Below are 56,445 nucleotides of genomic sequence, written 5' to 3' on the forward strand. Positions count from 1 at the left end.
CCATCACGGAAGTCACAGGATAAGTCTGTCCGGGGAAAGGGGAACTCCGGCCCTCAGCCGATTTGTGCAACAGAGCCATGCCAATGGACAAAGTGGAACGCTTCTGCTTCTACGCTGATCAAACGAAATCAATGGCTTGCGGGAATGGACAAAGGACAATTATCTTGCTCTTCGAGAAGCCTCGGGCCGCGGACCCGGAGGGGCGGGGCTTGCCGCGCCCTGCAACCGATCCAGTCATGGTGCAGGGGTCGCCCTTCGCAGGGCGCGGGTCGAAACATGCCGGAGTGCCGCTGGCTGGCCGACGCGGGGACACTGCCTTGGGCGGGTCCCGGGGATGCGGCATGCGTTGGCCCGGGGCATGTTTGGCGACCGGGGCCGTAGCCAGCGACCAGGACGGGATGGCCCCTTGCCCTGTCTGGCGAAGGCGCGTGCCTTCGACACCGCGATGCAGATCGCGGTGCCCCGGCCGAGGGCGCAAAGCCCCCGGCGCCGACGGCGGGATTACGCCCGTTCCAGCTCGAACGTGTCGTGCAGCGCCTGCACCGCCAGTTCCATGTACTTGCGGTCGATCAGCACCGAGATCTTGATCTCCGAGGTCGAGATGACCTTGATGTTGATGTTCTCGCGGCTCAGCGCCTCGAACATCCGCGCGGCGACGCCGGCATGGCTGCGCATGCCGATGCCCACGACGGACACCTTGGCCACGTCGTCGTCGATGATCAGTTCGTCATACTTGATCAGTCCGCGGGTCTTGGCGTCTTCCATCGCCTTGCGCGCGCGGCCCACCTGGTCGATGGGGCAGGAAAAGGTCATGTCGGTGACGGCGCCGGGATGGGCCTCGTCATAGTCCTTTTCGGAAATGTTCTGGACGATCATGTCCACGTTCACGCCCGCATCCGCCAGCGGTCCGAAGATCGCGGCGGCGATGCCCGGGCGGTCCTCGATGGTGAACAGCGTCACTTTGGCCTCTTCGCGCGAATAGGCGATACCGGCAACGGCCTTGGATTCCATGATTTCGTCCTCGTCGCAGACAAGAGTTCCCGAAGTTTCGTCGATGTCCTCGAAAGAGGACACCACCCGCAGCCGCACCTTGTAGCGCATCGCCAGCTCGACCGAGCGGGTCTGGAGCACCTTGGCGCCGAGGGAGGCGAGTTCCAGCATCTCCTCGTAGCTGATCTTGTCGAGCTTGCGCGCCTTCTTGGCGATGCGCGGGTCGGTGGTGTAGACGCCGTCGACATCGGTATAGATGTCGCAGCGTTCCGCGCCGAAGGCGGCGGCGAAGGCGACGGCCGTGGTGTCCGATCCGCCGCGGCCCAGAGTGGTGACGCGGCCCTCGGGGCTGAGGCCCTGGAAGCCCGCGACGACCGCGACCTTCATGCCTTCGGCGAACTTGTGGTCGATGTTGTCGCGCGGGATCGACAGGAACCGCGCCGCGCCGTGCTGGCGGGTGGTGTTGATCGGCACCTGCCAGCCCTGCCAGCTGCGCGCGGGGATCCCCATTTCCTGAAGCCGCAGCGCCATCAGCCCGGCGGTCACGTTCTCGCCGCTGGCGACCACGGCGTCGTATTCGCGCGCGTCGTAGAAGGTCGAGGTCTCGCTCACCCATTTGACCAGTTCGTTGGTCTTGCCGGCCATGGCCGAGACGATGACGATCACGTCATAGCCGCGCTCGACCTCGCGCCGCACCTTTTCGGCGGCATTCGCGATGCGGCCGAGGTCGGCCACCGAGGTGCCGCCGAATTTCATCACCAGAACGGGCATGGGACCCCCTGCGCAGCCTGCAAACGCGCGTTCCCTACGCCATGCCCCGGCGCCATGCAAGGACCTGCGCGCCGGTGCCGGTCAGAACGGCATCGCCGTGCCGTCGTAGTTGAGAAATGCCCCCGTGGTGTCGAGCGAAAGCGCGGCGAAGCGCGCGGCGAGGCCGGAAACCGATTCCGCCACCTCGATCTGCGCCCCCGCGCCGCCCATGTCGCTTTTCACCCAGCCGGGGTGATAGATCCCCACCGCGACGCCGCGCGGGCGCAGGTCGACGGCAAGGTTGCGCCCGAGGTTCAGCGCCGCCGCCTTGCTGGCGCGGTAGATGTAGGACCCGCCCGGCGCGCGCGCGTCCGAGGCCATCTGCGAGGACAGGATGGCGATCCGCCCGCCCGCCGCCTGAAGGTTGGGCAGAAGCGCCTGGATGGTCAGGAAGACGCCCGTGGTGTTGATCGCGAAGGCTTGGGCCCACATGTCCGGGGGATAGCCGGTGTCGAGCCCCTCGTCGCGGTCGGGGTAGATCCCGGCGTTGCAGACCAGAAGCGACAGCGGCCGCCCCCCGAGGCGCCCGGCCAGCGCACGCAGGCTGGCGGGGTCCGTCATCTCGGCCTCCTGCCACTCGACCCCCGGCAGGGCGGCGGGCGCCGCGCCGCGATGGGTGCCGATGACGGCGGCGCCCCCGGTCGCGTAATGCGCGGCCAGCCCGCGCCCGATCCCCCGTCCCGCGCCGGTGATGAGAATGCTCATGCCTTTGTCCTTTCGGTCCTGTCCCGAGCCCCAGAACAGCAGATCGGGACGGGGGCGTAAAGCCCGGGGAGAGTCGGGGTGAAACCCCGACCTGCGGATCTGGCGGGCGTTCCGCGCCACGGCGGGGGCTGCGCCTGTGGCCTCCGGCGGTGGCCTCCGGCGGGAGTATTTTTGAAAAGGTGAAACCATGGGTTCACCTTTTCGGCGCAGGCGCGCCCGCATCTTCGGCTGGATTTGAATACCCCGCGCGGCGCGTTACGGGTGCTGCCCTCGACGGCGGGCGGATCAGTTCGTCTTGCGCGCGGGCAGGAAGGGCAGGGGGGCGACGGGGATGCCGTCCTCGATCAGCTGGCGCGCCTCTTCCAGCCGCGCCTCGCCGTGGATGGCGCGTTCCGGCGTCTCGCCCTCGTGCATGCGCCGCGCCTCGGCGGCAAAGCCCATGCCGACATATTCCGATTTCTCCTCCAGCTCGCGGCGCAGACGGGCGAGCATCTGTTCCTGCGGGGTGGAGGGGGTGGAGAGCGGATGGTCCGCCGCGGGGGCGCGGGCGGGGGTGACGGCGGGGGCCATAAGCTGTTTTTCGACCCGGGCAGAGCCGCAGGCCGGGCAGACCATCTGACCCGCCGCCGCCAGCCGGTCGAAAGCCGCGGCCGACTGGAACCAGCTGTCGAAGCCGTGGCCCTGGTCGCATTTCAGATCGTAGCGGATCATCCTGCCCACCCTCGCGGGCAAAGGCCCGGTACGGGATGAAAATGGGTCGAAATCCCGCCGGTTTCAAGCTGTACCCTGCGGACTCCTGTCCTGCGGTCGCGGTGGCGGAAGGGGTCGGGCCGGGTCTCGAACCGGGGACGCACCACCCCGCACCCCGGGATATTGCGGGACGGAAAGCAGGCCGCGGGGCCGATCGTTCCCCGGAACAAGCCGCCCCTGGCTTCATCTTTTCCCAAATACTCCGGGGGTCCGGGGGCTGGCCCCCGGCGCCGACGGAAGGGCCGGGGCCAGCCGGTGTCAGGATGCCGCCTCCACCGGGGGTACGAAGCCCGCCAGCAGCGCCTGCAACCCCGGTTCGGCCACGCGCGCGGCGGCCTCGGGCGGGGTGAACCATTTCCGCTGGCGCTGGCGGCGTTCGGGATAGCGTTTTTCCAGCGTCTCGACCTCGATCGCATGGACCTCGACCATGCAGGGGGCGGGGGGGCCGCTGTCCAGCCGCTTGAGGTAGAGAAACCGCCCCACCGGCACCGGCGCCGCCCTGCCGCGCACCCCGGCCTCTTCCCAGGCCTCTGCCGCGGCGCTTTCCGCCGGGGCAAGCCCGCGGTGGGGCCAGCCCTTGGGCAGCACCCATCGCCCGGTATCCCGGCTGGTGATGAGCAGGATCTGCAATTCCCCGCCCTTGCGCCGCCAGCACAGCGCGCCGTGCTGCTGGCGCCGTGGCGCGGCCGTGCCCGTATCGACCAGGAAAGCCTGTGTCATGCCCTGAATCCTGCTGCCTGCATCTGCCGCCGTTGCGCCGGCGATCCTCCCCTCATACTGGGTCATCGCGCCATCGAATGCAACCGGGGCAGGGGCCGGCGGGTTCCCGTCCCGGCGCGCGAAAGGCGGCGGTTCCGCGCCTTCTGCCCGGGCTTTACGCAAGGCGCCGGATGCCCCAGTCTGGGGGCCCCGCCCGGAGGTTGCCCCGGATGATCCGCGCCTTCATCGCCCTGCCTTTGCCCGAGGCCACGCGCCGCCAGTTGACCCTGATCCAGTTCCTGCTGCCCCTGCCGCGGCGGGTGGAGCCGGAGGGGTTCCACCTCACGCTGTGTTTCCTCGGCGATCTGCCCGAACCCGTGGTGCAGGAGGTCCACCACGCGCTGGAGGCGGTGGCGGCCGCGCCCTTCGTGCTGCGGCTGCGGGGCCTGGGGATGTTCGGGGGCACGCGGCCCCGGCTGGTCTATGCCGCGGCCGACCCCGACCCCGCGCTGGCCGCGCTGCAACGCAAGGTGGAAACCGCCGCCCGCCGCGCCGGGGCCGCGCCCGAATCGCACCGCTTCGTGCCCCATGTCACGCTCGGCCGGTTCGCGCCCCCGCCGCCCGAGACCGCGATGCGCATCGAGCGCGCGGTGGCCGAAGGCGGGGGCTTCGCCTGCGATCCGGTGCAGGCGGACGCCTTCGCCCTGTTCCGGTCGCATCCCGGGCCTTCGGGCAGCCATTACGAGGAACTGGCGCGCTATCCCCTGCGCGGGGCCCTGCACGGGTCGGCGGATTGACGCAGGCCAACCGCCCGATTGATTCAGGTCAATGCGTTTACCCGTTGTTAGAGTTATTTTGATTCAAACGCGCGAACGATGTAATGGAGAGCCCGATGAGACTGTTACCGATAGTGCTTCTCGCGACGAGCGCACTGGCAGCACCTCTGCATGCGGACGAACTGCGGGATTCGGCGAAGGACATCTTCGCCCCGCTGCCCTCGACCGTTCCCGCAGTGAAGGACAACCGGATCACGCCCGAAAAGATCGAACTCGGCAAGGCGTTGTTCTTCGATCCGCGCTTGTCGGCCTCGGGCGTGTTTTCCTGCTATTCGTGCCACAACCTGGCGACGGGCGGGGACGACAACATGGAAACCTCGGTCGGCCACGGCTGGCAGAAGGGCCCGCGCAACAGCCCGACGGTGCTGAACGCGGTGCTGAACGAGGCGCAGTTCTGGGACGGCCGCGCCGCGGACCTCATGGAACAGGCCAAGGGCCCGGTGCAGGCCGGGGTGGAAATGGCGAATACGCCCGCGCAGGTGGTCGATACGCTGAACTCGCTGCCGCAATACGTGACCTGGTTCAAGGCCGCCTTCCCCGAAGAGGCCGATCCGGTCAGCTTCGACAACATGGCCAAGGCGATCGAGGCGTTCGAGGCGACGCTGATCACCCCCGCGCCCTTCGATTCCTGGCTGAACGGCGACGATCTGGCCTTGTCGGATGACGCCAAGGCGGGGTTGGTGCTGTTCATCGACAAGGGCTGTTCGTCCTGCCATTCGGGCGTGAACGTGGGCGGGCACGGCTACTATCCCTTCGGCCTGATCGAGAAACCCGGCGCCGAGGTGCTGCCGCCCGACGACAAGGGCCGTTTCGCCGTGACCGAGACGGTGGATGACGAATACGTCTTCCGCGCCGCGCCGCTGCGCAACGTGGCCGTGACCGCGCCCTATTTCCACTCCGGCAAGGTGTGGGATCTCAAGGTGGCGGTCCAGATCATGGCCGAAAGCCAGTTGGGCGAGGAACTGGCGGATCAGGAAGCCGACCAGATCGTGGCCTTCCTCGACAGCCTGACCGGCACGCTGCCGGCGATCACGGTGCCGGTGCTGCCGGCCGAAACCGCGACGACGCCGCGCCCGACGGCAGAGGTGCTGCGCTGATCGCAGGTTGACGGGACGCGGTGGGCCCGCGTCCCTTTGGCAGGCCCCGGGCCGTGGCGGTTTTCCGCCGCGGCCCTTCTGTTTGCGCGAATCGGTCGGGCCGGTGGCGGTGCGGCTGCGTCCGCCCTGACGGGGGCGGCAAGGTTGCGACCCGGCGCGATGCGGAGGCCCCGCCTTGCGCGCGGGCCGGGGCGGGGCGATTTGCGGAAATCGGGAAACGGACCCTTGCGGCGATGGATGCCACGCGGCCGGCCCGTCGCGGCGCGGTCCTGCATCGAGGGCCCCGCCGCTTGCAGGCTCAGTGGCTTGCGGCCCGGGCGAGGTTGCGCGGGGCGGCGGGCGGCGCGGGTTCTGCCCGGGTCGCCGCGGGCTCCGCCGTCTTTTCGGCCAGGACCATGCCCCCGGTCGCCAGGGCGAAGGCCGGGTTCATCTGCCGGGCAAGGCGCATCATCGCGCAGGCCAGCGTCATCTGCGCCTCGAACGCGGCAAAACTCATTTGCATCGAGCGGCGCATGATGTCGATCGCGGGGTAGGGGACGGGCATCGGGGCTCCTCCTCTGGTTGATCTTACGTAACGTCAATTCGTGTCAATGCCATGACGGCGCGATGAAGGCAACGGCCGCGCCGCGGATCGTGATGGGCCAAGCGTCGCACCCCGGCGGGCGGCGGGCTTGATGGCCGGGCGGGGCCGTGCGACGATGTGGTATTGCTTTCGGGATCGCCACGCCTAGTCTGGCCTTTGGAATGGAGCCCCGAATGCCCGCGACGCAACCGCACGCCAGCCCGGATGACCGCATCCGCACCATCGCCCGCGCCCATCTGGGGATGGAGGGGCCCCTGTTGCCCATCCTGCACGCGGTACAGGCCGAATTCGGCCATATCCCGCCCGAGGCCGTGCCGGTGATCGCCGATGTGCTGAACCTCGGCCGGGCAGAGGTGCATGGGGTCGTCAGCTTCTACCACGATTTCCGTGCGGCGCCTACCGGGCGGCATGTGCTGCGCCTGTGCCGGGCAGAGGCGTGCCAGGCCATGGGCGGGGTGGCGCTGGCCGATGCGGTGCAGGCCGCGCTCGGCATCGGCTGGCATGGCACGACGCCCGACGGGGCGGTGACGCTGGAGCCCGTCTATTGCCTCGGCCTTTGCGCCTGCGGGCCTGCGGCGCAGCTGGACGGCCGGCCCCTCGGGCGGGCGGATGCCGGGGCCTTGCTGGCGGAGGTGCGGGGATGAAGGTCTATGTCCCCCGCGACGCCGCCGCCCGCGCGCTTGGCGCCGATGCCGTCGCCGCCGCCGTGGCGGCAGAGGCCGCGCGCCGCGGCGCCGATATCACGCTGGTCAGGAACGGCAGCCGCGGCATGGTCTGGCTGGAACCGCTGCTGGAGGTGGACACCCCGCAGGGCCGCATCGCCTTCGGCCCGCTGACGCCCGCCGATGTGCCGGCGCTGTTCGATACCGGCTTCGGCGCGCATCCCAACGCGCTCGGCCCCACCGAGGCGCTGGACTGGATGCGCCGCCAGACCCGGCTGACCTTTGCCCGCGTCGGCGTGATCGACCCGCTGGATCTGGCGGATTACGAAGCCCATGGCGGGCTTCAGGGTCTACGCCGCGCGCTGGCGATGCCGCCCGCGGCGGTGGTGGAAGAGGTCACGCAATCCGGCCTGCGCGGCCGGGGCGGGGCGGGTTTCCCCGCAGGGATCAAGTGGCGCACCGTGGCCGAGGCCGCCGCAGACCGCAAATATATCGTCTGCAACGCCGATGAGGGCGACAGCGGCACCTTCGCCGACCGCATGCTGATGGAGGGCGACCCCTTCACCCTGATCGAGGGGATGGCGATCGCGGGCCTTGCCACCGGGGCCGCGCGGGGGCTGGTCTATATCCGGTCCGAATATCCCGATGCCATCGAGGTGATGGGCCGCGCCGTCGCCCTTGCCCGCGCGGCGGGGGTTCTGGGCGCATCGGTCCTCGGCTCCGGCCGCGCCTTCGACATGGAGGTGCGGGTGGGCGCGGGCGCCTATGTCTGCGGCGAGGAAACGGCGCTGCTGGACAGCCTTGAAGGCAAGCGCGGGGTGGTGCGGGCCAAGCCGCCGCTGCCCGCCTTGCACGGGTTCATGGGCCGGCCCACGGTGGTGAACAACGTCATCACGCTCGCCACCGTGCCGGTGGTGCTGGCGCGCGGGGCGGAATTCTACCGCGATTTCGGCATCGGGCGTTCGCGCGGCACCATTCCGCTGCAACTGGCCGGCAACATCCGCCAGGGCGGGCTGTTCGAGGCCGCCTTCGGCCTGACGCTGCACGAGATCATCCACGGCATCGGCGGCGGCACCGCCACGGGCCGCCCGGTGCGCGCGGTGCAGGTGGGCGGGCCCTTGGGCGCCTATTTCCCGCCCGCGCTGTTCGACACGCCCTTCGGATACGAGGATTACGCGGCGCAGGATGGATTGATCGGCCATGCCGGGATCGTCGTTTTCGACGATACGGTGGACATGCTGGCGCAGGCGCGCTTCGCGATGGAATTCTGCGCGGTGGAATCCTGCGGCAAATGCACGCCCTGCCGCATCGGCGCGGTGCGCGGGGTGGAAACGCTGGACCGCATCGCGCGGGGCGACCCTGCCGCGACAGGGCTGTTGCAGGATCTGTGCGCCACGATGAAGGCCGGGTCGCTCTGTGCGCTCGGGGGGTTCACGCCCTATCCGGTGCTGTCGGCCCTGCGCCATTTTTCCGAGGATTTCGCCCCGATAAGGGAGGCTGCGGAATGAAGGACTTCATCATCCCCGACATGGGCACCCCCGCCGCCACCGGCGCGCCCGTGACGCTGACCATCGACGGCGTGGCCGTCACCGTGCCCGGCGGCACCAGCGTGATGCGCGCCGCGGCCGAAGCCGGGATCCCGGTGCCGAAACTCTGCGCCACCGACAGCCTCGACGCCTTCGGATCCTGCCGGCTCTGCCTGGTGGAGATCGAGGGCCGCGCGGGCACGCCTGCGTCCTGCACCACGCCGGTTGCGCCCGGCATGGTCGTGCACACCCAGACCGACACCTTGGCCCGCCTGCGCCGGGGGGTGATGGAGCTTTACATCTCCGACCACCCGCTCGACTGCCTGACCTGTGCGGCCAATGGCGATTGCGAATTGCAGGACATGGCGGGCGCCGTGGGCCTGCGCGAGGTGCGCTACGCGGCGCCCGAGGGCGGCGCGATGGCCACCCATTTCCAGCCGCGCACCCATACCGGCCCTAATCCGCAATACCGGCCCAAGGATACCTCCAACCCCTATTTCACCTACGACCCGGCGAAATGCATCGTCTGCAACCGCTGTGTGCGCGCCTGCGAAGAGGTGCAGGGCACCTTCGCCCTGACGATAGAGGGCCGGGGCTGGGATTCCCGCGTGCAGGCGGGCGCGGCGGGCGAGGATTTCCTGAATTCCGACTGCGTGTCCTGCGGCGCCTGCGTACAGGCCTGCCCCACCGCCACGCTGGTGGAAAACACGGTGATCGAGACCGGCACCCCCGACCGCGCCATCGTCACCACCTGCGCCTATTGCGGCGTGGGGTGCAGCTTCCGCGCCGAACTGCGCGGCGACCGGATCGTGCGCATGGTGCCGTGGAAAGAGGGCAAGGCCAACCGGGGGCACAGCTGCGTCAAGGGCCGCTTCGCCTGGGGCTATGCCACCCACCGCGACCGGATCCTGGCCCCGATGATCCGCGCCAGCATCGACGACCCCTGGCAGGAGGTGACGTGGGAAGAGGCCATCGCCTTCACCGCCCGCCGCTTCCGGGAATTGCAGGCGGAATCGGGGCCGGGGGCCATCGGCGGCATCACCTCGAGCCGCTGCACCAACGAGGAAACCTATCTGGTGCAGAAGATGATCCGCGCGGTGTTCGGCAACAACAACACCGACACCTGCGCCCGCGTCTGCCATTCGCCCACCGGCTATGGCTTGCGCAACACCTTCGGCACCTCGGCGGGCACGCAGGATTTCGACAGCGTGGAACAGAGCGACGTGGTGCTGGTCATCGGCGCGAACCCGACCGACGGCCACCCGGTCTTCGCCAGCCGGCTGAAGAAACGCCTGCGGCAGGGGGCCAAGCTGATCGTGATCGACCCGCGGCGGATCGACCTTGTGCGCTCCGCCCATGTCGAGGCCGCGTTCCACCTGCCGCTGTGCCCGGGCACCAATGTGGCGGTGCTGACCGCGCTGGCGCATGTGATCGTGACCGAGGGGCTGTACGACGAAACCTTCATCCGTACCCGCTGCGACTGGGACGAATTCCAGGACTACGCCGCCTTCGCCGCCGACCCGGCCCATGCGCCCGAGGCGGTCGCGGCCCTGACCGGCGTTTCCGCCGCCGACATCCGCGGCGCGGCGCGGCTGTTTGCGCAGGGCGGCAACGGGGCGATCTATTACGGGCTCGGCGTGACGGAACATTCGCAGGGTTCCACCACCGTGATGGCCATCGCCAACCTCGCCATGCTGACCGGCAACATCGGCCGCCCCGGCGTGGGGGTGAACCCGCTGCGCGGCCAGAACAACGTGCAGGGGTCGTGCGACATGGGGTCCTTCCCGCACGAACTGCCCGGCTATCGCCATGTCGGCGATGCGGCCACCCGCGCGGTGTTCGAGGCGGCATGGGGCGTCGCGCTCGACCCCGAACCGGGCCTGCGCATCCCCAACATGCTGGACGCGGCGGTCGAGGGCAGCTTCCGCGGCCTTTACGTCCAGGGCGAGGACATCCTGCAATCCGACCCCGACACCCGCCATGTCGCGGCGGGGCTGCGCGCGATGGATCTGGTGGTGGTCCATGACCTCTTCCTGAACGAGACCGCGAATTACGCGCATGTGTTCCTGCCCGGGTCCACCTTCCTCGAAAAGGACGGCACCTTCACCAACGCCGAACGCCGCATCAACCGCGTGCGCCGGGTGATGGCGCCGCTGAACGGGTTCGCGGACTGGGAGATCACCCAGATGCTGGCGAATGCCATGGGCGCCGGGTGGGCCTATACCCATCCCGCGCAGATCATGGCGGAAATCGCCGCGACCACGCCCAGTTTCGCCGGGGTGGACTACGACCTGCTGGACCGGCTGGGATCGGTGCAATGGCCCTGCAACGAGGCCGCGCCCGAGGGCACGCCGGTGATGCATGTCGACGGTTTCGTGCGCGGCCGGGGGCGGTTCATCACCACCGAATATGTGGCGACCGACGAACGCACCGGCCCGCGCTTTCCGCTGCTGCTGACCACCGGGCGGATCCTGTCGCAATACAATGTCGGCGCGCAGACCCGGCGCACCGCCAACGTGGTCTGGCATGACGAGGACCGGCTGGAAATCCACCCCCAGGACGCCGAAAACCGCGGCGTGCGCGAGGGCGACTGGGTGCGGCTCGCCTCGCGCGCCGGCGAAACCACCTTGCGCGCGCTGGTGACGGACCGGGTGGCGCCGGGCGTCGTCTACACCACCTTCCACCACCCCGACACGCAGGCCAATGTCGTCACCACCGATTTCTCGGACTGGGCCACCAACTGCCCCGAATACAAGGTGACGGCGGTGCAGGTCGCGCGGTCGAACGGCCCGACCGGCTGGCAGCAGGACTATGCCGCCCAGGCCGAACGGGCGCGCCGCATCGTCCGGGCGGCGGAATGAACACCGCGCGGATGCCCCCGGTGCGGCAGGCGGCAGCGCGCCACGCGGTGGGCCGCACCGGCCCCCCGCGTGATCTGGCCGAGGAAACCGCCGTCGCGCTGAGCTTCGACGGCACCACCCAGGCGGTGATGATGGCCACCCCCGCGGATCTGGAGGATTTCGCCCGCGGCTTCGCCCTGACCGAAGGCATCGCCGCGCCCGGGGAAATCGACAGCATCGCGGTGGTGGAGGCGGGCCCCGGTCTCGACGTGCAGGTCTGGCTGCGGCCGGGGGCGGCGGCGCGGCTCTCGGCGCGGCGGCGGGTGATGGCGGGGCCGGTGGGCTGCGGGCTCTGCGGTCTCGACAGCGTGGCAGAGGCCCTGCGCCCGCCCCCGCCGCTGCCCCCCGGCGGGCTGCGGCTGGCGGCGGCGGATGTGCGCGCGGCGATCGCGGCGCTGCCGGGCCACCAGCCGCTGCACGACGCCACCCGCGCCGTCCATGCGGCGGGCTTCTGGCGGCCGGGCCACGGCATGGTCGCGGTGCGCGAGGATGTGGGCCGGCACAACGCGCTCGACAAGCTCGCCGGTGCGCTGGCGGCGGCAGGGGTGCCGGGCGGGGCGGGCGCGGTGGTGATGACCAGCCGCCTGTCGATCGACCTCGTGCAGAAATGCGCCCGGATCGGCGCGCCGGTGCTGATCGCCGCCTCGGCCCCCACAGCGCATGCCGTGCGGCTGGCCGAAGGCGCGGGCCTCACCCTCTGCGCGCTGGCCCGCGCCGAGGGGTTCGAACTTTTCACCCACCCCGGGCGGATCCTGACCGAAGGGATCCCCGATGTCGCCTGACCCCCGAGGCCGCCGATGCCGCAAGACAGACTGATCCGCATGGCCAACCAGATCGCCGGGTTCTTCGAAACCCAGCCCCGGGCGGATGCGGCGGCAGAGGTGGCCAAACACATCAACGACTTCTGGGATCCCCGGATGCGCCGCGCGCTGGCCGCGATCATCGCCGGGGGCGGGCAGGGGCTGAACCCGCTGGTCCTGCGCGCCGCCCCGGCGATCCGCGTGCCGTGAGGGCGGCGGCGGGAGTTTCACACCCCCGGCGCCGGCTGGTTCTCGAACCAGCGGCGCACCATCCGGCGCCCCGTGGGATATTCAGAGACAGGAAATGAAGAGGGCCGGGCAACAGCATGATCCTGTTCATTTTCTGTCCTTAAATATCCCCGCCGGAGGCTCCCGCGCTCTGCGTTCGCGCAACCGTGGGGGGAGGCGATGGTGCCGCAACATGGAGGGCGACACATGCCCACAAGCCCCCCGCAGCTTGGCGGGCCCGCGTTCTGGCATGCCGAAACCGGCGGGCCGCCCGTGCTGCGGCCGGGGCTGGAGGGCGACACGACCGCCGATGTCTGCATCGTCGGCGCGGGGTTCACCGGGCTCTGGTCCGCGTATTACCTGACGCAGGCCGCGCCGGGGCTGCGGGTGCTGGTCGTGGAAAAGGACTTCGCCGGTTTCGGCGCCTCGGGGCGCAACGGGGGCTGGCTGACCGGCGGCTTCGCCTGGCGGCACGAGCGTTATCTGGAAACGGGCGATGCGGCGGGGGTGCGGGCCATGGTGCGGGCGATGGCCGGCACGGTGGACGAGGTGATCCGCGTCGCCGGGGCCGAGGGGATCGACGCCCGCATCTGCCGCACCGCCGAACTGCTGGTCGCCACCAACCCCGCGCAACTCGCCCGCGCCCGGGCGGAACTGGACCACCGCCGCGCCTGGGGCGAGGACCGGCTGCACCTGATCGGCGCGGCAGAGGCGCGGGCGCGGGTGGCGGTGCCCGGCGCATTGGGCGCGCTGGTGCTGGACGGCGTGGCGCGGGTGCAGCCCGCGCTGCTGGTCCGGGGCCTTGCGCGCGCGGTGGAGGCGCGGGGGGTGCGCATCGTCGAGGGAACGCCCGCCACCGCCATCGCCCCCGGTATCGTCACCACCCCGCGCGGGCGCATCCGCGCGCCCCTGATCCTGCGCGCGACCGAGGGGTTCACCGCCGGGCTGCCGGGCCACCGGCGCGACTGGCTGCCGCTCAACTCGGCCCAGATCGTCACCGAACCGCTGCCGCCCGCGGTCTGGGCCGCCATCGGCTGGCAGGGGTACGAGCTTCTGGGCGACATGGCGCATGGCTATTGCTACGGCCAGCGCACCGATGACGGGCGCATCGTGCTGGGTGCGCGCGGGGTGCCGTATCGGATGGGCTCGCGCCTCGACACGGCCGGGCGGCCCGATGCGCGGACGGTGGCGGGGCTGGTGGCGCGGCTGCACCGGCATTTCCCCGCCGCGCGGGGCGCCCGCATCGCCCATGCCTGGTGCGGCGTCCTCGGCGTGCCGCGCGACTGGTGCGCGACGGTGGGGTTCGATGCGGCCACCGGCATCGGCTGGGCCGGGGGCTATGTCGGCGTCGGCGTTTCCACCGCCAATCTTGCGGGCCGCACCATGGCGGACCTCATGCTCGGCCGCGACAGCGACCTGACGCGGCTGCCTTGGGTCAACCGCCGCCCCCGCCGGTGGGAACCCGAGCCCCTGCGCTGGCTGGCCGTCCGGGGCCTTTATGCCGCGTTGCGGGTGGCGGACAGGATGGAGGACCGGGGGCAGGGCGGCACCGCGGCCCTGGCGCGGGCGGCGATGCGGATCGCGGGGCGCTGAGCGCGGAAAGCTGCATCACGGATGCGGCATTGTGCCTGCGGGCCATTGCGTGGGGGGCGGTAGAGGCGTATGGGAATGAACGTTCATTCACGCCTGCCCGACTCACCCGCCCATGACCCAGCCCGCCACCGCCGCCGCCACCGCCCCGATCCTGGATGCCCGCGCCGCCGAGATCCTCGACGCGATCACCGAGGTGTTCGCCGCCAAGGGCTTCGACGGCGCCTCGATGCAGGATCTGGCCCGCGCGGCGGGGATGAGCGCGGGAAACTTCTACCGCTATTTCCCCTCCAAGGACGCCATCGTCACCGCCATCGTGGAACGGTTCATGGCCGGGATCGAGGATGACTTCGGCACCATCTTCCGTTCGCCCGACCCGCTGGCCGCCACCCGCGCCGCGGTCCGCCACCGAATCGAGGAGGGCCTGCCCTGCGACGGCGTGCTCTGGGCGGAAATCGAGGCCTGCGCCCAACGCCGCCCCGAAGTCGCCGCCATCGCCGCGCGGACCCGCGCCCGCGTGCAGGGCCAGTTGCTGCGCGTCATGGCGGTGATCGCGGGCCTGCCGGAACCAGAGGCCGAACGCCGTTTCGCCGCCCATGCCGCGACCGTGCTGCTGATGGTGAAAAGCGTGGCCATGCAGGCGCAGGGCGCCGCGGCGGTGCCCGGGGTGGTGCCGCTGGTCCTGCGCGCCATCGACGCGATCCTCGACGACATCGCCACCACCGCGAAGGAATGACCATGCAAGCCCCGCGCCCGCCGATCCTGACCGCCGCCCTGATCGCGCTGGCGCTGGCCGGGCCGCTGCGGGCCGAAACCGCCACCGCGCCGCCGCCCGCGATCACCGTGGTGACGGCGGCAGAGGCCACGCTGGCCGAGCGCGTCGTGGCCTCGGGCCTGATCGCGCCGGTGGAAGAGGTCGCCGTCCAGCCGCAGATCGAGGGGCAGGCGATCGACGCCCTGCTGGCCGATCTGGGCGATACGGTCGCGGCCGGGCAGGTGCTGGCGCGGCTGTCGGATGCGGCGCTGGTGCTGGCGCGCAGCCAGTTGCTGGCGGGGCAGGCGGCGGCAGAGGCTGCGGTGGCGCAGGCCCGCGCCCAGATCACCGAGGCGGAGGCGAACCGCGACGAGGCGATCCGCGCCCGCGACCGCGTGGCGGCGCTGCGCGCGCAGGGCGTGGCGGCGCAGACCGCCGCCGATCAGGCCGCCGCCGCCGCCACCGCCGCCGAGGCGCGGGTGGCGCTGGCCCGGCAGGGGCTGGCGGGGGCAGAGGCGCAGGTGGCGGTGACGGTGGCGCAACTGGCGGATGTGGATCTGAAACTGTCGCGCACGCAGGTGAAGGCCCCGGTGGCCGGCGCCGTGGTGGCGCGCAACGCGGTTCTGGGCGCCATCGCCAGCGCGCAGGGCCAGCCGATGTTCGTGCTGATCCGCGACGGCGCGCTGGAACTGCGCGCCGATGTGGCCGAATCCGACCTGCTGCGCCTTGCCCCCGGGCAGGTGGTGGCGCTGCGCGTCGCGGGGGCGGATGCGCCCATCCCCGGCCATGTCCGGCTGGTGGAGCCCGCCATCGACCGCGCCACCCGCCTCGGCCGCGTGCGCATCGCCATCGACACGCCGCAGGCCGTGCGCAGCGGCATGTTCGCGCAAGCCGAAATCCTCATCACCCGCCGCAGCGCGCTGGCCGTGCCGGTGGCCGCCGTCGGCCGCAGCACCAATGGCCCCACCGTCCTGCGGGTGCGCGACGGCGTGGCCGAAGAGGTCGCCGTCACCACCGGCATCCGCGACGGCGCGCTGATCGAGGTGGCATCGGGCCTGTCGCCGGGCGACAGCGTGGTCGCCCGCGCCGGGGCCTTCGTCCGGCCCGGCGACCGCATCACCCCCGTGCCCGCCGCCGCCCCGGCGGCCGCCACGCACTGACGGGGGCGCGCATGAATTTCTCCGCCTGGTCCATCCGCAACCCCATCGCGCCGATCCTCGGCTTCGTCCTGCTGATGGTCCTCGGCTGGCAGTCGTTCAACACCCTGCCGGTCACGCGCTTTCCCAATATCGACGTGCCGCTGGTCGCCGTCACCGTCACCCAGGCGGGCGCCGCGCCGGCAGAGATGGAAAACCAGGTCACCAAGGAAATCGAGGATGCCGTCGCCGGCATCACCGGGGCCAAGCGCGTGACCTCCTCGATCAGCGACGGCAAGTCCTCGACGGTGATCGAGTTCCGCATGGAGGTGCCGACCGACAAGGCGGTGCAGGACACCAAGGACGCCATCGACCGCATCCTCGGCAAGCTGCCGGGCGAGGTGGACACGCCCATCGTCTCGCGCATCGACGTGGAGGGGCAGGCGATCATGACCTTCGCCGTCACCGCCCCCGACATGACGCTGGAGGAACTGTCGTGGTTCGTGGACGACACGGTGATCCGGTCGCTTCAGGGCCAGCCCGGCATCGGCCGGATCGACCGCTATGGCGGGGCGAACCGGGAAATCCGGATGGAACTGGATCCCGTGCGGCTCGACGGGTTCGGCATCACCGCGGTGCAGGTCAGCCAGCAGCTGCGCGCGACCAATGCCGATGTGGGCGCGGGGCGCAGCAATCTGGGCGGCGGAGAACAGGCGATCCGCACGCTCGGCGACGCGGCGACGGCGCAGCGGCTGGCGGAGACGACCATCGCGCTGCCCTCGGGCCGGCATGTGCGGCTGTCCGATCTGGGCGCGGTGGTCGACAGCTACGCCGAACTGCGGTCGTTCGCGCGGTTCAACGGCGAACATGCGGTGGTTTTTGCCGTCTACCGCGCCAAGGGGGCATCCGAGGTTTCCGTGGCCGAAACCGTCAACGCGCGGCTCGACACGCTGCGGGCGGCGCATCCGGCGGTGACGGTGCTGCCGGTGGACGATACGGTCTTTTACACCTACGGCAATTACGAGGCCGCGTTGCACACGCTGATCGAGGGCGCGATCCTGGCGGTGCTGGTGGTGCTGGCCTTCCTGCGCAACTGGCGCGCGACGCTGATCGCGGCGGCGGCGCTGCCCTTGTCGGCGGTGCCGACCTTCTGGCTGATGGACATGCTCGGGTTCTCGCTCAACCTCGTGTCCTTCCTTGCCATCACGCTGGCCACCGGGATCCTGGTGGACGACGCCATCGTGGAAATAGAAAACATCGCCCGCCACATCCGCATGGGCAAGACACCCTACCGCGCCGCCATCGAGGCGGCGGACGAAATCGGCCTTGCGGTGATCGCCACGACCCTGACCATCGCCGCGGTCTTCGTGCCGGTGTCGTTCATGCCCGGCATTCCGGGGCAGTATTTCCGCCAGTTCGGGATGACGGTGGCGATTGCGGTGCTGTTCTCGCTGCTGGTGGCGCGGCTGATCACGCCGATGATGGCGGCCTACCTCATGTCGCCCAAGGACGCCGCGCATGGCGAGGGCGACCATGACGGCCCGGTGATGCGCGTCTATACCGCCTTCGTCCGCCGCACCCTGAACGCGCGCTATGTGACGCTGCTGGCGGCGGTGGCGGTGCTGGCGGTCTCGGGCTATTTCATGCTGCGCATCCCCGGCAGCTTCCTGCCGCCCGAGGATGTGAGCCGCATTCCCCTGAGCGTGGAACTGCCCCCCGGCGCGGCCTTGGCCGATACCGACCGCACCACACAGGCGATGCGCGGCATCATCGCCGGGATCGACGGGGTGGAAAACGTCTTCGTCCTCGGCGGCGCCTCGCCCACGGGCGATCTGGACGTGCGCCGCGCCGCGGTGACGGTGCTGCTGGAACGGCTGGACCATTCGCTGCTGCGCCGCCTGTCCGACATCGGCCGCGCCCTGCCGCTGGTGGGCCCGCTGGTGCCGGCGGTGGAAACCCATGGCCGCACCCGGCCGCAGGTGGATATCGAGGCAGAGATCTTCGCCCGCCTCGCCGTCCTGCCCGATGTGCGGGCCTTCAAGCTGAACGACCGCGGGCAGCGCGACATCTCGTTCTCGATCCTGTCGCAGGACGAGGCCGAACTCGACCGCACCGTCGCCCGGCTGGAGGCCGCGTTGCGCAGCGAACCGGCGCTGGCCAATGTGGGCTCCGAAGGCGCGCTGCCCCGGCCCGAGGTGCAGGTGATCCCGCGTGCGGCAGAGGCCGCGCGGCTCGGCGTCACCACGCGCGCCATCGCCGACACGCTGCGCGTGGCGACGATCGGGGATTACGACGCGGCGCTGGCCAAGGTCGCCATCGACGACCGGATGATCCCGGTGCGCGTGCAACTGGCCGAGGACATGCGCGCCGACCTCGCGCGCCTGTCTGCGTTGCGGGTGGCGACGGCGACGGGGGGCAGCGTGCCGCTGGCGGCGGTGGCCGACATCGCCATCGGCACCGGCCCTGCCACCATCGACCGGATGGACCGCCAGCGCCGCGTGACCCTTGGCGCGAGCCTGCCGCCGGGCGTGCCGCTCGGCGTGGCGACCGAACGGTTCAAGGCGATCACCGCGGCGGCGGACCTGCCGGCTTCCGTCACCATCGCCGAGGCGGGCGACGCCGAGGTGCAGCAGGAACTGATGGTCAGCTTTTCCAACGCCATGGTTCTGGGGCTGATGCTGGTGCTGACGGTGCTGATCCTGCTCTTCGGCAGCGTGATCCAGCCCTTCACCATCATCCTGTCGCTGCCGCTCGCCATCGGCGGCGTGGCGGCGGCGCTGATCCTGACCGGCAGCCCGGTGTCGATGCCGGTGCTGATCGGGATCCTGATGCTGATGGGGATCGTGACCAAGAACGCCATCCTGCTGATCGACTTCGCCATCGAGATGGTCAATCAGGGGATGGACCGCACCGCGGCGATGATCGAGGCCGGGCGCAAGCGCGCGCAGCCGATCGTGATGACCTCCATCGCCATGTCGGCGGGCATGCTGCCTTCCGCGCTCGGGGTGGGCGAGGGCGGGTCTTTCCGCGCGCCGATGGCGACGGCGGTGATCGGCGGCATCATCATGTCGACGGTGCTGAGCCTCGTCGTCGTGCCCTCGTTCTTCCTGATCATGGACGATCTGGGCCGGCTTCTGGGGCGCATCTTCGGCCGGTTCGTCGGGGCCAAGGAGGCCGAACCGGCGGTGCCCGCCCCGGCGGAACTCGCCGCCGCGCTGGACGAGACCCGCACCGAACTCGCCACCCTGCGCGCGCAGGTCGGGGCTGCGGGACCCGGGGCCCGGCACGCCGCCGAATAGCCCGGCGGAAAGCGCAGTGGCGGGGGTTTCACACCCCCGCACCCCCGTGGGATATTTTCAGACAGAAAATGAGGAGGGGCTTGTCGTTATACGAACCTCCTCATTTTCTGTCTGAAAATATCCCGGGGGTCCGGGGGCTGGCCCCCGGCGCCGACCGCAGGGCCGGGCGCGGCGTCAGGGCAGCAGGTGCCGCCGCCGCACCGACCCCGGCCGACCCGGCAGCGCCAGCCGCGCATCGTTGCGCGCCCGTTCGGCCACCACCTTGCCCTTCGATACCACCGCCAGCCGGTCGGGGCGCAGGCGCAGCGCCTCGACCGGGTTGCCGGCGTCCAGCACCACCAGCGAGGCCAGCGCGCCCACATGCAGCCCGTAGTCCGCCAGCCCGAGGATCTTTGCGTTCTCCACCGTCACCATGTCGAAGCAGCGGTGCATTTCCGCCGGATGCGTCATCTGCGCGACATGCAGGCCCATGAAGGCCACGTCCAGCATGTCGGCGGTGCCGAGCGAATACCACGGGTCCAGCACGCAATCCTGCCCCCATCCCACGGTGATCCCCTGCGCCTGCATCTCGCGCACGCGCGTCAGGCCGCGGCGCTTGGGAAAGCTGTCGTGGCGGCCTTGCAGGGTGATGTTGATCAGGGGGTTGGCGATGGCGGCCACCCCCGCCTCGGCCATCAGCGGCAGCAGTTTCGACACATAGTAATTGTCCATCGAATGCATCGAGGTCAGGTGGCTGCCCGTCGCGCGGCCCTGCAACCCGCAGCGCAGCGCCTCGGCCGCGAAGGTCTCGATATGGCGGCTGAGGGGATCGTCGCTTTCGTCGCAATGCAGGTCGATGGGCAGGCCGCGGTTTGCCGCCAGTTCGCACAACGCGCGCACCGAGGCCGCGCCATCGGCCATCGTGCGTTCGAAATGCGGGATGCCGCCCACCACATCGAGCCCCATGTCCAGCGCGCGCAGGGTGTTCGCCCGCGCCGTCGGGTCGCGGTAAAACCCGTCCTGCGGAAAGGCCACCAGTTGCAGGTCGAGGTACGGCCGCACCTTCTCGCGCACCTCCAGCATCGCCTGCACGCCGAGCAAGCGGTCGTCGCAGGTATCCACATGGCTGCGGATCGCCAGCAGGCCCATCGACACCGCCCAATCGCAATAGTCGAGCGCGCGGGCAACCATCTGATCCACCGTCACGACCTGCTTCAGTTCGCCCCAGAGCGCGATGCCCTCCAGCAGCGTGCCCGAGGCGTTGACGCGCGGGGTGCCGTAGGACAGCGTGGCGTCCAGATGGAAATGCGGATCGACGAAGGGCGGGCTGACCAGATCGCCGGCGGCTTCGATGACCCGGCCCGCCCCGGCCCCCTGCAACTGCCCGACCGCGGCGATACGGTCGCCCCGGATCCCGATATCGGCTTGGGTTCCATCGGGCAGCGTGCCGCCCTTGACGATCAGATCGAACATCAGCGTTCCCCCTTGTTGAACGGCACCATCAGCGCTGCGGGAACCTCTGCCCGCCGCGACATGACGATCAGCGCCAGAATGGACAGCACATAGGGCGTGGCCAGAAACAGCTGATAGGGCAGCGCGGCGCCAAGCGGCGTCTGTTGCAGCCGCACCTGCAACGCATCGAAGGCCGCGAACAGCACCGCCCCCAGAACCGCCTTGCCCGGCGCCCAGGCCCCGAAGACCACCAGCGCGATGCAGATCCAGCCGCGGCCGTTCACCATCTCGAAAAAGAACGACGAAAAGGCCGACAGCGTCAGGAACGCGCCCCCCACCGCCATCAGGCCCGACCCGACGACGACCGCGCCCACGCGGATGCCGGTGACGGAAAGCCCCTGCGCGGCGACGGCGGCGGGGTTTTCCCCCGCCGCCCGCACCGCCAGCCCCAATGGCGTGCGGTAAAGCACCAGCGCCACCACCCCCGCCACCGCGAAGGCGGCCCATGTCAGCGCGGTCTGCGAAAACAGCACCGGGCCGAGGAACGGCAGGTCCGACAGCACCGGAATGTCCATCGGCGCGAAGGGTTCGATCTTCGGCGGGCTGGTGACTTCGGGCAGCAGCAGGCGATAGGCGAAATAGCTGGTCGAGGTCGCCAGCATCGTCACCCCCAACCCCACCACATGCTGCGACAGGCCAAAGGGCACGGTCAGCGCGGCATGCACCAGCCCGAACAGGGCGCCCGCCGCAAAGGCCGCGCCCACGCCCCACCACAAGGGCGCGCCGCCATAGACCGCGATCCAGCCGGTGAAGGCGCCCGCGACCATGATCCCCTCGATCCCGAGGTTCAGCACGCCCGCGCGTTCGCAGATCAACTCGCCCATCGTCGCGAAGATCAGCGGCGAGGCGATGCGGATCGCCGCGGCCCAGAAGCTGGCGGAAATCAGGATCTCCCACATCGCGCTCATCCCCGCACCACCCGGAACCGCGTCAGCAGGATCGCCAGCACCATGAACAAAAGCGCCAGCGCCAAAAGCATGTCGGCGATATAGGTGGGCACGCCGGCGGCGCGGCTCATGCTGTCGGCGCCCACGAAGATGCCGGCGACGAACAGGGCCGAGACGATGACGCCCAAGGGGTGCAACAGCGCCAGCATGGCGACGATGATGCCGGTATAGCCGAAGCCGGGGCTGATGTCCTTGGTCAGGTGGCCCTTGAGCCCCGCGACCTCGGAATACCCCGCCAGTGCGGCAAGACCCCCCGACAGCAGCGCGGTTTTCACCAGCACCCGGTTCACCGGAATGCCCGCGAACCGCGCGGCGCGGATGTTCTGGCCGACGGCGCGCATCTCGTACCCCAATGTCGTGCGGGTCTGGATCAGCCAGACCGCGACGGCGGCGATCAGCGCCAGCGCGAAACCCCAGTGCAGCCGCAACCCGGTGACGATGCGGGGCAACCGCGCTTCTTTCACCAGCGCCGCCGATTTGGGCCAGCCCATGCCCATCGGATCCTTCATCGGCCCTTCCAGAAGATAGCCCACGAACAGCAGCATGATGAAGTTCAGCAGCAGCGTCGTCACCACCTCGTCCACGCCGAGCCGGGTTTTCAGCAAAACGGGGCCGAGCAGCACCAAGGCCCCCGCCAGCATCGCCGCCAGCACCGTCACCGGCAGCACCATCGGCGACCCGATCGCGCCGGTGCCCAGGATCACGGTGACGATGGCGCCGGCGTAAAGCTGCGCCTCTGCCCCGATGTTCCACAGCCGCGCGCGGAAGGCGACGGCGACGGCCAGCCCGGTGAAGATCAGCGGCGTGGCGCGGTTGAGCGTTTCCAACGCGGCGAATTTCGACCCCGCCGCGCCCTTCACGATCAGGCCGAGCGTCGCGAACGGGTCCGCCCCCGCCACCAGCGCCAGCAAGGACCCCGCGACCACCGTGGCGGCCAGCGCCAGCAGCGGCAGCCCCGCCTGCCGCAGGGCGGTGGGGTTGGCGATGGGTTCAAGCCGCATCCGCGCCCCCCGCAAAGCCTTGCCCGGCCATCCACAGCCCCAGATCCGCCGCCCCCATCGTGCCGCGGGCAAAGGGCGGCGACAGCCGGCCCTCGGACATGACATGGATCACGTCGGACAGCTGCAACACCTCGTCCAGATCCTCGGAAACCAGCAGCACCGCCGCCCCCGCGTCGCGCGCCGCCAGCAGCCGGCCGTGGACGTAAGAAATGGCCCCGATGTCGAGCCCCCGCACCGGCTGGTTGGCCAGAATGATCCGCGGCCCCGGTTCCAGCACCCGGCCGAGGATCAGTTTCTGCATGTTGCCCCCCGACAGCAGGCGGATGCGCGCCTGCGGGCCGGGGCAGCGGATGTCGTAGCGGGCAATGATCCCGCGGGTGAAGGCCTCGGCCCGGCGCCAGTCCATCCAGCCGCGGCGGGCGAAGCCGGGGCGGTCGTAGCATTCGAGGATCGCGTTTTCCGTCAGGGTGAAATCGGCGATGGTGCCGGTCTTGTGCCGGTCCTCGGGGATGCGGGCGATGCCGGCGGCGACGGCGCGGCGGGGGCTCCAGCCCTTCGGGGGCGCACCCGCGACCTCCATCCGCCCGGCAGAGGGCCGGATCAGGCCGGACATCAGATCGGCCAGCGCCGCCTGCCCGTTGCCCGACACGCCCGCAAGCCCGGTGATCTGGCCCGCATGCAGCGACAGGTCCACCGCGCGCAGGCCCACCGCCTCGCCCTCCGGCGTGGTGGACACGTTCGCCAGCCGCAGCAGCACCGGCCCCGCCACGCCCGGCGTGGCATCCGGCGGGCTGACCGCGCCGCCGACCATCAGCGCCGCCAGCGCCGCGGCGTCGGTCGCATGGGTATCGACCTCGCCCGCCACGCGCCCGTGGCGCAGCACCACGCAGCGGTCGGCGATGGCCATCACCTCGTGCAGCTTGTGGCTGATGAACACCACCGACAGCCCGCGCGCACAGGCCCGGCGCAGCGTGGCGAAAAGCGCGTCCGCCTCTTGCGGGGTCAGCACGGCGGTGGGCTCGTCGAGGATCAGGATGCGCGCGTCGCGGTAAAGCGCCTTCAGGATCTCCACCCGCTGCCGTTCGCCCACCGACAGGCTGGCGACCTTGGCATCCGCATGCACCGCCAGCCCGAAATCGCGCGACAGCGCCGCCACCTTCGCCCGCGCCGCCGCCAGCCCCGCCCCGGGCCGCCACAGGGATTCCGTGCCAAGGCGGATGTTGTCCAGAACCGAAAGATTGTCGGCCAGCGTGAAATGCTGATGCACCATGCCGATCCCGGCCGCCAGTGCGGCACGCGGGTTGCCCGGGGGCAGGGGGCGGCCGAAGGCGGTGACGGTGCCCGCATCGGCCGTGTAATGGCCGAAAAGGATGTTCATCAGCGTCGTCTTGCCCGCGCCGTTTTCGCCCAACAGCGCCACCACCTCGCCCCGGTGCAGGGCGAGGGTGATGGCGTCGTTCGCGGTCAGCGCCCCGAAACGCTTGGTGATCCCGTCGAGGCGCAGCACGACCTCCCGCGCCTCTGCTGGCGCGGGCGTCACGAGGATTTCGGCTCGTTGTCGTCGATGGTCACGGTGAAGCTGCCGTCCCGGATCGCGGCCTCGCGTTCGGCCACCCGTTTCATCGCCGCCTCGGGCACCTTGCCCTCGAACGTGCCGAGCGGGGCGAGCGTGCAGCCGCCTGCCTTCATGAAGGAATAGACGCCATAGTCGGCGGCCTTGAAGGCGCCGGCCTGCACCGCCTCGATCGCCTTGGCCAACGTCGGTTCGAAATGCCACAGGGCGGAGGCGACCACGGTGTCGGGGTAATCGCCCTGCGTGTCGATCACGTTGCCGATGGCCAGCACGCCCTTTTCCTTGGCCGCGTCCGACACGCCGAAGCGTTCGGCATAAAGCATGTCGGCCCCCGCCTCGATCATCGCGAAGGCGGTTTCCTTGGCCTTGGGCGGGTCGAACCACGACCCGATGAAGCTGACCTGGAACGTCACCTCCGGGTTCGCCTCGCGCGCGCCGGCCATGAAGGCGTTCATCAGCCGGTTCACCTCGGGGATCGGAAAGCCGCCGACCATGCCGATATTGCCCTTGGACATCGCGCCCGCGATGATGCCGGTCAGGTAGCTGGCATCCTGGATGTAGTTGTCGAAAACCGCGAGGTTCGGCACCGCATCGTCGGGCGGGAAGGACGACCCCATGAGGAAGGCCACGTCCGGGTAATCCGCCGCGACCTCGCGCGCCTCCTGTTCCACGCCGAAGATCTCGCCCACGATCAGCTTGGCGCCGCCTTCGGCATATTCGCGCATGACGCGCGGGTAATCGGTGTTCGACACGTTTTCGGTGAAGCTGTAGTCCACCGTGCCCGCGGCCTTCGCCGCCTCTGCCGCCTTGTGGATGCGGCTGACCCATTGCTGTTCCACCGGCACGGTATAGATGCCCGCGACCTTCAGCGCGCCCTGCGCCCGCGCCCGCCCGGGCAGACCGCCGAAGCCGGTGCCCAGAAGCGCCGCCCCGCCGGTGATCAGAAGCCCCCGGCGGCTCAGCCCGAAACGTTTCGTCTGCGTCATGATCGCGACTCCAACCCTGTTGATTTGACCGGACGGTAAAACAGCGCCCGATTCGTGGCAATCGGGCTTGCAGAGGGTAATCGCAGCCGGGGCGGGCCCCGCGGCGCGATCACCAAAGCTGATAGATGCCGCCGGTCACATGGACCGTCTCGCCGGTGATGAACCCGGCCCGGGCGGAACACAGAAAGGCGACCACGCCCGCCACATCCTCGGGCGTGCCGGCGCGCTTGATGCTCTGGCCGCGTTCGGAATGGGCGGCGAGTTCGGCAAAGACGGAACTCGCCTTCAGCCGGTCGGTATGGATCAGGCTGGGGGCGACGGCGTTGACGGTGATGCCGTCGCCGCCCAGTTCCACCGCCAGCGCGCGGGTGAAGCCCTGGATGCCCGCCTTCACCGTCGCATAGCAGGCCATGTTGTCCGCCCCGAGCGCGGCGAGCGAGGACATGTTGACGATCCGCCCGCCGCCGCGCGCGCGCAGATGCGGCGCGGCGGCGCGCACCATGTTGAAGGCGCCGGTCAGATGCACGCGGTTGACGGCGGCCCATTGATCGTCGGTCATGCCGGTGATCGGGCCGAGGTGCGAATAGCCGGCGTTGTTGACCAGAATGTCCAGCCCGCCCGCCGCCGCCACGACCTCTGCCACGCCTGCGGCCACGGCATCGGGCGCTTCGATGTCGCGCCCGATGGCGATGGCGCGCCCGCCCGCGGCGAGGATCGCGTCGCGCAGCGCCGCGGCCGCCGGGGCCGCGCGGTCCCAGATGGCGACCGTCGCGCCCTCGCGCGCCAGATCGCGGCAGATCGCCGCCCCGATGCCGTTGCCGCCCCCCGTGACGATGGCGGTCTTGCCTGCAAGCCCCAGATCCATGTGCTTCTTCCCCTCAGCCGGCCCAGGCGGGCAGGGGGCTGTCCATCCGCGCCAGCGCGCGCCCCACCGCCGGGCGCGCCAGCATCCGCCGCGTCCAGCCGGCCAGCGCCTGCCAGTCCGGCAGAAACAGGCCCGAGGTGACGGCCCAGTTCACGAACACCAGCGCATAGCCATCGGCAAGGCTGTAGCTGTCGCCCAGGGCCCAACGGCGCCCGGCCAGCATGCCGTCAAGCTCCGCCAGCCCCGCCTGGAACGCCGCGCGCCCCCTGTCGGAAATCCCGGCATGCGCCGCGGGATCGGCGGAAAAGACCGCCGGTTTCAGGAAGCGGCGATAGTCGATATGCAGCGTGCTGGCGTACCAGGCCAGCAGCGACAGGCATTCGGCGCGGTCCAGCGGATCCCGCGGCATCAGCCCCGCGGCGGGGTGCAGCGCGGCGATCAGGTCGAGGATCGCCACGCATTCGCGCAAGGAATGGTCCCCCATGCGCAGGACAGGCACCTTGCCGCGCGGATTGATGCGCAGCAGCGCCGCGCGGTCCTGCGACAGGTCCACGGCGGCGTAGGCTGCCCCGCATTCCTCGAGCGCGATCAGCGGGCCGAGCGCGCAGGTGCCGGGGCGGTAGTAGAGCGTGAGCGGAGGCGGCATGGCCGGGGCCTTTCCTGTGGTCGCGCCACGATGGGCCGCCGCCGCCGGGGCCGTTATCCCCGCGCCATGGGACGCGGCGCGCCGCGCATGGCCACGGCCGGGCTGGACAAATGTTCACCTTTCGTCCATGTTCGGCGCATGATCCCCGCCACGCCCCCCATCCTGCCGCCCACCCCCGGCCAGCTTCTGGCCCGGGGGGTGAGCCGCCACCTGATCGGGCATGACTTCATGCCGCTGACCGAATTCGTGCCCGCCCCGGGGCTGCGGGTCGATGTCATCGCGCTTGGGCCAAGGGGAGAGATCTGGGTGGTGGAATGCAAATCCTGCCGGGCGGATTTCGTGGCGGACCGCAAGTGGCAAGGGTATCTGGACTGGTGCGACCGCTTCTTCTGGGCGGTGGATGCCGATTTCCCGGCCGAACTGCTGCCCGGGGAAACGGGGCTGATCCGCGCCGATGCCTTCGATGCCGAGATCCTGCGCATGGGCCCCGAACGCCGCCTCGCCCCCGCCCGCCGCGCGGCGTTGACCCGCAGCCTCGCCCGCACCGCGGCGCGGGCGCTGCACGGATTGCGCGATCCGCGCCACGCGATGGGCTGAGCCGGGGCAGGTTCCGGCGACGGGCGCAGGGCCCGAACCCGGCGGATGGCTGCGCCTCCGGCGGGGATATTCGGGCCAGCCTGAAGATCGGGCGCCCCTTCCCACGGGAAGCACGTCCTGGCTTCATCTTGCCCGAAATACTCCGGGGGTCCGGGGGCTGGCCCCCGGCACCGCCCTGTCCGCGCAAGCGGCGCCGGGCCCTGTGTGATCAGCCGCGCGGCTTGCCCTTTTTCGCCGCGCCGTCGCCCCTGGCCCCCTTGCCCATGGCGCGGGCGGCCTCTGCGGCGGCGCGCAGTTCCTCGGCGATCTCTTCCGCCTCGTCGGGGTCGAAGTCGAGCGGCAGGTCCACCCCCTCGGCCTCGACATAGATCCGCACCATGCCCATCGTGGTCGGGCCGATCTGCAGATTCGCGGCGATGTCGCTTTGCGAGTCGATCCCCATCCCCGTCTCCTTCGTGCCGGAATACCGTCCGGGGGTACCCCGTCGCCGCCCGCGGCGCAAGTGGCAGGCCGCGCAGAGAGAGGCTTGCATTCCCCGCCGGGCGGCGCTACATCCGCGCCAGTGCCGCCTTAGCTCAGTTGGTTAGAGCACCAGATTGTGGATCTGGGGGTCCCCCGTTCGAGCCGGGGAGGCGGTACCATCCCGGCCTATTCCCCGTCGCGCGGCACCGAATAGCCCGAGGACATCGCCATCGTCCCCCCGTCCATCACCAGCGCCGTGCCATGCATGGAACCGGCCTCGTCGCTGGCGAGAAACAGGATGCCGCCCGCCTGCTGGTCCATCGTCGCCGCCTGACCGAGCGGGATGCGCCGTTCGCGTTCGGCGAACATTTCGGGGTTCTGGCGCTGGCCGCTGCGGGCCAGTTCGGTCCAGGTCAGCCCGGGGCAGATCGCGTTCACGCGGATGCCGTACTGCCCCCAGTCCACCGCCAGCGCCTTGGTGAGGCCGATCGCGCCGTGCTTGGAGGCGACATAGGCCGGCGCATCGGGGATCCCCGCCATGCCCGCGCCCGAGGCCACGTTCACGATCGCGCCGCGCCGGGCGGGGATCATCGCCGCCACCGCCACCGCCTGCGACCAGAAGAACATCCCGTCGAGGTTCACCGCCAGCGTGCGCCGCCAGTCCGCCGCCGTCACCCGGTGCGCGGGGCAAAGGCCATAGGTGCCGGCGTTGTTCACCAGCACGTCGATGCGGCCGAACCTGTCCATCACCTGTGCGGCCGCGGCATGCACCGCGGCCGCGTCGGTCACGTCGCCGGGCAGGGCGGTGGCATGGCCGCCCTCGGTCGCGATCAGCTGCACCGCGCGGTCCACCGCCGCGGGGTCGAGATCGTTGACCACCACCCGCGCGCCCTCGGTCGCAAAACGGCACGCGGCCTCGAAACCGATGCCGCGCGCGGCGCCGGTGATGACGACGACCCTGTCCCTGAACCTCACCGCATGTCCTCCCCTGCCGGCATGCCGATCCAACCTTTGGATTTCATTCATGTTTTATGGGATCAGGGTTGTCGGCCCCCGTGGGGTTGTCAATTCCCGGCGCCCTCGTCCGGGCCTATCGTTGCCATAGGGAAAGACGAAGGGCTGCGCGGGTGCCACGGGGCCCCTGCTGGTGCAGGATAGCCGTGGGCTTCCGGCGCCGCCGCATACCGGGCCATCGCATGCCGCCAGACGGGACCATCGCCATGACGCCGGAACAGCACGGGGATCTGAAGATCGACCTTCGCCAGATCGGCTATTTCATCGCCATCGCGGAATGCGGCAGCATCACCCGGGCGGCGGCGCGGCTCGGCATCACGCAGCCCTCGCTGTCCGAGGCGGTGGCGCGGCTGGAACGCGACCTCGGCGCGGCGCTGGTGTTGCGCACGGGGCGCGGGGTGGTGCTGACGCGGGCGGGGGCGGCGCTGGCGGCGCATGGGCGGGTGATCCTCGGCGCGGTGCAGGCGGCGGTGCGCGACGTGCGGCAACTGGGGGCAGAGGCGCGCGGGCCGGTCTCGCTCGGCCTCACGCCGACGCTGACCAGCCTGATCGGGGTGCCGCTGGCCGAAACCGTGGCGCATGAGCATCCCGAGATCCAGTTGCTGATCAGCGAGGGCGTGTCGCCGGTGACGCTCGAAGGGCTGTCGAACGGGCGGCTCGACCTCGGCGTCTGCTACGAGGGGCACGATTTCGGCGCTTTCGAGGCCGAACCCCTGTGGGAGGAGGAACTGTTCCTGCTGTCGGCCCCCGACGACTGGCCCGATCAGGACCGCGACGGCTGTTTCGTCCGCCGCCCGCTGGCGTTCCGCGATCTGGCGGGGCTGCCGCTGATCCTGCCCAACCGGCCCAACGGGATGCGCAACCTGTTCGACCGCATCGCGCGGTCCCGGGGGGTGGAACTGAAGGCGGTGCTGGAACTCAACTCGCTCGGCAATGCGATCTCGATCGTCACCCGCGCCAGCGCCCATGCGATCCTGTCGCATGCCGCCGTGGTACGCGAGGCGGAACGGGGCGAACTGGTGCTGGTGCCGATCACCGACCCGCCGCTGACCCACACCGCGTTCCTGCTGCGCCGCAAGGGCCAGCCGGTTTCGTCGGCCAGCCAGCTGGTGGAACGGCTGATGATCCGCATCCTGGGCGAGATGATCGCCCGCTACGGCCTGCGCGCGCGGCTGTTGCGGGGGGCGGCGGGCTGAGGCCGCCTGCGTCGCGCCGGAACGCGCCGGAACCCATCCCGCCGCCCGGGCGCAAGACGGGGCAAGCCCCGCCTTACGGGGGGATCGGTATTCACCCTGCCGTTCTGGCTGGCGAAGGCGCGTGCCTTCGCCACAACGATACAGATCGAGTTGCCCTGGCCGGGGGTCCCAAGCCCCCGGCCGGGGCCCGCCCCGCCCTATGCCCCGCTGCCTTCGGTCAGGGCAGGTCGGTGGGCGCGTCCCGGAAGGCTTTCAGCAACTCGCCCCCGGGCAGTTTCTGGCTTTCCATCCGGCTCACCCAGTCGTCGCTGACGCTCGACAGCCGGGCCTGCCAGGCGGCGGTGTCGTCGGCGCTCAGGACCACGGGCGCATAGCCGTGCTTGTCGATCATCTCCTGACGCACGCGGGCTTCCTCGTCCTCCAGCCAGCGGCAGGTATAGGCCTGCGAGGCCATCGCCGCGTTGTCGATCGCCGCGCGCTGGTCGTCGGTCAGTGCGTCCCATTTCGCCTGCGACATGGCGAAGATCACCGTCGCGGTGCCGATGCTCGGCCCCTCGATGCCGTTTTTGATCAGCGGCTCCAGCCCGAAGGCCGGGATCGCGTGATAGGGAAAGAAGGCCCCGTCCACCGTGCCGCGCTGCATCGCGTCATAGGTTTCCGGCCCGGTGATCTGGATCGGCGTCGCGCCATAGGCGCGGGCGGTCTGTTCCATCGCCGGGCCCGCCGCGCGCAGCTTGAGCCCCGCCACATCCGCCATCGTGGCGACCCGCTTGCCGGTGGTGACGATCTTGTAGCCGGGCAGCACCGTCACGAACAGCGCGCGCATCCCCTGCGGCGCCAGTTCGGCCCCGGCCAGCGGCCCGCCGTCCCTGGCGATATGCCACAGCTTCGCCGTGCCCTCGCAGCCGTCCTTGTAGGCGACGGGCAGTTCCGCGACCGAGGTCAGCGGCAGTTTCGCCGGCGTGTAGGACGGCACGAGGATCGCGACATCCGCGAGGCCCGATTCCATCGCGCTCACATAGTCCCGTCCCAGTTGCCCGGCGGGGAAATACTGGAAGTCGATGCCCGTGCCCGATGCGGCCACGGCATCGGCGAAATGCTTGCCGCCATGCTGCCAGATGTAATGGGTTTCGGGGAACACATGGCCGAATTTCAGCGTCACGGGTTCGGCCGTCGCGGTGCCTGCGGCAAGCGCGAGCGTGCAGGTTGCGGCCGCAGCGGCCGCGAATGTCCTGAGGGTCAGCATTTCTCCTCCTTCATGCTGTACTTGTACGTGTCACGGGGGGCCGCGCCCCGCCGGCGAGCGGGGCGCGGCGGCGCATGTGCCGTCAGGGCAGGCGGATGGGCCGGGTCACGGCCCAGTCGCCGAAGGTCGCGCAATAGGTGTTGTGGTAGGCCTCCGGCCCCCCCGCCACGGCGATCAGGATGTCCTCGGGCCGGGCGGTGGGCATGCTGTGGCCGTCGACCATCACGCGCGATCCCTCCTCGATCGCGCTGACTTCCGTCGGCAGGGCCGCCGCCGGGATCCCGGCGCGGTGCCACAGTTCCTGTTGCAGGCGCAGGCGGGAATAGCCCTGCGCGGCCAGCAGCCCGGCATGGCCGGGGTTGAGGAACAGGATCGGGTTCCCCTGGCCGCGCATCGTGTTGTTGTCGGCCAGCGCGGCCATCGCGCTTGCAAGGGCGGCAAGGATGCTGTCGGCCTTTTTCCACGGCGTGAAGATGTTCATGTTGCCCTGCGGGCCGACCACCGTCACCGTGCTGTCGCCCGCGGCGAAACCGCGGTCGACGTGGAAGGGTTCCCACGGGCTTTCCTCTTCCATCTCGCCCAGGCACATCGAATACTTGCCGGGCATGCCGAGCGTGGCCTTGTCCACCTCGCCCGGGATCGCGCCGCCGATGTTGACCATCAGCAGACGCACCGCCCGCCCGATGGTCGCATTCGCCCGCCGCCCGGGGCCGAGCGCGCCGCGCCCGCAGTTGATGTCGAGCGTATGGCGGATGGGTCCGTTGATCAGGATCAGCGGCCCCACCGGGTTGGTGGTGGTGGTGATGCCCAGAAAGTTGAACGCCGGGTCCGCCATCGCCTCGACCACGGCGATGACGACCGGCATGTAGTCCGCCCGGCAGCCCGCCATCACCGCGTTGATGGCGATCTTTTCCACCGTGCCCGGGGCGTTGTGGGGCGGGATCGGCGCGATCACCTGCGACCCCGGGCGGCCCGAGGCGGCGATGAACCGTTCCACCCGGTCGTCGGTGGGCGGGATGATGGGAAAGCCGTCCGTCAGCCCCATGGCATAAAGCGCCTCGAACATCGCCTCGGGGTCGGAAGGCAGGTCGAGGAAACCCGATTGCATGCCGGTCATACGGTATCCTCCTGTCCGGTCCTGCGCCGGTCCGGCGCGATCAGGTCCACATAGGCGTCGATGACGCCCTCGGCGACGCGCTGCACCTCGCCTTCGGGGTAGAACTGGGGATTGAGCGGCAGGATGATGCTGGGCAGGTCGGGCATGCCCTTGCCGGTACGCGCGGCCCTGGCCAGCGCGGTGAACCGTTCGGTCACGAAAACGACGGCGGGAATGCCGCGTTTGATCATCTCGATGCAGTCATGGACACTCCACGACGTGCAGGCGCCTCAATTGGCCAAGCCGACGAGCGCGAAATCGGCCTTGCTGGCGGCCTCTGCGATCACCGCTTCCTCGGCGGCGGTGCCCACGGGGACGGAAAAGGTCAGCACCTCGGCCACGCCATGGCGGGCCCTGAGCGCGGCGCCGATGTGGTCGGCGATCTCGTCCATGCAGGTCCAGTGGTTGTTCAGCACCACCATCCTCTTGCCTTCGAGCGAATTCAGCGTCGGATAGACCCGCGCCCCATGCGCGGCAAGCTCGCCGCGCGGGTTGCGGATGCGGATGAAGTCGGTCATCTCGGATGTCTCCAGGTCTGGCCGGGGCAGGGCGTGCCCCGCCGCAACCTAGCACGGGCGCCGCGCATCCCCGCGCGCGCGCCACGGGCGCCTGTCGGACCGATAGGCGGCGTCTATGGGGCGCCCAGACAGGGCATCAGCCGCGCCACCCCCGCCGCGACCAGCGCCGCATCGCCCCGCGCCTCGACATTCAGCCGCACCAGCGGTTCGGTGTTCGAGGCGCGCAGGTTGAACCGCCAGTCCGCGAAGGAAAGGCTCAGCCCGTCGGTATCGTCGCGCGCCAGCGCCGCGGGACCCAGATCCGCCGCCACCCGCGCCAGCACCGCCGCCGGGTCGGCGATGCGGAAGTTGATCTCGCCCGAGGACGGAAACCGCGCCCGCAGATCCGCCACCAGCGCCGACAACGGCCGGGCACGGCGGCCGATCAGTTCCGCGACCAGCAGCCAGGGGATCATGCCGCTGTCGCAATGCACGAAGTCGCGGAAATAGTGATGGGCCGACATTTCGCCGCCATAGACGGCGCCGGCGTCGCGCATCGCCTGCTTGACGAAGGCATGGCCGGTGCGCGACTGCACCGCCCGCCCGCCGCCCCTTGCGATGGCGTCCAGCGTGGCCCAGACCACGCGGGGGTCGTGCACGATGCGCGCGCCCGGTTCCTTGGCCAGGAACACCTCTGCCAGCAGCGCCACGACATATTCGCCGGGCACGAAATCGCCCCGGTCGTCGAACAGGAAGCAGCGGTCGAAATCGCCGTCCCAGGCGACGCCGAAATCCGCCCCCGCGGCGCGCACCGCCCGGGCGGTGACGGGCCGGTTTTCCGCCAGCAGGGGATTGGGGATGCCGTTGGGAAAGCTGCCGTCGGGGTCGTGGTGCAGGCGCAAGAACCGCAGCGGCGCCCCGCGCGCCGCCAGTTCCGCCGCGATGGCATCGAAGGTCGGCCCCGCCGCGCCGTTGCCGGCATTGACCAGCACCGTCAGCGGCCGCAGCGCCGCGACATCGACAAAGGACAGCACCCGCGCCACATAGGCCGCCCGCGCCCCCGCCGCCGGGATCACACCGCCCCCCGGCCGGGCGGGGCCAAATCCGCCCGCCTCTGCCCGCGCCCGGATCACGGCCAGCCCCGCCGTATCGAGCGGCGCGGAACCCGCCCGTACCAGCTTCATCCCGTTGTAATCCATCGGGTTGTGCGAGGCCGTGACCTCGATCCCGCCATCGGCGGCGAAATGGCTGGTGGCGAAATACATCTCTTCCGTGCCGCAAAGCCCGAGGTCCAGCACCTCGGCCCCCGCATCCGCCAGCCCCGCCGCCACCGCCCCCGCCAGATCCGCCGACGACGCCCGGCAGTCGCGCCCCAGCACCACCCGCGCCGCGCCCTGTTCGGCGGCAAAGGCGCGGCCCACCCGATAGGCCACATCCGTATCCAGTTCCGTTCCCAGACGCCCACGGATGTCATAGGCCTTGAAACAGCGCAGCGCGCGAAACCCCTCAGCCCCGGGCATAGACATCCTCGTAGCGGATGATGTCGTCCTCGCCCAGATAGCTGCCGGTCTGCACCTCGATCAGCACCATGTCGACCTTGCCGGGGTTTTCCATCCGGTGCCGGGTGCCAAGGGGGATGAACACGGATTCGTTCTCGCTGACCAGCCGCTCCTCGCCCCCGATCGTGACCTTGGCGGTGCCGGCGACGACGATCCAGTGCTCGGCCCGGTGCATGTGGCTTTGCAGGCTCAGCGCCTGCCCGGGGTGCACGACGATGCGTTTGACCTGAAACCGGTGCCCGGTGACAAGCGATTCGAACCAGCCCCAGGGGCGATGATCGACCGGGAACTGCGTGGCCTGCGCCGCGCGCCGGGCCCTGAGGGCCGCGACCGCCTGTTTCACATCCTGCGCGCGCGACATGTCGGCGACCAGAACCGCATCGGGCATGGCGATGGCGATGAGGTTTTCCACCCCGATCCCCACCAGTTCCAGCCGCGGCGATTCCGACCGCAGCAGGCTGTTCCGGCTGTCGATCGCCGTGACCGGCCCGGCGGTGGCGACGCCCGCCCCGTCGTGCGGGCTTTCGCGCCAGACGGCCTCCCATCCCCCCAGATCCGACCAGCCGCCGTCATAGGGCACGACCGACAGGTTCGCCGCCCGTTCCATCACCGCATAGTCGATGGAAATATCTTCCGCCTCGGCGAAGGGGGCGGGGGCGAGCCGCAGGAAACCCAGATCCGCCCGCGCCTCGTCGACCGCGCGGCGCACGGGGCCGGTCAGATGCGGCGCATGTGCATCGAAGGCGGCAAGGATGGTGCGGACGGAAAAGAGAAAGATCCCCGCGTTCCACAGATACCGCCCCTCGGCCAGCATCCGCGCCGCCGTATCCGCATCGGGCTTTTCCACGAACCGGCGCAGGGGCCGCGCACCCCCGTCCGCGCCCGGCGGGCCGTCGAGTTCCAGATAGCCATAGCCCGTCTCCGCCCGGTCGGGCCGGATCCCGAACGTCACCAGCCGCCCGGCCGCGGCCTCCGCCCGCCCGGCGGCGACCGCGGCGCGGAAGGCGGCGGCATCGGGCACCAGATGGTCCGAGGGCGCCACCAGCATCAGCGCCTCGGGGTCGGTGCGTTCCAGCCACAAGGCGGCGGCCAGCACCGCGGGGGCGGTGTTGCGGGGCTCCGGCTCGATCAGGATCGCGCCGGGATCGACGCCCGCCGCCGCCAGCTGTTCGGTCACGATGAAGCGGAAATCGGCATTCGTCACCACCACCGGCGGCGCGAAGCCGGGGCCCGCGAACCGCGCCACGCTTTGCTGGAACATCGTCGTCTCGCCCGCCAGCGGCACGAACTGCTTGGGATAGCTCTTGCGCGACAACGGCCAGAGCCGCGTGCCGGACCCGCCGCTCATGATCACCGGATGGATGGCTGGCTGCATCCCGATCTCTCTATTCACTGGCCCGACAGGCGGTTGCATCGCCGCACAGTCTTGGCCACAGATCACGGCGATCTCAAGGCCCGAGCCGGGCGGCCGCGCGGCGCATCCGCCCGGCGGCGGCGCGGGCGGAGGTGTCGGCGGCCTCCGGCGGGGATATTTAAGGACAGAAAGTGATGCAGGGCGCGCCCTTCTTCATTTTCTGTCTGAAAATATCCTCAGGGGGTGAATTGGCGCAGCCAAGAGGGGGCAGAATGCCCCCTGCGCCGCCGGACGCGGGCGCGCCCCTATCCGAAACGGTCGCGCAGCAGGTGCTTTTCCACCTCCAGCACCACCAGCGTGGCCGCGCCGATGGCGAGGATCAGCGCCCCGTCCGCCAGCGACAGCGCCCGCGCGCCGAAGATCGCCTGCATCGCCGGCAGGTAGGTGAAGGCCAGCTGGCCCGCGACCACCACCGCGATCGCCCCCAGCACCGGGCCCGTCCCCCTGACCCCGGTCAGCGTGAACGAGGTCATGTGCAGGTAACGCACGTTGAAGAGGTAGAAGATTTCCAGCACCACCAGCTGGTTGACCACCATCGTGCGCGCGGTTTCCAGATCCCGCCCCTGGCCCTGCGCCCAGAAAAAAAGCCCGAGCGAGATCGCCGTGAACAGCACCGAGACGAAGGCGATGCGCCAGACGAGGAAGGGCGTCAGCAGCCCCGCGTCGGGCCGGCGCGGGGGGCGGCGCATGACGCCGGGCTCTGCGGGTTCGAACGCCAGCACGAGGCCGATGGTGGCGGCGAGGATCAGGTTCACCCACAGGATCTGCACCGGCGTCATCGGCATGGCGAAGCCCACGAGGATCGCGCTGATCACCGTCAGCGCCTCGCCCCCGTTGGTGGGCAGGGTCCAGGCCACCACCTTGCGGATGTTGTCGTGGACCACCCGGCCCTCATGCACCGCCGCGACGATGGAGGCGAAGTTGTCGTCCATCAGCACCATTTCGGATGCTTCCTTGGCCGCCTCGGTGCCCTTCACCCCCATGGCGATGCCGACATCCGCCTGTTTCAGCGAGGGCGCGTCGTTCACCCCGTCGCCGGTCATCGCCACCACGCGGCCCTCGGCCTGAAGCGCCTGCACGATGCGCAGCTTGTGCTCGGGGCTGGTGCGGGCGAAGACCTGCGTGTCCTTCACCGCCGCCGCGAATCCTTCGGGCGAAAGCCTGTCGAGGTCCTGCCCGGTCAGCACCTTGGGGTCGTCGGCCAGCCCCAGTTGGCGGGCGATAGCGGCGGCGGTCGCGGCGTGGTCGCCGGTGATCATGCGCACGGCGATGCCCGCGCTGCGGCATTCGGCGATGGCGCGGATCGCCTCGTCCCGCGGCGGGTCGATGAAGCCCATGATGCCGAGGAAGGTGAGCCCGCCTTCCACATCGGCGAAATCGAGGCCATCGGCATCGGCGGGCATGGACCGGCGGGCGAAGCCCAGGACACGTTCGCCCTGCGCCGCGGCCTCGGCGATGCGGGCATTCCAGAAACCGGGGTCGAGGGGCGCGGGCCCGCTCGCGGTTTCCTGCTGCGCGCACATGGAAAGGATCCGTTCCGGCGCGCCCTTGACCAGCACCACGCCTTCGTCCGGGGCCACGCGGTGCAGCGTCGCCATGAAGCGGTGCTGCGCGTCGAAGGGGATCTCGTCGCGCCGGGGCCATTCGCTGCGCGCCGGTTCGGGGTCCAGCCCCGCCTTCATCGCCAGCGTGACCAGCGCGCCTTCCATCGGGTCGCCCTCGACGGTCCAGCCCGCATCGGGGCGCAGGCGGGCGTCGTTGCACAAAAGCCCGGCGCGGATCAGGCCGCGCGTCCCGGCATCGGGCGCCAGCCGCACCCCGCCCGGGTCATACCCCGCCCCCGCGACCTCCAGACCCGTATCGGCGGTGACGAGGCGGCGCACCGTCATCTCGTTGCGGGTCAGTGTGCCGGTCTTGTCCGAACAGATGACCGAAGTCGCGCCGAGCGTTTCGACCGCCGGCAGCCGCCGGATCACCGCGTTGCGCGCCGCCATCCGCTGGACCCCGATGGCCAGCGTGATGGTGATGACGGCCGGCAGCCCCTCGGGCACCAGCCCCACCGCCAGCGCCACCACCGCCATCATCGCCTCTTCCCAGCCGAAGCCGCGGAAGCCCACGGCAAAGGCGAAAAGCGCCGCCGCCCCGGCGAAGGCGACCCAGGTGAAGCGGCGGCCGAAGGCGTTGATCTGGCGCAGAAGCGGGGTCGTCAGCGCCTCGACCTCGCCCAGAAGGGCGCTGATGCGGCCGATTTCGGTCGCAAGGCCGGTGGCCACCACCACGCCGGTGCCCTGGCCGGTGGCGACCAGCGTGCCGGAATGGGCCATGGACCGGCGGTCGCCAAGGGGGGCGTCGGGGGCGACGGGGGCGGTATCCTTGTCGGCGGCGACGGATTCGCCGGTCAGGATCGCCTCGTCGATGCGCAGGCTGCGCGCGCGCAGCAGCCGCAGGTCGGCGGGCACGCGGTCGCCCGCCTCGATCAGCACCACGTCGCCGGGCACCAGATCCGCCATCGGCACGCCGATGCGGCGGCCGTCGCGCAGCACGCTGGCACGCGGGGCGATCATGCCGCGGATCGCGGCCAGCGCGTCCTCGGCCTTGCCCTCCTGCACGAAGCCGACGATGGCGTTGACGATCACCACCGCGAGGATCACCCCCGCATCCACCGCATGGCCGAGCGCCCCGGCCGCCACCGCACCGGCCAGCATGAAATAGATCAGCGCGTTGTTGAACTGCGCCAGGAACCGCAGCACCGGATGCCGCCGCCGCCCCTGCGGCAGGGCGTTGGGCCCGAACCGTTTCCGCCGCGCCGCGGCCTCGGCCGCATCGAGCCCCGCAGGCGTGGCCGCCAGCGTCGCCAGCACCGCATCGGCGGGCAGGGCATGGGGATGGGCGGGCAGGTCGGCTTTGGCATCGGCGGGGGTGGTGTCGGGCATGGGGGCTCGGCTCCGGGGCAGCGGGGTAACGGGAAGGACGCGGGCGGCGGGGGCGCCCGACAGCAGGTATAGCCCGATCCCGGCCCCGGGGTACAACCCGTGATGCGCAGGCTGTGACCGCGGGCCACACCGATACCGGACCGGGCCGTGGATCGCGGCTGTCGGACAAGGGGGCGGCGGCAGGGCCGGGCTGCATGAGGGGGCGAGACCATGCGCCGGGGCGGGGCTTCGGCGGGACGGCGGTCCGCCCCGACGGGCGCCGCGGTCCTGCCGAAGGGGAAGGCGGCGACGATCGGCCCCTGTTCCGATGCGGCGAAACCCGCCTGCCGGACGGGAAGGGGCCGCGCCGGGGGCTGCGTGTTCCCCGTCATCCGGCCGAACCGCAGCCTGCCCGCCGCCGCCGATGCGAATCGGCGCCGTCCACCTGCCGCCCGGGCGGGCGGCGGGCCTGCGCGGGCGCCATAGGCGATTCCTGGCCGAGGTCGCGGCGCGAAAGGCTTGGCGGGCTTGACATCAGAGAGCGTCCCGGGCGCGCACACCGCGCGCGACCCGGGGCCTGACCGGCGCCGTCCTGACGAAGATGTGAGTCCATCGCACCCCTTGATGCGGCACAAAGCCCGGCCCGGCGTGCATATTTGTCTGTCATCCCGCGACAGAGCTTGATATTTCCCCGCCAAAGCATTCATCTGGGCGAAGGTTTCCCCGGCAAACCCCGGCACCGGCCAGCATCCGGGTGCATCCGCACCCCGGCGCAGCGGCCGGCTGCATCGCGGCGATGCGCGGGAGGGAGATTCGGGCAGGCCATAGCAAAAGGAGACCGGCGGGGATGATCGAACAGAACCTGATTCTGATCCTCGTCTGTCTGCCTTTCGTGGGCGCGCTGCTGGCCGCCACGCTGCCGGTGCATGCCCACAACGCCGCCGCCTGGATTTCCGGCCTGCTGCTGGCGGCGGGGCTGGCCATCATGGCGGTGCTGCACGCGCCGGTGGCGGCGGGGGGCGTGGTGCGGGCGTTGGTGCTGTGGGTGCCCTCGCTGCGGCTGAACCTGAGCCTGCGCGTCGACGGTTTCGCCTGGATGTTCGTCGTGCTGGTGCTGGCGATCGGCATCCTGGTGGTGGTCTATGCGCGCTACTACCTGTCCAGGACCGATCCCGTGCCGCGGTTCTATTCCTTCCTTCTGGCCTTCACCGGCGCGATGCTGGGTGTGCTGGTGGCGGGCAACGTGCTGGTTCTGGTGGTGTTCTGGGAACTGACCTCGATCACCTCTTTCCTGCTGATCGGCTATTGGCACCAGGGGCAGGCGGCGCGCGACGGGGCGCGGATGGCGCTGGTCGTCACCGCCACGGGGGGGCTGTGCCTGCTGGTGGCGATGCTGATCATCGGCCAGATCGCGGGCAGCTATACGCTGGACGTGGTGCTCGCCTCGGGCGATCTGGTCCGGGCCCATCCGCTTTATCCGCTGATCCTCGCGCTGTTCCTGATCGGGGCCTTCACCAAATCGGCGCAGTTCCCGTTCCATTTCTGGCTGCCCGGCGCGATGGCGGCGCCGACGCCGGTGTCGGCCTTCCTGCATTCGGCGACGATGGTGAAGGCGGGGGTGTTCCTGCTGGTGCGCTTTTCCCCCGTTCTGGGCGGGACGGACCTGTGGTTCTACGCCGTCACCGGCATCGGGATGGCGACGCTGATCCTCGGCGCGATGGTCGCGCTCTTCCGCCATGACCTCAAGGGCCTGCTGGCCTATTCCACCATCAGCCATCTGGGCCTGATCACCGCGCTGGCGGGCATCGGCACGCAGGGCGCGATCCTTGCCGCGATCTTCCACATCGCCAACCACGCGGTGTTCAAGGCGAGCCTGTTCATGGCCGCCGGCATCATCGACCACGAAACCGGCACCCGCGACATGCGCCGGCTGTCGGGGCTTTTCCGCGCGATGCCGATCACCGGCACGCTGGCCATCGTCGCCTCGGCCGCGATGGCGGGGGTGCCGCTCTTGAACGGCTTTCTGTCGAAGGAGATGTTCTTCGCCGAGGTGGTGGACTGGCACAACGGCACCTGGCTGGACAATTCGCTGCCCTGGCTCGCGACCTTCGCCAGCGTCTTTTCGGTGGCCTATTCGCTGCGCTTCATCGTGACGGTGTTCTTCGGCCCGAAGGCCGACGACCTGCCCAAGGAACCGCACGAGCCCTCGCCCTGGATGCGCCGGCCGGTGGAACTGCTGGTGCTGGTCTGCCTGCTGGTGGGCATCCTGCCGGGGCTGACGCTCGGCCCGCTGCTGAACCAGGCGGCGCGGTCGGTTCTGGGGGCGGACATGCCCTATTATTCCATCGCGATCTGGCACGGGCTGAACGCGCCCCTGGTGATGAGCGCGGCGGCGCTGATCGCGGGCGCGGTGCTGTACCTGACCTTTGCCGACACCATCGCCAAAGGGCCCGAGGGCCCGCCGCTTCTGCACCGCATCCGTGCGCAGCGGGTCTATGAATGGATGATGCTGCAATTCACCTGGCGGCTGCCGCGCAAGATCTATGGCGCGACCGGCACGGAACGGCTTCAGCCGCAGTTGCGGCTGATGGTGCTGCTGGCGACGGGGGCGGGGGCGGTCACGCTGTGGGGCGGGCTGCGGCTGGCGCATGAGATGCTGTCGACGCCGCTCAACCCCGCCTTCGCGCTGATGTGGGCGGTGGGCGCGGTCTGTGCGGTCGGCGCCGCGTGGCAGGCCAAGTACCACCGTTTCGCGGCGCTGGTGCTGCTCGGGGGGGCGGGGCTGATCACCTGCCTGACCTTCGCGTGGTTTTCCGCCCCCGACCTTGCCGTCACGCAGCTTCTGGTGGAAAGCGTGACCACGGTGCTGCTGCTTCTGGGCCTGCGCTGGCTGCCCCGCCGGCGCGAGGAGATCGCCGAGGACAAGCTTTTGCCCGCCAAGATGCGCCGGCTGCGCGATTTCGTCATCGCCGTGGTGGCGGGGGCGGGGATCGCCGCCATCGCCTTCGTCGTCATGACGCGCCCGACCATCCCCAACATCGGCAACTGGTTCCTGCGCAACGCCTATCACGAAGGCGGCGGCACCAATGTGGTCAACGTGATCCTGGTCGATTTCCGCGCCTTCGACACGTTCGGGGAAATCACCGTGCTGGCCATCGTGGGGCTGACGGTCTTTGCGCTTCTGCGCCGCTTCCGCCCCGCGGCGGAAAGCGCGGGCCTGCCCGAACAGCAGCAGGGCGAGGCGGCAGAGGCGCTGAAGGATTACCTGCGCGTGGCCTCGGTCATCATGCGCTGGATGTTCGCGCCGCTGATCGTGATGTCGGCCTATCTGTTCCTGCGCGGCCACGACCTGCCGGGCGGCGGGTTTTCCGCCGGGGTGACGCTCGCCATCGCGTTCCTGCTGCAATACCTCGGCCACAACGTGCGGTGGGTCGAGGCGCGGCTGACGGTGCTGCCGATCCGCTGGATGGGCTTCGGCCTGCTGATCGCCGGGCTGACCGGCGTGGGGGCGTGGCTTTTCGGCTATCCGTTCCTGACCGCGCATGCGCAATACGTGGACATCCCCGTCATCGGCAAGGTGCCGGCGGCCACGGCGATGGCCTTCGACCTCGGCGTCTATGCGCTGGTGGTGGGGGCGACGATCCTGATGCTGGTCGCGATCGCGCACCAGTCGCTGCGGTCCGCCCGCCTGCGCGAGGTGGAGGCGGAGGCCGAGGCGGAAGCGGAGGCGGAACGGGAGGCCGCGGCCGCCCCCGCCCCGGCCCGGGCCCCCGCCCGGGCCCCCGCCCCCGTTGCCGGAGGGACCGCCTGATGGAATATGTCCTCTCCGCAGCCATCGGGGTTCTGGCGGCTTCCGGCATCTGGCTGCTGCTGCGCCCGCGGACCTTCCAGGTGATCGTGGGGCTCTGCCTTCTGTCCTATGCGGTCAACCTCTTCATCTTCTCGATGGGGCGGCTGACGGTGGGCGTGCCGCCGATCATGCCCAAGGACGGTTCCGTCAACCCCTCGGCCTATGCCGATCCGGTGCCCCAGGCGCTGATCCTGACCGCCATCGTCATCAGCTTCGCCACCACGGCGCTGTTTCTGGTGGTGATGCTGGTCGCGCGCGGGATGACCGGCACCGACCACGTCGACGGAAAGGAGCGCGACTGATGCTGCCCGCGACCGAGCATCTGATCATCGCCCCGATCCTGATCCCGTTCTTCGCGGGCGCGGTGATGCTGATCTACGACGACCGCCGCCGGCGGGCGAAACTGGCCATCGGGCTGGTGTCCGCGGTGGCGCTGCTGCTGGTGGCGGTGGAACTGCTGAACCGGTCCAAGGGCAATGCGCTGTCGGGCGGCAACGACATCGGCTTCTACCTTCTGGGCAACTGGCTGGTGCCCTTCGGCATCGTGCTGGTGATCGACCGGCTGTCGGCGATGATGCTGGTGCTGACGGCGGTGCTGGCGATCCCGGCGCTGATCTATTCGGCCGCCGGCTGGCACCGGCAGGGGCAGCATTTCCATTCGATGTTCCAGTTCCTGCTGATGGGGCTGAACGGCGCCTTCCTGACCGGGGACCTGTTCAACCTCTTCGTGTTCTTCGAGGTGCTGCTGGCGGCGTCCTACGGGTTGCTGCTGCATGGGTCGGGGCAGCTCCGGGTGCGGGCGGGGCTGCATTACATCGCCATCAACCTCGCCGCCTCGCTGCTGTTCCTGATCGGGGTCAGCCTGATCTACGGCGTCACCGGCACGCTGAACATGGCGCAGCTGTCGGTGCAGGTCGCGGCGCTGCAATCGGCCGACCGGGCGCTGCTGCATGCCGCCGCCGCGATGCTGGGCATCGCCTTTCTGGTCAAGGCGGGGATCTGGCCTTTGTCCTTCTGGCTGCCCACCGCCTATATGGCCGGGGCCGCGCCGGTGGCGGCGATGTTCGCGATCATGACCAAGGTCGGGATCTATGTCATCCTGCGGCTGTCGATGCTGGTGTTCGGCGCGGCGGGCGGCGCCTCTGCGGGCTTCGGGGCCGATGTGCTGACGGCGGCGGGCATGGCGACGGTCGCTTTCGGGCTTCTGGGGGTGCTGGCCAGCCAGGGGCTGGGGCGGATGGCGGCGCATCTGGTGCTGGTGTCCTCGGGCACGATGCTGGCGGTCACGGGGTTCGCGCTGGCCGGGGGCGGTGCGCCGATGCTGGCCGGGGCGCTTTACTACATGGTCGGTTCGACCCTTGCGACCGGCGCGCTGTTCCTGCTGATCGAACCGATGAGCCGGGAAGAGGGCGGGATCGCCGCCCTTCTGGCGCTGACCGCCGATGCCTATGGCCTCGACCCCGCCGAGGATGACGCGCAGCCCGAGGTGGGCCTTGCCATTCCCGGCACGCTGACGATCCTGGGGCTTTGCTTTGGGGCCTGCCTGCTGGTGCTGGCGGGGCTGCCGCCGCTGGCGGGTTTCGTCGGCAAGGTGGCGATCTTCCAGGGCATTCTGGATGCGGGCGGGGGCATGCCCTCTGCCGCCGGATGGGCCTTCGTCGCGCTGTTGCTGGTGTCGGGGCTGGCCAGCATCATCGGGCTGGTGCGGATCGGGATCCAGACCTTCTGGGCCTCGGACGGGGTGGTGCCGCGGGTGCTGGCGCTGGAAATCGCGCCGGTGGTGGCGCTCATCGTCATGATCGTGCTGATGACCACGCAGGCGCAGGACGTGCTGCGCTATACCGACGCCACCGCCCGCGCGCTCCACCGGCCAGAGATCTATGCCCAGGGCGTCATGCGCACCCCGCGGGTCGAACCCGCGCCTGCGCCCGCCAACGGCGATGCCGCGGGGGATGCGCCATGAGCCGCCTCGTTCCCCATCCGCTGCTGTCGCTGGCGCTGGTGCTGATGTGGCTGCTGCTGACCCGTTTCTCGCTCGGCCATCTGTTGCTGGGGGTGGTCATCGCGCTGATCGCGGGATGGGCGCTCGGCAAGGTCGAACCCGAACGCCCGCGCCTGCGCCGCATCTGGCCGCTGATCCGGCTGATGGGCATCGTCAGCGTCGACATCATCCGGTCCAACATCGCGGTCGCCGGGCTGATCCTGACGCGCGGGCGGCATGGCGCGCGCAAGTCGGCCTTCGTGGATATTCCGCTGCGGCTCGACGATCCGGTGCCGCTGGCGCTTCTGGCGATGATCATCACCGCGACGCCGGGCACCGCCTGGCTGGAACACGATCCCGACACCGGGGTGCTGATCCTGCATGTGTTCGACGTGATCGACGAGGACGAATGGCGCCACCTGATCCGCGACCGTTATGAATCGCTGCTGCTGGAGGCTTTCGGATGACTGCGACGATACTCTGGTTCGCGATGGGCTATGCACAGATCGCGCTGGCGCTGGCAGCCTGTCTGGCCTGCGTGCGCACGCTGCGGGGGCCGCGCGCGCAGGACAGGGTTCTGGGGCTCGATACGCTTTATGTCACGGCGATGCTGCTGTTCGTCGTCACCGGCCTGCGCGCGGGCACGCCCTTCTTCTTCGAGGCGGCGATGGTGATCGGGGTTCTGGGCTTCGTTTCCTCGGTCGCGCTGGCCAAGTTCCTGATCCGCGGCGAGGTGATCGAATGATCGACCTGGAAACCCTTCCGGTATGGATCGCGCTGCCTGCGGCGCTGTTTCTGGTGATCGGCAGCACGCTGACGCTGCTCGGCACGCTCGGCCTGATGCAGCTGAAAAGCTTCTACGACCGGTTGCATGCGCCGACGCTCGGCACAAGCTGGGGCACGGCGGGGATCATGCTGGCTTCGATGCTGGTGTTCAGTTGGGCCGGCGGGCGGGCGGTGCTGCATGAACTGGTGATCGCCATCTTCGTGATGGTGACGACGCCGGTGACGCTGATGCTGCTCGGCCGCGCCTCGCTGCACCGCGACCGGGGCGAGGGCAGGGCGGATGTTCCGCCCGCCCCGGTGCTGCCGCCGCCGCCGCAGCCGGTGCCGCAGGAAGAGCCTGCCGAATAGGTCAGGCAAAGCCCCGCGCGGCCTCGCGCCGGGCAAAGGCGGCCATGCGGGGGCCGTGCGCGTCCAGAAACGCCTGCGCGCGGGGCGCGTCGTGGCGGGCCAGATCGCGCAGCCACCAGGCCACGGCCTTCTGGATGAACCAGTCGCGGTCGTCGAGATAGCCCGCCGCCCATCCCAGCACCCGGTCGCGGACGCCCAGATCGGCGGGTTTGGGGAAGTTCATCTTGGCCCAGGGCAGGGTCATCACCAGTGCTGCGCGCCGCGTCCACATGTTGGGGTGGCTCACCCATTCGGCCACATCCTCGATCCGCGCGGGATCGGCCACCAGCCGTTTCTGCCCGGCGATGCTGGCGTGATCGGCCACCGCCCACCCTTCGAACCCCGGCGCCCAGGACCGGATCAGCGCCCATGCGCCGGCATCGTCGGGCCGGATGCGCGCCTGCACCAGCAGCTTGGCCGCCGCCACCATCGCCTCGTGGATGCCGCTGTCCCACAGTGCTGCGGCAAGGGCCAGCCGTTCGTCCAGCGTGATACCCGCCCGCCACTGCCGCGCCAGATCGTCGATCACCGGCACCGCCACGCCCAGATAGGGGCGGGGGATCTTGTGATAGGCGGCCATCTCGGCCGCCTTGCCCGCATCCCCCGCCGCGCGCAGGGCGGCCAGCGCCGCATCGGGCGTCATTCGACCGTCACCGATTTCGCAAGGTTGCGCGGCTGGTCCACATCCGTGCCCTTGGCGACGGCGGTGTGATAGGCCAGCAATTGCGCCGGCACCGCGTAAAGGATCGGGGCCAGCAGGGGGGGCACCTCGGGCAGGGTGATGGTGCGCCACACGCCCTCGCCCGCCTGCGCCACGCCCTGCGGGTCGGACATCAGCACCACCTTGCCGGCGCGCGCCATGACCTCCTGCATGTTGGAAACGGTCTTGTCGAACAGCGCATCGCGCGGCGCCATCACCACCACCGGCACGGATGCATCCACCAGCGCGATCGGCCCGTGCTTGAGTTCGCCCGCCGCGTAACCTTCGGCATGGATATAGCTGATTTCCTTGAGCTTCAGCGCCCCTTCCAGCGCCAGCGGATACATCGCCCCGCGCCCCAGGAACAGCACGTCCCGCGCCCGTGCGATATCCACCGCCAGCGCCGCCAGATCCTCGCCCAGGCCCACCGCGTGGTTGAGCAGCCCCGGCAGGTTCGCCAGCGCCGCCAGATGCCCGGCCAGCCGTTCCTCCGACAGCACCCCCCGGTCGCGCCCGGCCTTGAGCGCCAGCAGCGCCAGCACCGCCAATTGGCAGGTGAACGCCTTGGTCGAGGCCACGCCGACCTCCACCCCCGCGAGGATGGGCAGCGCCAGACCGGATTCCCGCGCGATGGAGGATGTGGGCACGTTCACCACCGCCAGCGTCTGCGCCACCCGGTCCTGCGCGTGGCGCAATGCGGCCAGCGTGTCCGCCGTCTCGCCCGACTGGCTGACGAAAACGGCGAGCGAACGGTCCGACAGCACCGGATCGCGATAGCGGAATTCCGAGGCGATATCGACATCGCAGGCAAGGCCCGCGATCTGTTCGAACCAGTATTTCGCCACCTGGCAGGCAAGGTTCGCGGTGCCGCAGGCGACCATCACCACCCGGTCCACGCCGGTGAAATCCAGCCCCTCGGGCAGGTTCAGCCGCCCGCCGCCGATGTAATGTTTCAGCGCATCGGCCAGCACCACGGGCTGTTCGGCGATCTCCTTGGCCATGAAATGGCGGTATCCGGCCTTTTCCACCCGCGCGGCATCCAGATGGATGCGTGTTTCCGCCCGGTTCGCCAGCCGGCCCGCCGCGTCATGGATCACCGCGCCCGCGCGCGTGATTTCCGCCCGGTCGCCTTCTTCCAGATAGGTGATGCGGTCGGTCATCGGGGCGAGCGCGATGGCGTCCGATCCCACGAACATCTCGCCATCCCCGTGCCCGATGGCCAGCGGGCTGCCCTTGCGGGCGGCGATCATCAGATCGTCCTCGCCCTCGAACAGGAAGCACAGCGCAAAGGCGCCCTCCAGCCGTTTCAGGGTTTCCGCCACCGCTTCGCGCGGGGAGAGGCCGCCGTCCATGAAGCGGCGCACCAGCAGCGCCACGGTTTCGGTGTCGGTTTCCGATTCCGCCGGATAGCCCGCCGCCGCCAGTTCCGCGCGCAGGTCGCGGAAGTTCTCGATGATCCCGTTATGCACCACCGCGACGCCGCCCGCGCGATGGGGATGGGCGTTGGCGGTGGTCGCCGCGCCATGGGTGGCCCAACGGGTATGCCCGATGCCCGCCTTGCCCGCGAGCGGCTGGTGCACCAGCAGGTCCGACAGGTTCACCAGCTTGCCCACCGCCCGGCGGCGGTCGAGCCGCCCGTCGTTCACCGTGGCGATGCCCGCGCTGTCATAGCCGCGGTATTCCAGACGCTTCAGCGCCTCGACCAGCAGGGGGGCGGCCTCGTGGCTGCCCAGAACGCCGACGATCCCGCACATGTCAGTTCCCCCCTTTTGCGGCCTTCGCCGCCTTGATCGCGCGCAGCCGCTCCATCAGCCGCACCGCAAGGCCGGGTTTCACCTCTTGCCGCGCGCGGGCGACGGCCAGCGCCTCGGCCGGGACATCGGCGGTGATGACGGACCCCGAGGCCGTCATCGCCCGCGCCCCCACCGTGACGGGCGCGACCAGCATGGTATCCGACCCGATGAAGGCATCTGCGCCGATCACCGTGCGGTGCTTCATCACCCCGTCGTAATTGCAGGTCACGGTGCCCGCGCCGATATTGCTGCGCGCGCCGATGTCGGCATCGCCGATATAGGTCAGATGCCCGACCTTCACCCCTTCGTCGAGGATGGCATTCTTGATTTCCACGAAATTGCCGACATGCACGTCCTCGGCCAGTTCGGCGCCCGGGCGCAGGCGGGCGAAGGGGCCGACGGTCGCGCCGCGGCTGACATGGCAGCCTTCCAGATGACAGAAGGCGCGGATTTCCGCCCCCGATTCCACCGTGACCCCGGGGCCGAAGACCACATTGGGCCCCACCACCGCATCGCGGCCCACCACGGTGTCCAGCGCGAAAAAGACGGTTTCGGGCGCGATCAGGGTCACGCCGTCCTCCAATGCCTCGGCCCGCCGTCGGGCCTGAAAGGCGGCCTCTGCCGTCGCGAGTTCGGCGCGGGTGTTGATGCCGAGCGTTTCGGCCTCGTCGCACAGCACCACGCCCGCCGACAGCCCCCGTTCGCGCGCCAGCGCCACCACATCGGTCAGGTAGTATTCGCCCGCCGCATTGGCGTTGCCCACCCTGTCGATCAGGTCGAACAGCAGCGCCGCATCCGCCACCATCACCCCGGAATTGCAAAGGGTTATGTCGCGTTCCTCTGCCGAGGCATCCTTCCATTCGACGATATAAAGCAGATCCTCGCCCGAGGTCACGAGCCGCCCGTACCGCCCCGGCACCGCGGCGTCGAACCCCAGAACCGCGACCGCATGCCGCGCCCGCGCCGCCACCAGCCGGTCCAGCGTGTCCGCCGTCAGGAAAGGCGTGTCGCCATAGAGCACCACCACATCGCCGCCCGCATCGCGCAGCAGGGGCGCCGCCTGCGCCACCGCATGCGCGGTGCCCAGCCGTTCGGCCTGCACCACGATCTCTGCCCGCTCGTCCGCGGCCTGTGCGGCCTTGGCCACCGCCTCGCCTTCGGGCCCGACCACGACCACCACCCGGTCGGGGCCGAGGCTGCCCCCCGCCGCCAGCGCATGCGCCAGCATCGGCGCCCCGCCGAGCGGATGCAGCACCTTCGCCAGTTCGGAATTCATCCGCGTGCCCTGGCCTGCCGCCAGCAGGATCAGCGAAACCGCCATGACTGCCCCTTTTCTTTCCGTTATGACCGTTCTACCCGGGGAATGGCCCGCCGCAAGGGGGGCCTGCCTCACACAGTCTTTCGCCATGTGACAGGAGCGTCCGATGCGCAGCGTTGTGTTCGACCTCGACGGCACCCTGGCCGATACCAGCGCCGACCTGCTGGCCGCGGCCAATGCCTGTTTCACCGATATGGGCCTTGCCGCACCGCTAAGCGCCGCCGATGCCATCACCGCCTTCGCGGGCGGGCGGGCGATGCTGCGGCTCGGGTCCGACCGGCTGGCATTGGGCTGGGACGAGGCCGCGATCACCACGCGGTACGAACGGCTGCTGGAAGTCTATGCCGAGGTGATCGTGAACGAAACCCGCCTTTACCCCGGCGCGGTGGCGGCGGTGGAACGGCTGCGCGCCGAAGGCATCGCGGCGGCGGTCTGCACCAACAAGCCGGTGGATCTGGCCGATGTGCTGCTGCGTCGTCTCGGCGTGCGCGATCTGTTCGCGGTGGTGGTGGGCGCGGGGTCGCTGGCGGTGCGCAAACCCGACCCGGCGCCGCTGCACCACACGCTTGCGCTGATGGGGGGCGACCGGCGGCGCACGGTGCTGATCGGCGATACGATCACCGACCGGGAAACCGGGCGCAACGCGGGCATCCCGGTGACGCTGGTCACTTTCGGCCCCGAAGGCGCCGATGTCGCCCGCCACGCGCCCGAGGCATTGCTGGACCATTACGACGACCTCGACCGCATCGTGGCGCCCTTCATCGGCCGGCCATGACCGAAGTTTTCTCTGGCAGCTTCACCCAACAGGAACCGATCCCCGAAGACGCCATCGCCGCCGCCGTCGCGGTGATGCGCAGCGGGCGGCTGCACCGCTACAACACCGCGCCCGGCGAGATGGCCGAGGCCGCGGCGCTGGAGGTCGATTTCGCCGCCTTCACCGGCGCGCGCTACTGCCTTGCCGTCGCCTCGGGCGGGGCGGCGATGCGCATCGCGCTGCGCGCGGCGGGGGTGGGGCAGGGCGATCCGGTGCTGACCAATGCCTTCACCCTTGCCCCCGTGCCCGGGGCCATCGCGGCGGTGGGGGGCGTGCCGGTGCTGGTGGAGGTGACGGAGGATCTGGTCATCGACCTTGCCGATCTGGCCGCCAGGGCGCAGGCCAGCGGCGCGCACGTCCTGCTGCTCAGCCACATGCGGGGGCATGTCTGCGACATGGACGCGCTGATGGCGCTCTGCGCACGGCTCGGGCTGCGGGTGATCGAGGATTGCGCGCATACGATGGGGGCGGCATGGGCGGGCGTGCCCTCGGGCCGCCACGGGATCGCCGGGTGCTATTCGACGCAGACCTACAAGCACATGAATTCGGGCGAGGGCGGGCTGGTGGTGTCGGACGATGCCGACCTGATGGCGCGGATGGTGCTGCTGTCGGGCAGCTACATGCTCTACGACCGCCACCCCGCCGCGCCGCCGCCCGAGGTGTTCGCGGGCCTGCGCCATCAGGTGCCGAACATCTCGGCCCGGATGGACAACCTGCGCGCCGCCGTGCTGCGCCCCCAGATCGCGGCTCTGCCCGGACGGGTGGACCGTTGGGCGCGGCTTTACGGCGCGGTGGAAACGGGGCTGCGCGGCGTGCCGGGCCTGCGCCTGATCCCCCGCCCGCAGGCGGAACGGTTCGTGGGGTCGTCGTTCCAGTTCCTGCTGCCGGGACGGGATGGCGCGTGGATCGACCGTTTCCTCGGCCGCTGCCTTGCCCGGGGGGTGGAACTGAAATGGTTCGGCCGGGCGGAACCGGCGGGCTTCACCTCGCGCCACGACCACTGGCGCTATGCGCCGCCGCAGGCGCTGCCCCGGACGGATGCCGTACTGGCCGGGCTGATCGACATGCGCCTGCCGCTGACCTTTACCGAAGCGGATTGCGCCTGCATCGCCCGCATCATCGCGGATGAGGCCGGGCGGGACGGCGTGGCGGAGGCTGCGGGCCGGCGGGCGGATTGAGCGCGCCAGGATTTTTCAGCGGAAGCTGCATCCGACGCCCCCGCAGCCTTCGCGCGATGCCTGAGGATACTGCCGCAACGCGTTGAAAGGATTTGCCTATCCGATCACGCGCCTGACCAGCCCCAGCCAGTTTTCCCAGCAGATCCGGTTCACCAGCGCCTCGCCGAAACCCGCCGCGCGCATGGCGGCGATGACCACCGGCAGGCCCTCGGCCCCGCCGACCGCGCGGGGCGTCAGCGCGCCGTCATAGTCGGACCCGAGCGCCACGCCCCCCTCGCCCAACCGGTCCACCAGATGCGCCAGATGCCGCGCCAGCAGGTCGGGGGCGGTGTCGGGATCGCGCGCGCCGTCGGGGCGCAGGAACTGCACCGCGAAGTTCAGTCCCACCACGCCGCCGCGTTCCGCGATCGCGTCCAGCTGCCGGTCCGTCAGGTTGCGCGCCGAGGGGCAGAGCGCGTGGACGCAGGAATGCGTCGCCACCAGCGGCCGGTCGCTGATCGCGGCCACATCCCAGAACCCGGCCTCGTTCAGATGGCTGAGGTCGATCATGATGCCGAGCCGGTCGCATTCCGCCACCAGCCGCTTGCCGGCCTCGGTCAGCCCGCCGCCGATGTCGGGGCCGGAGGGAAAACGGAAGGGGACGCCCTGGCCGAAGATGTTGTCGCGGCTCCAGACCGGGCCGATGGACCGCAGGCCGGCGGCATGCAGCACCTCCAGTTCCGCCAGATCGGGGCCGATCGCCTCGGCCCCTTCCAGATGCATCACCGCGCCGATGGCGCCGGCGGCCCGCGCGGCCTCGACCTGCGCCGCGGTGGTGCAGAGCCGGATCGCATCGGGCCGCGCGCGGGCCATGCGCACCAGAATGCCGGCCATCGCCAGCGTCACCACACGCGCGCGGTCGGGGCCGAGCGGGGGAAAGGCCGGGGGCAGACCGGCGCCCGCATCGGGCAGGCCGTGCTGGCCCGGCACCCAGATGGCGAAGAACCCGCCCGCCATGCCGCCCGCGCGGCAGCGGGCAAGGTCGATATGGCCCGCCCGCCCCTCGAAAAACCCCCGGCCCGTTGCGTCGCCCGCCTGCCACAGATGCAGCAGAAGGTCGTTGTGGCCGTCAAAGACCGGCCGGGGCGCCGGGCTGTCGGGGCCGGGCGCGGGCGGGGCGGGGGGCGGAACGTCGGGGGCCATGCGCAAGGTCTGCGCGCTTTCGCCCCTGCGTGCAAGGGGCGATGCGCCCGCCGGCCCTTGCGCCGCACCCCCTCCGGCGGCTAGGTGTTCGCGAAACGGGCAACAACCGCGGGGGAAGCGCGCATGTTCACCGGCATCGTCACCGACATCGGCGAGATCCTCGAAACCGAGGCCCGCGGCGACCTGCGCGCGCGCATCGCCACCGGCTATGACGTGGCGGGCATCGACATCGGCGCCTCGATCGCCTGCGACGGCTGCTGCCTGACGGTGATCGCGACCGGCACCGCGCCGCGCAACTGGTTCGATGTCGAGATCTCGGCCGAAACCCTGTCCAGGACCAACCTCGGCCAATGGGCGCCGGGGCGGCGGGTGAACCTCGAGCGCGCGCTGAAGGTGGGGGACGAACTGGGCGGCCATATCGTCTCTGGCCATGTCGACGGGCTGGCCGAGGTCGTGGCCCTGCGCCCCGAGGGCGACAGCCTGCGCGTGACCTTCCGCGCGCCCGGCGATCTGGCGGGGTTCATCGCCCCCAAGGGTTCTGTCGCGCTCAACGGCACCTCGCTGACGGTGAACGAGGTGGAGGGGGCCGAATTCGGCATCAACTTCATCCCCCATACGCAGAAATCCACCACCTGGGGCGGCGTGCGGGCGGGGGACCGGGTGAACCTGGAAATCGACACGCTCGCCCGCTATGTCGCCCGGCTGCGCGACTGGTCGCGCTGACGGCGGGGCTGTGGCGCCCGATGCCCGACGGCGGTGCCGCGTCGCGCGGCGCGGCCTCCGGCGGGGATATTTAAGGACAGAAAATGAAGAGGGGCCATGCTTCGGCCTCGTCCCCCTCATTTTCTGTCTCTAAATATCCCGGGGTCCGGGGCAGGGCCCCGGCGCTGTCCTCGACGCCCGCACCGCCCTTCGGGCCATCTGGCGCTCGGCGGGCTTCTGGGCTAAGGGGCATGCGAACGGGGGATGAAGCCGATGAGCGACGAGACCAGAACCGACTACAGCGACGCCATTTCCTCGATCGAGGACATCATCGAGGACGCCCGCAACGGCCGCATGTTCATCCTCGTCGACCACGAGGACCGCGAGAACGAGGGCGATCTGGTGATTCCCGCCCAGATGTGCACGCCGCAGGCGATCAATTTCATGGCCATGCACGGGCGCGGGCTGATCTGCCTCGCGCTGCCGGGCGGCCGGATCGACGCGCTCGGCCTGCCGCTGATGAGCCCCAAGAACTCCAGCCGGCACGAGACCGCCTTCACGCTCTCGATCGAGGCGCGCGAGGGCGTGACCACCGGCATTTCCGCCCATGACCGCGCCCGCACCGTCGCGGTGGCCATCGACCCGACCAAGGGCGCGGCCGATATCGCCACCCCGGGCCACATCTTCCCCCTGCGCGCGCGCGAGGGTGGGGTGCTGGTCCGCGCCGGCCATACCGAGGCCGCGGTGGATGTGAGCCGCCTTGCCGGGCTCAACCCCTCGGGCGTGATCTGCGAGATCATGAACGACGACGGCACCATGGCGCGGCTGCCCGACCTGATCGGTTTCGCGCAGCGCCACGGGCTCAGGATCGGCACCATTTCCGACCTGATCGCCTATCGCCGCCGCCACGACAATCTGGTGCACGAAAAGGCGGTGCGCCGCGTCACCTCGGCCTATGGCGGCGACTGGATGATGCGGGTCTTCGCCGATGCCACGCAGGGCGCCGAACATGTCGTGCTGACCAAGGGCGACATCACCTCGCCCGGGCCGGTGCTGGTGCGGATGCATGCGCTCAACCCGCTGGAGGACGTGCTCGGCATCAATCCCGTCCATGCGGGCGAATTGCGCGGGGCGATGAAGCTGATCGCGGCAGAGGGGCGCGGGGTGGTGGTCCTGCTGCGCGATGTCGCCATGAAGCTGGCGATGGACGAGGAGGTTTCGCCCCACACGCTGCGGCAATACGGGCTCGGGGCGCAGATCCTGTCGGCGCTCGGGCTGCATGCGATCACGCTGGTGACGAATTCGGCCCGCCCGCGCGTGGTCGGGCTGGAGGCCTACGGGCTCACGATCGAGGGCACCCGCCCCATCCCGCAGGAGTGAACGATGGCCACCGCCGAAACCCATTACACCCTGCCGCTGCCGGTGTTCGACAAGCCGGTGAAACTGCTGATCGTGGTCGCGCCCTATTACCGCGACATCGCCGACATGATGATCGCGGGCGCGCGCGCGACCGCCGAAAAGGCGGGGGCAGAGGTCGATCTGGTCGAGGTGCCCGGCGCGCTCGAGGTGCCGACCGCCATCGCCTTTGCCGAACGGCTGGCGCAATATGATGGCTATGTCGCGCTCGGCTGCGTGATCCGGGGCGAGACGACGCATTACGACACCGTCTGCAACGACAGTTCGCGCGCGATCAGCCTGTTGGGGTTGCAGGGTGCGTGCATCGGCAACGGCATCCTGACGGTGGAAAACCGCCCCCAGGCCGAGGTGCGCGCCGATCCCGCGGGCCAGGACAAGGGCGGCGGGGCGGCGGCGGCGGCGCTGCACCTGATCGCGCTGGCGCGGCAATGGGCGGGCGGCACCAAGGGCATCGGCTTTCGCGGCCCCGGCATCGGGGGCGGCGCGCAATGAGCAAGGGCGCGGACCGCGACGGCAAGCGGCAGCGGAAATCGGCGGCGCGGCTTTACGCGGTGCAGGCGCTGTTCCAGATGGAGGCGTCCGACCAGACCGTCGAGCGCGTGGTGCGCGAGTTCGAGGACTATCGCTTCGGCGCCGTCTATGACGAGGTGGAGATGGCCGAGGGCGACAGCACCCTTTTCCGCCGGCTGGTGGACGGGGCGGTGAACTGGCAGGCGCGCATCGACCAGCTGACCGACCGCGCGCTGGTGGCGAAATGGCCCATCGACCGCATCGACCCCACCCTGCGCGCGCTGTTCCGCGCGGCGGGGGCCGAACTGATCGCGGCGGAAACCCCGCCCCGGGTGGTGATCACCGAATTCGTCGACGTGGCGCATGCCTTCTTCCCGGAAGGCAAGGAGCCCCGCTTCGTCAATGCCGTGCTGGACCACATGGCGCGCGAGGCCCGGCCCGAGGCGTTCTGATCCCCGGCCACGGGCTGCTTTCCGCCGCCCGGGCGGCGCGCGGCGGTTTGCCCCTTCCGCCGGCGCGGCGATGCGGTAGAGTCGGATCAGGGAAGGGGAATCGAGATGCCGAAGCTGATCCGCCTCTACATCGTCAATGTCGCCATCGGTTTCGCGCTGGCGGTGGTTTTCGTCGCCGCGCTCATCGCGCTGGATGTGGCGGGCCTGCGCGGCCTGATCCTGGGCAGCGACATGGGTTGGCTGGCCGCGCTGATGATGGTGATGTTCAACGGCATCGTCTTTGCCGGGGTGCAGTTCGCCATCGCCGTGGCGCGGATGGCCGAACGCGATGACGGTCCCCGCGGCGGCCGCCCCGCGCCTGCGATGCGCCCCGAACCCGTGCCAGTGCCAGTGCCCGCGGCGGCACCGCGCCGCCGCGCGGTCCTGCCGCCCCGGCGCTGATCTTTCCG

General features: G+C 70.4%; 50 protein-coding genes and 1 tRNA gene. 27 read left to right on the forward strand and 24 right to left on the reverse strand.

Features of this window, described 5'->3' with window-relative positions; translation table 11 throughout:
- Positions 1-501 precede the first annotated feature (501 nt).
- From RGD00_RS03495 to RGD00_RS03510, 4 genes are all read right to left on the reverse strand, one after another.
- On the reverse strand, positions 502-1,761 hold the full coding sequence (locus tag RGD00_RS03495; RefSeq protein ID WP_310455907.1) for an aspartate kinase: 1,260 nt from the start codon (positions 1,759-1,761) through the stop codon (positions 502-504).
- Between the two features lie 81 nt (positions 1,762-1,842).
- Positions 1,843-2,505, reverse strand: coding sequence for an SDR family NAD(P)-dependent oxidoreductase (locus tag RGD00_RS03500; protein WP_310455908.1), 663 nt, complete (start codon positions 2,503-2,505; stop codon positions 1,843-1,845).
- A gap of 285 nt (positions 2,506-2,790) precedes the next feature.
- The gene (locus tag RGD00_RS03505) at positions 2,791-3,216 is read right to left on the reverse strand and encodes a DUF1178 family protein (protein ID WP_310455909.1); all 426 of its coding nucleotides are present in this window, start codon (positions 3,214-3,216) and stop codon (positions 2,791-2,793) included.
- Positions 3,217-3,513: 297 nt separating this feature from the next.
- Positions 3,514-3,975, reverse strand: a complete 462-nt coding sequence (locus tag RGD00_RS03510; RefSeq protein ID WP_310455910.1) for an NUDIX hydrolase — start codon at positions 3,973-3,975, stop codon at positions 3,514-3,516.
- Between the two features lie 209 nt (positions 3,976-4,184).
- On the opposite strand from RGD00_RS03510, the gene thpR reads away from it, so the two are divergent.
- Positions 4,185-4,751, forward strand: coding sequence for an RNA 2',3'-cyclic phosphodiesterase (thpR, locus tag RGD00_RS03515; protein ID WP_310455911.1), 567 nt, complete (start codon positions 4,185-4,187; stop codon positions 4,749-4,751).
- A gap of 95 nt (positions 4,752-4,846) precedes the next feature.
- Positions 4,847-5,887 (forward strand): cytochrome-c peroxidase, encoded by a 1,041-nt coding sequence (locus tag RGD00_RS03520; protein WP_310455912.1) that lies wholly within the window; start codon positions 4,847-4,849, stop codon positions 5,885-5,887.
- A 298-nt stretch (positions 5,888-6,185) separates the two neighbouring features.
- On the opposite strand, the gene RGD00_RS03525 is transcribed toward RGD00_RS03520, so the two are convergent.
- The gene (locus RGD00_RS03525; protein WP_310455913.1) at positions 6,186-6,431 is read right to left on the reverse strand and encodes a hypothetical protein; all 246 of its coding nucleotides are present in this window, start codon (positions 6,429-6,431) and stop codon (positions 6,186-6,188) included.
- Between the two features lie 212 nt (positions 6,432-6,643).
- Between RGD00_RS03525 and RGD00_RS03530 the strand changes: the two genes are divergently transcribed.
- The 9 genes from RGD00_RS03530 to RGD00_RS03570 all read left to right on the forward strand — a co-directional run bounded on the left by RGD00_RS03530 (position 6,644) and on the right by RGD00_RS03570 (position 19,365).
- Complete coding sequence (locus tag RGD00_RS03530) at positions 6,644-7,114, forward strand: formate dehydrogenase subunit gamma (RefSeq protein WP_310455914.1); 471 nt, start codon at positions 6,644-6,646, stop codon at positions 7,112-7,114.
- Positions 7,111-8,640, forward strand: coding sequence for an NADH-ubiquinone oxidoreductase-F iron-sulfur binding region domain-containing protein (locus RGD00_RS03535; RefSeq protein WP_310455915.1), 1,530 nt, complete (start codon positions 7,111-7,113; stop codon positions 8,638-8,640). The genes RGD00_RS03530 and RGD00_RS03535 overlap by 4 nt, the downstream gene beginning before the upstream one ends.
- Positions 8,637-11,519 (forward strand): formate dehydrogenase subunit alpha, encoded by a 2,883-nt coding sequence (fdhF, locus tag RGD00_RS03540; RefSeq protein ID WP_310455916.1) that lies wholly within the window; start codon positions 8,637-8,639, stop codon positions 11,517-11,519. The genes RGD00_RS03535 and fdhF overlap by 4 nt, the downstream gene beginning before the upstream one ends.
- 11 nt (positions 11,520-11,530) lie before the next feature.
- Positions 11,531-12,340, forward strand: a complete 810-nt coding sequence (gene fdhD, locus RGD00_RS03545) for a formate dehydrogenase accessory sulfurtransferase FdhD (protein ID WP_310456141.1) — start codon at positions 11,531-11,533, stop codon at positions 12,338-12,340.
- Between the two features lie 15 nt (positions 12,341-12,355).
- Positions 12,356-12,568, forward strand: a complete 213-nt coding sequence (locus tag RGD00_RS03550; protein WP_310455917.1) for a formate dehydrogenase subunit delta — start codon at positions 12,356-12,358, stop codon at positions 12,566-12,568.
- A 225-nt stretch (positions 12,569-12,793) separates the two neighbouring features.
- Positions 12,794-14,179: an NAD(P)/FAD-dependent oxidoreductase gene (locus RGD00_RS03555; protein ID WP_310455918.1), complete on the forward strand. Its 1,386-nt coding sequence runs from the start codon at positions 12,794-12,796 to the stop codon at positions 14,177-14,179.
- Between the two features lie 112 nt (positions 14,180-14,291).
- Complete coding sequence (locus RGD00_RS03560) at positions 14,292-14,912, forward strand: TetR/AcrR family transcriptional regulator (RefSeq protein ID WP_310455919.1); 621 nt, start codon at positions 14,292-14,294, stop codon at positions 14,910-14,912.
- Between the two features lie 2 nt (positions 14,913-14,914).
- Positions 14,915-16,090 (forward strand): efflux RND transporter periplasmic adaptor subunit, encoded by a 1,176-nt coding sequence (locus tag RGD00_RS03565; RefSeq protein WP_310455920.1) that lies wholly within the window; start codon positions 14,915-14,917, stop codon positions 16,088-16,090.
- Positions 16,091-16,101: 11 nt separating this feature from the next.
- A complete protein-coding gene (locus tag RGD00_RS03570) occupies positions 16,102-19,365 on the forward strand; it encodes an efflux RND transporter permease subunit (protein ID WP_310455921.1) in 3,264 nt (1,087 codons plus the stop codon).
- 174 nt (positions 19,366-19,539) lie between these two features.
- On the opposite strand, the gene RGD00_RS03575 is transcribed toward RGD00_RS03570, so the two are convergent.
- The 7 genes from RGD00_RS03575 to RGD00_RS03605 all read right to left on the reverse strand — a co-directional run bounded on the left by RGD00_RS03575 (position 19,540) and on the right by RGD00_RS03605 (position 26,874).
- A complete protein-coding gene (locus RGD00_RS03575) occupies positions 19,540-20,817 on the reverse strand; it encodes an amidohydrolase family protein (protein WP_310455922.1) in 1,278 nt (425 codons plus the stop codon).
- The gene (locus RGD00_RS03580) at positions 20,817-21,764 is read right to left on the reverse strand and encodes an ABC transporter permease (protein ID WP_310455923.1); all 948 of its coding nucleotides are present in this window, start codon (positions 21,762-21,764) and stop codon (positions 20,817-20,819) included. The genes RGD00_RS03575 and RGD00_RS03580 overlap by 1 nt, the downstream gene beginning before the upstream one ends.
- Complete coding sequence (locus tag RGD00_RS03585; protein ID WP_310455924.1) at positions 21,761-22,804, reverse strand: ABC transporter permease; 1,044 nt, start codon at positions 22,802-22,804, stop codon at positions 21,761-21,763. Before RGD00_RS03585 ends, RGD00_RS03580 begins: the two co-directional genes overlap by 4 nt.
- On the reverse strand, positions 22,794-24,344 hold the full coding sequence (locus tag RGD00_RS03590) for an ABC transporter ATP-binding protein (RefSeq protein ID WP_310455925.1): 1,551 nt from the start codon (positions 24,342-24,344) through the stop codon (positions 22,794-22,796). The genes RGD00_RS03585 and RGD00_RS03590 overlap by 11 nt, the downstream gene beginning before the upstream one ends.
- Positions 24,341-25,363 carry a BMP family protein gene (locus RGD00_RS03595; protein WP_310455926.1) on the reverse strand — a complete coding sequence of 341 codons (1,023 nt, stop codon included), beginning with the start codon at positions 25,361-25,363 and terminating at the stop codon, positions 24,341-24,343. Before RGD00_RS03595 ends, RGD00_RS03590 begins: the two co-directional genes overlap by 4 nt.
- 109 nt (positions 25,364-25,472) lie before the next feature.
- Positions 25,473-26,228, reverse strand: coding sequence for an SDR family NAD(P)-dependent oxidoreductase (locus tag RGD00_RS03600; RefSeq protein ID WP_310455927.1), 756 nt, complete (start codon positions 26,226-26,228; stop codon positions 25,473-25,475).
- Positions 26,229-26,241: 13 nt separating this feature from the next.
- A complete protein-coding gene (locus tag RGD00_RS03605) occupies positions 26,242-26,874 on the reverse strand; it encodes a glutathione S-transferase family protein (protein WP_310455928.1) in 633 nt (210 codons plus the stop codon).
- Between the two features lie 138 nt (positions 26,875-27,012).
- Between RGD00_RS03605 and RGD00_RS03610 the strand changes: the two genes are divergently transcribed.
- The gene (locus tag RGD00_RS03610; RefSeq protein ID WP_310455929.1) at positions 27,013-27,471 is read left to right on the forward strand and encodes an MmcB family DNA repair protein; all 459 of its coding nucleotides are present in this window, start codon (positions 27,013-27,015) and stop codon (positions 27,469-27,471) included.
- A gap of 208 nt (positions 27,472-27,679) precedes the next feature.
- On the opposite strand, the gene RGD00_RS03615 is transcribed toward RGD00_RS03610, so the two are convergent.
- Positions 27,680-27,913, reverse strand: a complete 234-nt coding sequence (locus RGD00_RS03615) for a DUF6324 family protein (RefSeq protein ID WP_310455930.1) — start codon at positions 27,911-27,913, stop codon at positions 27,680-27,682.
- A gap of 122 nt (positions 27,914-28,035) precedes the next feature.
- Between RGD00_RS03615 and RGD00_RS03620 the strand changes: the two genes are divergently transcribed.
- Positions 28,036-28,112 (forward strand) — tRNA-His (locus RGD00_RS03620).
- A 7-nt stretch (positions 28,113-28,119) separates the two neighbouring features.
- Here RGD00_RS03620 and RGD00_RS03625 read toward each other — a convergent pair.
- Complete coding sequence (locus RGD00_RS03625) at positions 28,120-28,908, reverse strand: SDR family NAD(P)-dependent oxidoreductase (protein ID WP_310455931.1); 789 nt, start codon at positions 28,906-28,908, stop codon at positions 28,120-28,122.
- A 221-nt stretch (positions 28,909-29,129) separates the two neighbouring features.
- Here RGD00_RS03625 and RGD00_RS03630 point away from each other — a divergent pair, with 221 nt between their 5' ends.
- On the forward strand, positions 29,130-30,143 hold the full coding sequence (locus tag RGD00_RS03630) for a LysR family transcriptional regulator (protein WP_310455932.1): 1,014 nt from the start codon (positions 29,130-29,132) through the stop codon (positions 30,141-30,143).
- Positions 30,144-30,360: 217 nt separating this feature from the next.
- Here RGD00_RS03630 and RGD00_RS03635 read toward each other — a convergent pair whose 3' ends face one another.
- The 6 genes from RGD00_RS03635 to RGD00_RS03665 all read right to left on the reverse strand — a co-directional run bounded on the left by RGD00_RS03635 (position 30,361) and on the right by RGD00_RS03665 (position 38,948).
- On the reverse strand, positions 30,361-31,389 hold the full coding sequence (locus tag RGD00_RS03635; RefSeq protein ID WP_310455933.1) for a TRAP transporter substrate-binding protein: 1,029 nt from the start codon (positions 31,387-31,389) through the stop codon (positions 30,361-30,363).
- Between the two features lie 82 nt (positions 31,390-31,471).
- Positions 31,472-32,506: a hypothetical protein gene (locus RGD00_RS03640; RefSeq protein WP_310455934.1), complete on the reverse strand. Its 1,035-nt coding sequence runs from the start codon at positions 32,504-32,506 to the stop codon at positions 31,472-31,474.
- Positions 32,503-33,063, reverse strand: coding sequence for a UGSC family (seleno)protein (locus tag RGD00_RS23515; RefSeq protein ID WP_425603356.1), 561 nt, complete (start codon positions 33,061-33,063; stop codon positions 32,503-32,505). The genes RGD00_RS03640 and RGD00_RS23515 overlap by 4 nt, the downstream gene beginning before the upstream one ends.
- Before the next feature lie 113 nt (positions 33,064-33,176).
- Positions 33,177-34,562, reverse strand: a complete 1,386-nt coding sequence (locus RGD00_RS03655; RefSeq protein WP_310455937.1) for a phosphohexomutase domain-containing protein — start codon at positions 34,560-34,562, stop codon at positions 33,177-33,179.
- Positions 34,549-35,976, reverse strand: a complete 1,428-nt coding sequence (locus RGD00_RS03660; protein ID WP_310455938.1) for a mannose-1-phosphate guanylyltransferase/mannose-6-phosphate isomerase — start codon at positions 35,974-35,976, stop codon at positions 34,549-34,551. The genes RGD00_RS03655 and RGD00_RS03660 overlap by 14 nt, the downstream gene beginning before the upstream one ends.
- Positions 35,977-36,260: 284 nt before the next feature.
- Entirely contained in the window at positions 36,261-38,948 is a 2,688-nt protein-coding gene (locus RGD00_RS03665; protein ID WP_310455939.1) for an HAD-IC family P-type ATPase, read from the reverse strand.
- A gap of 826 nt (positions 38,949-39,774) precedes the next feature.
- On the opposite strand from RGD00_RS03665, the gene RGD00_RS03670 reads away from it, so the two are divergent.
- From RGD00_RS03670 to mnhG, 6 genes are read left to right on the forward strand one after another with little or no spacing between them, the layout of a single operon-like run.
- On the forward strand, positions 39,775-42,738 hold the full coding sequence (locus RGD00_RS03670) for a monovalent cation/H+ antiporter subunit A (RefSeq protein ID WP_310455940.1): 2,964 nt from the start codon (positions 39,775-39,777) through the stop codon (positions 42,736-42,738).
- A complete protein-coding gene (locus RGD00_RS03675; RefSeq protein WP_310455941.1) occupies positions 42,738-43,079 on the forward strand; it encodes a Na+/H+ antiporter subunit C in 342 nt (113 codons plus the stop codon). Before RGD00_RS03670 ends, RGD00_RS03675 begins: the two co-directional genes overlap by 1 nt.
- Positions 43,079-44,740 (forward strand): monovalent cation/H+ antiporter subunit D, encoded by a 1,662-nt coding sequence (locus tag RGD00_RS03680; RefSeq protein ID WP_310455942.1) that lies wholly within the window; start codon positions 43,079-43,081, stop codon positions 44,738-44,740. Before RGD00_RS03675 ends, RGD00_RS03680 begins: the two co-directional genes overlap by 1 nt.
- Complete coding sequence (locus tag RGD00_RS03685) at positions 44,737-45,225, forward strand: Na+/H+ antiporter subunit E (protein WP_310455943.1); 489 nt, start codon at positions 44,737-44,739, stop codon at positions 45,223-45,225. Before RGD00_RS03680 ends, RGD00_RS03685 begins: the two co-directional genes overlap by 4 nt.
- Entirely contained in the window at positions 45,222-45,503 is a 282-nt protein-coding gene (locus RGD00_RS03690) for a K+/H+ antiporter subunit F (protein ID WP_310455944.1), read from the forward strand. Before RGD00_RS03685 ends, RGD00_RS03690 begins: the two co-directional genes overlap by 4 nt.
- A complete protein-coding gene (gene mnhG, locus RGD00_RS03695; RefSeq protein WP_310455945.1) occupies positions 45,500-45,892 on the forward strand; it encodes a monovalent cation/H(+) antiporter subunit G in 393 nt (130 codons plus the stop codon). Before RGD00_RS03690 ends, mnhG begins: the two co-directional genes overlap by 4 nt.
- A 1-nt stretch (position 45,893) precedes the next feature.
- Here the strand turns inward: mnhG and RGD00_RS03700 are convergent, their stop codons facing one another.
- Genes RGD00_RS03700 through glmU form a run of 3 tightly spaced genes read right to left on the reverse strand, consistent with a single transcriptional unit; the run spans position 45,894 to position 49,745 of the window.
- Positions 45,894-46,574: a DNA alkylation repair protein gene (locus RGD00_RS03700; RefSeq protein WP_310455946.1), complete on the reverse strand. Its 681-nt coding sequence runs from the start codon at positions 46,572-46,574 to the stop codon at positions 45,894-45,896.
- Positions 46,571-48,385 carry a glutamine--fructose-6-phosphate transaminase (isomerizing) gene (glmS, locus tag RGD00_RS03705; protein WP_310455947.1) on the reverse strand — a complete coding sequence of 605 codons (1,815 nt, stop codon included), beginning with the start codon at positions 48,383-48,385 and terminating at the stop codon, positions 46,571-46,573. The genes RGD00_RS03700 and glmS overlap by 4 nt, the downstream gene beginning before the upstream one ends.
- Position 48,386: 1 nt before the next feature.
- The gene (gene glmU, locus RGD00_RS03710; RefSeq protein WP_310455948.1) at positions 48,387-49,745 is read right to left on the reverse strand and encodes a bifunctional UDP-N-acetylglucosamine diphosphorylase/glucosamine-1-phosphate N-acetyltransferase GlmU; all 1,359 of its coding nucleotides are present in this window, start codon (positions 49,743-49,745) and stop codon (positions 48,387-48,389) included.
- Positions 49,746-49,848: 103 nt separating this feature from the next.
- Here glmU and RGD00_RS03715 point away from each other — a divergent pair, with 103 nt between their 5' ends.
- Both RGD00_RS03715 and RGD00_RS03720 read left to right on the forward strand, forming a co-directional pair.
- On the forward strand, positions 49,849-50,517 hold the full coding sequence (locus RGD00_RS03715; RefSeq protein ID WP_310455949.1) for an HAD-IA family hydrolase: 669 nt from the start codon (positions 49,849-49,851) through the stop codon (positions 50,515-50,517).
- Complete coding sequence (locus RGD00_RS03720; protein ID WP_310455950.1) at positions 50,514-51,734, forward strand: DegT/DnrJ/EryC1/StrS family aminotransferase; 1,221 nt, start codon at positions 50,514-50,516, stop codon at positions 51,732-51,734. Before RGD00_RS03715 ends, RGD00_RS03720 begins: the two co-directional genes overlap by 4 nt.
- A 96-nt stretch (positions 51,735-51,830) precedes the next feature.
- Here the strand turns inward: RGD00_RS03720 and RGD00_RS03725 are convergent, their stop codons facing one another.
- On the reverse strand, positions 51,831-52,916 hold the full coding sequence (locus RGD00_RS03725; RefSeq protein ID WP_310455951.1) for a dipeptidase: 1,086 nt from the start codon (positions 52,914-52,916) through the stop codon (positions 51,831-51,833).
- A gap of 123 nt (positions 52,917-53,039) precedes the next feature.
- Between RGD00_RS03725 and RGD00_RS03730 the strand changes: the two genes are divergently transcribed.
- The 5 genes from RGD00_RS03730 (at position 53,040) to RGD00_RS03750 (ending at position 56,437) form a co-directional block, all read left to right on the forward strand.
- The gene (locus RGD00_RS03730) at positions 53,040-53,639 is read left to right on the forward strand and encodes a riboflavin synthase (RefSeq protein WP_310455952.1); all 600 of its coding nucleotides are present in this window, start codon (positions 53,040-53,042) and stop codon (positions 53,637-53,639) included.
- A gap of 252 nt (positions 53,640-53,891) precedes the next feature.
- Positions 53,892-54,998 carry a 3,4-dihydroxy-2-butanone-4-phosphate synthase gene (ribB, locus tag RGD00_RS03735; RefSeq protein WP_310455953.1) on the forward strand — a complete coding sequence of 369 codons (1,107 nt, stop codon included), beginning with the start codon at positions 53,892-53,894 and terminating at the stop codon, positions 54,996-54,998.
- 3 nt (positions 54,999-55,001) lie between these two features.
- Entirely contained in the window at positions 55,002-55,526 is a 525-nt protein-coding gene (locus RGD00_RS03740; protein WP_310455954.1) for a 6,7-dimethyl-8-ribityllumazine synthase, read from the forward strand.
- The gene (gene nusB, locus RGD00_RS03745) at positions 55,523-55,996 is read left to right on the forward strand and encodes a transcription antitermination factor NusB (RefSeq protein ID WP_310455955.1); all 474 of its coding nucleotides are present in this window, start codon (positions 55,523-55,525) and stop codon (positions 55,994-55,996) included. Before RGD00_RS03740 ends, nusB begins: the two co-directional genes overlap by 4 nt.
- Positions 55,997-56,101: 105 nt before the next feature.
- The gene (locus RGD00_RS03750) at positions 56,102-56,437 is read left to right on the forward strand and encodes a hypothetical protein (protein ID WP_310455956.1); all 336 of its coding nucleotides are present in this window, start codon (positions 56,102-56,104) and stop codon (positions 56,435-56,437) included.
- Positions 56,438-56,445: the final 8 nt, after the last annotated feature.

It is taken from the genome of Ruixingdingia sedimenti, assembly GCF_031432425.1.
Classification (GTDB): Bacteria; Pseudomonadota; Alphaproteobacteria; order Rhodobacterales; family Rhodobacteraceae; genus Ruixingdingia; species Ruixingdingia sedimenti.

Coding starts and splice junctions, on each gene's coding strand:
- RGD00_RS03665 (WP_310455939.1), bottom strand. CDS start 38,948: ATGCCCGACACCACCCCCGCCGATGCCAAAGCCGACCTGCCCGCCCAT.
- RGD00_RS03600 (WP_310455927.1), bottom strand. CDS start 26,228: ATGGATCTGGGGCTTGCAGGCAAGACCGCCATCGTCACGGGGGGCGGC.
- RGD00_RS03610 (WP_310455929.1), top strand. CDS start 27,013: ATGATCCCCGCCACGCCCCCCATCCTGCCGCCCACCCCCGGCCAGCTT.
- RGD00_RS03510 (WP_310455910.1), bottom strand. CDS start 3,975: ATGACACAGGCTTTCCTGGTCGATACGGGCACGGCCGCGCCACGGCGC.
- glmU (WP_310455948.1), bottom strand. CDS start 49,745: ATGGCGGTTTCGCTGATCCTGCTGGCGGCAGGCCAGGGCACGCGGATG.
- nusB (WP_310455955.1), top strand. CDS start 55,523: ATGAGCAAGGGCGCGGACCGCGACGGCAAGCGGCAGCGGAAATCGGCG.
- RGD00_RS03530 (WP_310455914.1), top strand. CDS start 6,644: ATGCCCGCGACGCAACCGCACGCCAGCCCGGATGACCGCATCCGCACC.
- RGD00_RS03680 (WP_310455942.1), top strand. CDS start 43,079: ATGCTGCCCGCGACCGAGCATCTGATCATCGCCCCGATCCTGATCCCG.
- RGD00_RS03565 (WP_310455920.1), top strand. CDS start 14,915: ATGCAAGCCCCGCGCCCGCCGATCCTGACCGCCGCCCTGATCGCGCTG.
- RGD00_RS03660 (WP_310455938.1), bottom strand. CDS start 35,976: ATGCAGCCAGCCATCCATCCGGTGATCATGAGCGGCGGGTCCGGCACG.
- RGD00_RS03520 (WP_310455912.1), top strand. CDS start 4,847: ATGAGACTGTTACCGATAGTGCTTCTCGCGACGAGCGCACTGGCAGCA.
- RGD00_RS03500 (WP_310455908.1), bottom strand. CDS start 2,505: ATGAGCATTCTCATCACCGGCGCGGGACGGGGGATCGGGCGCGGGCTG.
- glmS (WP_310455947.1), bottom strand. CDS start 48,385: ATGTGCGGGATCGTCGGCGTTCTGGGCAGCCACGAGGCCGCCCCCCTG.
- RGD00_RS03715 (WP_310455949.1), top strand. CDS start 49,849: ATGCGCAGCGTTGTGTTCGACCTCGACGGCACCCTGGCCGATACCAGC.
- mnhG (WP_310455945.1), top strand. CDS start 45,500: ATGATCGACCTGGAAACCCTTCCGGTATGGATCGCGCTGCCTGCGGCG.
- RGD00_RS03655 (WP_310455937.1), bottom strand. CDS start 34,562: ATGCCCGGGGCTGAGGGGTTTCGCGCGCTGCGCTGTTTCAAGGCCTAT.
- RGD00_RS03555 (WP_310455918.1), top strand. CDS start 12,794: ATGCCCACAAGCCCCCCGCAGCTTGGCGGGCCCGCGTTCTGGCATGCC.
- thpR (WP_310455911.1), top strand. CDS start 4,185: ATGATCCGCGCCTTCATCGCCCTGCCTTTGCCCGAGGCCACGCGCCGC.
- ribB (WP_310455953.1), top strand. CDS start 53,892: ATGAGCGACGAGACCAGAACCGACTACAGCGACGCCATTTCCTCGATC.
- RGD00_RS03720 (WP_310455950.1), top strand. CDS start 50,514: ATGACCGAAGTTTTCTCTGGCAGCTTCACCCAACAGGAACCGATCCCC.
- RGD00_RS03685 (WP_310455943.1), top strand. CDS start 44,737: ATGAGCCGCCTCGTTCCCCATCCGCTGCTGTCGCTGGCGCTGGTGCTG.
- RGD00_RS03495 (WP_310455907.1), bottom strand. CDS start 1,761: ATGCCCGTTCTGGTGATGAAATTCGGCGGCACCTCGGTGGCCGACCTC.
- RGD00_RS03630 (WP_310455932.1), top strand. CDS start 29,130: ATGCCGCCAGACGGGACCATCGCCATGACGCCGGAACAGCACGGGGAT.
- RGD00_RS03690 (WP_310455944.1), top strand. CDS start 45,222: ATGACTGCGACGATACTCTGGTTCGCGATGGGCTATGCACAGATCGCG.
- RGD00_RS03615 (WP_310455930.1), bottom strand. CDS start 27,913: ATGGGGATCGACTCGCAAAGCGACATCGCCGCGAATCTGCAGATCGGC.
- fdhD (WP_310456141.1), top strand. CDS start 11,531: ATGCCCCCGGTGCGGCAGGCGGCAGCGCGCCACGCGGTGGGCCGCACC.
- RGD00_RS03535 (WP_310455915.1), top strand. CDS start 7,111: ATGAAGGTCTATGTCCCCCGCGACGCCGCCGCCCGCGCGCTTGGCGCC.
- RGD00_RS03640 (WP_310455934.1), bottom strand. CDS start 32,506: ATGACCGGCATGCAATCGGGTTTCCTCGACCTGCCTTCCGACCCCGAG.
- RGD00_RS03700 (WP_310455946.1), bottom strand. CDS start 46,574: ATGACGCCCGATGCGGCGCTGGCCGCCCTGCGCGCGGCGGGGGATGCG.
- RGD00_RS03635 (WP_310455933.1), bottom strand. CDS start 31,389: ATGCTGACCCTCAGGACATTCGCGGCCGCTGCGGCCGCAACCTGCACG.
- RGD00_RS03570 (WP_310455921.1), top strand. CDS start 16,102: ATGAATTTCTCCGCCTGGTCCATCCGCAACCCCATCGCGCCGATCCTC.
- RGD00_RS03560 (WP_310455919.1), top strand. CDS start 14,292: ATGACCCAGCCCGCCACCGCCGCCGCCACCGCCCCGATCCTGGATGCC.
- RGD00_RS03525 (WP_310455913.1), bottom strand. CDS start 6,431: ATGCCCGTCCCCTACCCCGCGATCGACATCATGCGCCGCTCGATGCAA.
- RGD00_RS03675 (WP_310455941.1), top strand. CDS start 42,738: ATGGAATATGTCCTCTCCGCAGCCATCGGGGTTCTGGCGGCTTCCGGC.
- RGD00_RS03580 (WP_310455923.1), bottom strand. CDS start 21,764: ATGAGCGCGATGTGGGAGATCCTGATTTCCGCCAGCTTCTGGGCCGCG.
- RGD00_RS03605 (WP_310455928.1), bottom strand. CDS start 26,874: ATGCCGCCTCCGCTCACGCTCTACTACCGCCCCGGCACCTGCGCGCTC.
- fdhF (WP_310455916.1), top strand. CDS start 8,637: ATGAAGGACTTCATCATCCCCGACATGGGCACCCCCGCCGCCACCGGC.
- RGD00_RS03730 (WP_310455952.1), top strand. CDS start 53,040: ATGTTCACCGGCATCGTCACCGACATCGGCGAGATCCTCGAAACCGAG.
- RGD00_RS03550 (WP_310455917.1), top strand. CDS start 12,356: ATGCCGCAAGACAGACTGATCCGCATGGCCAACCAGATCGCCGGGTTC.
- RGD00_RS03585 (WP_310455924.1), bottom strand. CDS start 22,804: ATGCGGCTTGAACCCATCGCCAACCCCACCGCCCTGCGGCAGGCGGGG.
- RGD00_RS03740 (WP_310455954.1), top strand. CDS start 55,002: ATGGCCACCGCCGAAACCCATTACACCCTGCCGCTGCCGGTGTTCGAC.
- RGD00_RS03595 (WP_310455926.1), bottom strand. CDS start 25,363: ATGACGCAGACGAAACGTTTCGGGCTGAGCCGCCGGGGGCTTCTGATC.
- RGD00_RS03505 (WP_310455909.1), bottom strand. CDS start 3,216: ATGATCCGCTACGATCTGAAATGCGACCAGGGCCACGGCTTCGACAGC.
- RGD00_RS03725 (WP_310455951.1), bottom strand. CDS start 52,916: ATGGCCCCCGACGTTCCGCCCCCCGCCCCGCCCGCGCCCGGCCCCGAC.
- RGD00_RS03750 (WP_310455956.1), top strand. CDS start 56,102: ATGCCGAAGCTGATCCGCCTCTACATCGTCAATGTCGCCATCGGTTTC.
- RGD00_RS03575 (WP_310455922.1), bottom strand. CDS start 20,817: ATGTTCGATCTGATCGTCAAGGGCGGCACGCTGCCCGATGGAACCCAA.
- RGD00_RS03670 (WP_310455940.1), top strand. CDS start 39,775: ATGATCGAACAGAACCTGATTCTGATCCTCGTCTGTCTGCCTTTCGTG.